Source organism: Pseudomonas sp. NPDC087615, from assembly GCF_044743445.1.
Taxonomy (GTDB): domain Bacteria; phylum Pseudomonadota; class Gammaproteobacteria; order Pseudomonadales; family Pseudomonadaceae; genus Aquipseudomonas; species Aquipseudomonas baetica_A.
The window spans coordinates 1-57,671 of record NZ_JBIUWM010000005.1 but is presented as its reverse complement, the minus strand read 5'-3'; the positions used below and the strand labels follow the sequence as shown (position 1 = coordinate 57,671).

The 57,671-nt window shown below is 58.7% G+C and carries 43 protein-coding genes (1 of these 43 running past the window's edge); 19 read left to right on the top strand and 24 right to left on the bottom strand.

Going from position 1 to position 57,671, the window contains the following annotated elements; genetic code table 11:
* Together ACIOU6_RS04450 and ACIOU6_RS04445 are read left to right on the top strand one after the other, a co-directional pair.
* Positions 1–487, top strand: partial view of a transglycosylase domain-containing protein gene (locus ACIOU6_RS04450; RefSeq protein WP_401134174.1) — the end only. Its footprint begins 2,660 nt before the window's first position; 487 of the gene's 3,147 nt are visible here — the last part of the coding sequence; its start codon lies beyond the left edge, outside the window; its stop codon occupies positions 485–487.
* A gap of 193 nt (positions 488–680) precedes the next feature.
* Positions 681–5,804 (top strand): NEL-type E3 ubiquitin ligase domain-containing protein, encoded by a 5,124-nt coding sequence (locus tag ACIOU6_RS04445; protein ID WP_401134173.1) that lies wholly within the window; start codon positions 681–683, stop codon positions 5,802–5,804.
* A 49-nt stretch (positions 5,805–5,853) separates the two neighbouring features.
* Here the strand turns inward: ACIOU6_RS04445 and ACIOU6_RS04440 are convergent, their stop codons facing one another.
* The 6 genes from ACIOU6_RS04440 to ACIOU6_RS04415 form a co-directional block, all read right to left on the bottom strand.
* Positions 5,854–7,047 (bottom strand): hypothetical protein, encoded by a 1,194-nt coding sequence (locus ACIOU6_RS04440; protein ID WP_401134171.1) that lies wholly within the window; start codon positions 7,045–7,047, stop codon positions 5,854–5,856.
* Between the two features lie 55 nt (positions 7,048–7,102).
* On the bottom strand, positions 7,103–7,615 hold the full coding sequence (locus tag ACIOU6_RS04435; protein ID WP_221732141.1) for a CS1 type fimbrial major subunit: 513 nt from the start codon (positions 7,613–7,615) through the stop codon (positions 7,103–7,105).
* 33 nt (positions 7,616–7,648) lie between these two features.
* Complete coding sequence (locus ACIOU6_RS04430; RefSeq protein WP_221732142.1) at positions 7,649–8,392, bottom strand: molecular chaperone; 744 nt, start codon at positions 8,390–8,392, stop codon at positions 7,649–7,651.
* Between the two features lie 44 nt (positions 8,393–8,436).
* A complete protein-coding gene (locus tag ACIOU6_RS04425; protein WP_401134169.1) occupies positions 8,437–9,651 on the bottom strand; it encodes a hypothetical protein in 1,215 nt (404 codons plus the stop codon).
* A gap of 5 nt (positions 9,652–9,656) precedes the next feature.
* Positions 9,657–12,179: a TcfC E-set like domain-containing protein gene (locus ACIOU6_RS04420; protein ID WP_401134167.1), complete on the bottom strand. Its 2,523-nt coding sequence runs from the start codon at positions 12,177–12,179 to the stop codon at positions 9,657–9,659.
* A 108-nt stretch (positions 12,180–12,287) separates the two neighbouring features.
* The gene (locus ACIOU6_RS04415) at positions 12,288–12,779 is read right to left on the bottom strand and encodes a CS1 type fimbrial major subunit (RefSeq protein ID WP_401134164.1); all 492 of its coding nucleotides are present in this window, start codon (positions 12,777–12,779) and stop codon (positions 12,288–12,290) included.
* Positions 12,780–13,276: 497 nt separating this feature from the next.
* Here ACIOU6_RS04415 and ACIOU6_RS04410 point away from each other — a divergent pair, with 497 nt between their 5' ends.
* Together ACIOU6_RS04410 and ACIOU6_RS04405 are read left to right on the top strand one after the other, a co-directional pair.
* Positions 13,277–13,843: a PadR family transcriptional regulator gene (locus tag ACIOU6_RS04410; RefSeq protein WP_221732146.1), complete on the top strand. Its 567-nt coding sequence runs from the start codon at positions 13,277–13,279 to the stop codon at positions 13,841–13,843.
* Positions 13,840–14,625 (top strand): siderophore-interacting protein, encoded by a 786-nt coding sequence (locus ACIOU6_RS04405; protein WP_401134161.1) that lies wholly within the window; start codon positions 13,840–13,842, stop codon positions 14,623–14,625. Before ACIOU6_RS04410 ends, ACIOU6_RS04405 begins: the two co-directional genes overlap by 4 nt.
* A 92-nt stretch (positions 14,626–14,717) precedes the next feature.
* On the opposite strand, the gene ACIOU6_RS04400 is transcribed toward ACIOU6_RS04405, so the two are convergent.
* Positions 14,718–15,350: a Pr6Pr family membrane protein gene (locus ACIOU6_RS04400; protein ID WP_401134158.1), complete on the bottom strand. Its 633-nt coding sequence runs from the start codon at positions 15,348–15,350 to the stop codon at positions 14,718–14,720.
* Position 15,351: 1 nt separating this feature from the next.
* Positions 15,352–15,582 carry a VF530 family DNA-binding protein gene (locus tag ACIOU6_RS04395; RefSeq protein WP_221732149.1) on the bottom strand — a complete coding sequence of 77 codons (231 nt, stop codon included), beginning with the start codon at positions 15,580–15,582 and terminating at the stop codon, positions 15,352–15,354.
* Positions 15,583–15,882: 300 nt separating this feature from the next.
* Between ACIOU6_RS04395 and ACIOU6_RS04390 the strand changes: the two genes are divergently transcribed.
* Both ACIOU6_RS04390 and ACIOU6_RS04385 read left to right on the top strand, forming a co-directional pair.
* Positions 15,883–17,244: a carbohydrate porin gene (locus tag ACIOU6_RS04390; protein ID WP_401134155.1), complete on the top strand. Its 1,362-nt coding sequence runs from the start codon at positions 15,883–15,885 to the stop codon at positions 17,242–17,244.
* A 217-nt stretch (positions 17,245–17,461) separates the two neighbouring features.
* The gene (locus ACIOU6_RS04385) at positions 17,462–19,873 is read left to right on the top strand and encodes a glucose/quinate/shikimate family membrane-bound PQQ-dependent dehydrogenase (protein ID WP_401134152.1); all 2,412 of its coding nucleotides are present in this window, start codon (positions 17,462–17,464) and stop codon (positions 19,871–19,873) included.
* 552 nt (positions 19,874–20,425) lie between these two features.
* Here the strand turns inward: ACIOU6_RS04385 and ACIOU6_RS04380 are convergent.
* On the bottom strand, positions 20,426–20,614 hold the full coding sequence (locus ACIOU6_RS04380; protein ID WP_221732152.1) for a hypothetical protein: 189 nt from the start codon (positions 20,612–20,614) through the stop codon (positions 20,426–20,428).
* A gap of 536 nt (positions 20,615–21,150) precedes the next feature.
* On the opposite strand from ACIOU6_RS04380, the gene ACIOU6_RS04375 reads away from it, so the two are divergent.
* The 8 genes from ACIOU6_RS04375 (at position 21,151) to cmoB (ending at position 29,993) form a co-directional block, all read left to right on the top strand.
* Complete coding sequence (locus ACIOU6_RS04375; RefSeq protein WP_401134149.1) at positions 21,151–21,525, top strand: DUF6124 family protein; 375 nt, start codon at positions 21,151–21,153, stop codon at positions 21,523–21,525.
* Positions 21,526–22,526: 1,001 nt separating this feature from the next.
* On the top strand, positions 22,527–24,944 hold the full coding sequence (gene lon, locus ACIOU6_RS04370) for an endopeptidase La (protein WP_260456077.1): 2,418 nt from the start codon (positions 22,527–22,529) through the stop codon (positions 24,942–24,944).
* Between the two features lie 227 nt (positions 24,945–25,171).
* Entirely contained in the window at positions 25,172–25,642 is a 471-nt protein-coding gene (locus tag ACIOU6_RS04365) for a hypothetical protein (RefSeq protein ID WP_401134145.1), read from the top strand.
* Between the two features lie 832 nt (positions 25,643–26,474).
* Entirely contained in the window at positions 26,475–26,867 is a 393-nt protein-coding gene (locus ACIOU6_RS04360; protein ID WP_401134143.1) for a protease inhibitor I42 family protein, read from the top strand.
* A gap of 2 nt (positions 26,868–26,869) precedes the next feature.
* Positions 26,870–27,505, top strand: coding sequence for a lysoplasmalogenase (locus ACIOU6_RS04355; protein ID WP_401134140.1), 636 nt, complete (start codon positions 26,870–26,872; stop codon positions 27,503–27,505).
* A 145-nt stretch (positions 27,506–27,650) separates the two neighbouring features.
* Positions 27,651–28,139: a hypothetical protein gene (locus ACIOU6_RS04350; protein ID WP_401134137.1), complete on the top strand. Its 489-nt coding sequence runs from the start codon at positions 27,651–27,653 to the stop codon at positions 28,137–28,139.
* 157 nt (positions 28,140–28,296) lie between these two features.
* Positions 28,297–29,040 (top strand): carboxy-S-adenosyl-L-methionine synthase CmoA, encoded by a 744-nt coding sequence (gene cmoA / locus ACIOU6_RS04345; RefSeq protein WP_095190508.1) that lies wholly within the window; start codon positions 28,297–28,299, stop codon positions 29,038–29,040.
* On the top strand, positions 29,037–29,993 hold the full coding sequence (gene cmoB, locus ACIOU6_RS04340) for a tRNA 5-methoxyuridine(34)/uridine 5-oxyacetic acid(34) synthase CmoB (RefSeq protein WP_401134134.1): 957 nt from the start codon (positions 29,037–29,039) through the stop codon (positions 29,991–29,993). The genes cmoA and cmoB overlap by 4 nt, the downstream gene beginning before the upstream one ends.
* 133 nt (positions 29,994–30,126) lie before the next feature.
* Here cmoB and tadA read toward each other — a convergent pair whose 3' ends face one another.
* The 7 genes from tadA to treP form a co-directional block, all read right to left on the bottom strand.
* The gene (gene tadA, locus ACIOU6_RS04335) at positions 30,127–30,624 is read right to left on the bottom strand and encodes a tRNA adenosine(34) deaminase TadA (protein WP_401134132.1); all 498 of its coding nucleotides are present in this window, start codon (positions 30,622–30,624) and stop codon (positions 30,127–30,129) included.
* Complete coding sequence (locus ACIOU6_RS04330) at positions 30,624–32,000, bottom strand: multicopper oxidase family protein (protein ID WP_401134129.1); 1,377 nt, start codon at positions 31,998–32,000, stop codon at positions 30,624–30,626. Before ACIOU6_RS04330 ends, tadA begins: the two co-directional genes overlap by 1 nt.
* A gap of 117 nt (positions 32,001–32,117) precedes the next feature.
* The gene (locus ACIOU6_RS04325; protein ID WP_221733395.1) at positions 32,118–32,408 is read right to left on the bottom strand and encodes a PTS transporter subunit EIIB; all 291 of its coding nucleotides are present in this window, start codon (positions 32,406–32,408) and stop codon (positions 32,118–32,120) included.
* Between the two features lie 2 nt (positions 32,409–32,410).
* Positions 32,411–34,948, bottom strand: coding sequence for a phosphoenolpyruvate--protein phosphotransferase (gene ptsP / locus ACIOU6_RS04320; RefSeq protein WP_401134127.1), 2,538 nt, complete (start codon positions 34,946–34,948; stop codon positions 32,411–32,413).
* Between the two features lie 62 nt (positions 34,949–35,010).
* Positions 35,011–36,234, bottom strand: coding sequence for a carbohydrate porin (locus ACIOU6_RS04315; RefSeq protein WP_221733393.1), 1,224 nt, complete (start codon positions 36,232–36,234; stop codon positions 35,011–35,013).
* 97 nt (positions 36,235–36,331) lie between these two features.
* Positions 36,332–37,984, bottom strand: a complete 1,653-nt coding sequence (gene treC / locus ACIOU6_RS04310; protein ID WP_401134125.1) for an alpha,alpha-phosphotrehalase — start codon at positions 37,982–37,984, stop codon at positions 36,332–36,334.
* Between the two features lie 28 nt (positions 37,985–38,012).
* Positions 38,013–39,455: a PTS system trehalose-specific EIIBC component gene (gene treP / locus ACIOU6_RS04305; RefSeq protein ID WP_221733391.1), complete on the bottom strand. Its 1,443-nt coding sequence runs from the start codon at positions 39,453–39,455 to the stop codon at positions 38,013–38,015.
* Positions 39,456–39,690: 235 nt separating this feature from the next.
* On the opposite strand from treP, the gene treR reads away from it, so the two are divergent.
* Both treR and ACIOU6_RS04295 read left to right on the top strand, forming a co-directional pair.
* A complete protein-coding gene (treR, locus tag ACIOU6_RS04300) occupies positions 39,691–40,395 on the top strand; it encodes a trehalose operon repressor (RefSeq protein WP_221733390.1) in 705 nt (234 codons plus the stop codon).
* A 101-nt stretch (positions 40,396–40,496) separates the two neighbouring features.
* A complete protein-coding gene (locus ACIOU6_RS04295; protein WP_401134120.1) occupies positions 40,497–43,589 on the top strand; it encodes a membrane-targeted effector domain-containing toxin in 3,093 nt (1,030 codons plus the stop codon).
* An 82-nt stretch (positions 43,590–43,671) separates the two neighbouring features.
* Here ACIOU6_RS04295 and guaA read toward each other — a convergent pair whose 3' ends face one another.
* From guaA to ACIOU6_RS04280, 3 genes are all read right to left on the bottom strand, one after another.
* Positions 43,672–45,249: a glutamine-hydrolyzing GMP synthase gene (guaA, locus tag ACIOU6_RS04290; protein WP_221733388.1), complete on the bottom strand. Its 1,578-nt coding sequence runs from the start codon at positions 45,247–45,249 to the stop codon at positions 43,672–43,674.
* Between the two features lie 99 nt (positions 45,250–45,348).
* Positions 45,349–46,818 carry an IMP dehydrogenase gene (guaB, locus tag ACIOU6_RS04285; RefSeq protein ID WP_221733387.1) on the bottom strand — a complete coding sequence of 490 codons (1,470 nt, stop codon included), beginning with the start codon at positions 46,816–46,818 and terminating at the stop codon, positions 45,349–45,351.
* 116 nt (positions 46,819–46,934) lie between these two features.
* Positions 46,935–47,483: a sugar ABC transporter ATPase gene (locus ACIOU6_RS04280; RefSeq protein WP_221733386.1), complete on the bottom strand. Its 549-nt coding sequence runs from the start codon at positions 47,481–47,483 to the stop codon at positions 46,935–46,937.
* A 220-nt stretch (positions 47,484–47,703) separates the two neighbouring features.
* Here ACIOU6_RS04280 and xseA point away from each other — a divergent pair, with 220 nt between their 5' ends.
* The 3 genes from xseA (at position 47,704) to leuA (ending at position 52,045) form a co-directional block, all read left to right on the top strand.
* Positions 47,704–49,083 carry an exodeoxyribonuclease VII large subunit gene (gene xseA / locus ACIOU6_RS04275; protein WP_401134116.1) on the top strand — a complete coding sequence of 460 codons (1,380 nt, stop codon included), beginning with the start codon at positions 47,704–47,706 and terminating at the stop codon, positions 49,081–49,083.
* A gap of 3 nt (positions 49,084–49,086) precedes the next feature.
* On the top strand, positions 49,087–49,908 hold the full coding sequence (locus ACIOU6_RS04270) for a M23 family metallopeptidase (RefSeq protein WP_221733384.1): 822 nt from the start codon (positions 49,087–49,089) through the stop codon (positions 49,906–49,908).
* A 457-nt stretch (positions 49,909–50,365) separates the two neighbouring features.
* Positions 50,366–52,045 (top strand): 2-isopropylmalate synthase, encoded by a 1,680-nt coding sequence (leuA, locus tag ACIOU6_RS04265; RefSeq protein ID WP_401134114.1) that lies wholly within the window; start codon positions 50,366–50,368, stop codon positions 52,043–52,045.
* A gap of 163 nt (positions 52,046–52,208) precedes the next feature.
* On the opposite strand, the gene ACIOU6_RS04260 is transcribed toward leuA, so the two are convergent.
* The 5 genes from ACIOU6_RS04260 to ACIOU6_RS04240 form a co-directional block, all read right to left on the bottom strand.
* Positions 52,209–53,000 (bottom strand): amidohydrolase, encoded by a 792-nt coding sequence (locus tag ACIOU6_RS04260; protein WP_401134112.1) that lies wholly within the window; start codon positions 52,998–53,000, stop codon positions 52,209–52,211.
* Positions 52,988–54,136, bottom strand: coding sequence for a pyridoxal phosphate-dependent aminotransferase (locus tag ACIOU6_RS04255; RefSeq protein WP_401134110.1), 1,149 nt, complete (start codon positions 54,134–54,136; stop codon positions 52,988–52,990). The genes ACIOU6_RS04260 and ACIOU6_RS04255 overlap by 13 nt, the downstream gene beginning before the upstream one ends.
* Positions 54,137–54,268: 132 nt before the next feature.
* A complete protein-coding gene (gene der / locus ACIOU6_RS04250) occupies positions 54,269–55,738 on the bottom strand; it encodes a ribosome biogenesis GTPase Der (RefSeq protein WP_221733380.1) in 1,470 nt (489 codons plus the stop codon).
* A gap of 139 nt (positions 55,739–55,877) precedes the next feature.
* Positions 55,878–57,029: an outer membrane protein assembly factor BamB gene (bamB, locus tag ACIOU6_RS04245; RefSeq protein WP_221733379.1), complete on the bottom strand. Its 1,152-nt coding sequence runs from the start codon at positions 57,027–57,029 to the stop codon at positions 55,878–55,880.
* Positions 57,022–57,639, bottom strand: coding sequence for a tetratricopeptide repeat protein (locus tag ACIOU6_RS04240; RefSeq protein WP_401134105.1), 618 nt, complete (start codon positions 57,637–57,639; stop codon positions 57,022–57,024). The genes bamB and ACIOU6_RS04240 overlap by 8 nt, the downstream gene beginning before the upstream one ends.
* Positions 57,640–57,671: the final 32 nt, after the last annotated feature.

The window sequence follows — 57,671 nt, the reverse complement described above, 5'->3', positions numbered from 1 at the left end:
CACGCCTTATGAAACGCGGCTGATCAATGACCCGCATGTTGGCAAACGGGTGATGCCGTCGGAAGTTGCCACCGCCATGCGTGAAGCGCTTTCACAGGTGGTCGACGCCGGTACGGCCAAACGTGTTTCCGGCAGTTTCAAACTGGCGGATGGCAGTCCGCTGGCCATGGGTGGCAAAACGGGTACGGGCGATAACCGCATCGAGGCCATCGGTTCGGGCGGACGCATCCTCAGTTCGAAGTCGATCAACCGTACGGCGACCTTCGTGTTCTACATCGGCGATCACCATTTCGGCACCCTTACCGCGTTCGTTCCGGGGCCTTCGGCCGAGAACTTCAAATTCACTTCAGCCTTGCCAGTACAGGTGCTCAAGGGCATGGCACCGTTTCTCACGCCGTATCTGCAACCGGGCAGCGACCTGCAATGCCACCCCGCACAGAGTACAAACGTTGCGATGATCAATCCGGTACGTCTGAAGACGAGGTAACAAATCGTGTCAGTCGTTTCCGATTCAGCGTGACGTTTTTTCTTCGCAGCGGGTGGTACTTATGTATTTTTCGAATTCGAATTTTCGTCGGGTTGATGCCCCACAGCGCCGTTTGCCGCCTGAACTTTGAACTTTTGTTTTGCCCTTGCGCCGGTAGGCTGATCACTCCTCAAACAATCAAGGATGATTGGCCATGTCTCCCATACCCGAGTCTGCCGAAAACGCAGAAAAAGGTCGGCACTACGAATTCATCAAGTCCGCCGTCAGCGACAGTTTCAAAGGCGCCACCGTTGCCCGGGGCCAAGCGTTGGCAGCCGTGCCACTGAAGATCGAACCCTGGTACTTGAAGGCGCCAGACACCTGGCTGGAAAAGCTCGCTGCCGCCAATCTCAAGGCCTGGGCCTCACAAAACCCGGTTGACCACCTGATGGCGAAAACCGATCTGCATGCCTTCGCCGAGCCGTTGCTCAAGGCCGCAATCAAACGGCGCCATGGCCTGGAACTCGATGTCAAGAAAACCTACCTGCGCCTGTACATGCCCAAAGACCAGCCCTGGTACACGATCAAGCTCTCGGGCGGAGTGACCAGTCGAACGGTTTCCCTGCTGGACGCCGCGCTACACAACTTCGCCAAAAGTGAAACGGTTGATCGCGGCTCCGAGTACATCAGCCAACCCGATGAACGCGGTTTGTTCGACGTCTTGCCTATCAGACACAGCATGTCCATCGCCCAGTTTCAGACGCTATGCCGGGATCTGGACATCGGCGCTCATTATGAAAAGCATTTGCACAGGTACCTGTTGCCCGGCGAGCCGGTGGCTGAAGCCGTTCTGAAAAACAGGGTGATACAAAGCCAGCAAGACGCCCTCACCGCGGCCGCTTACATGGCGCTGATCAAGAACGACATCCAGGTCGACACCTGCACAATGCTGTTGAACCTGGCCGAAGACAAACCGCAACTGCTGCTCAATGGCCGCGCCATGTTGTGCTGCGACCTGTCGATTCTCAGCACCCGGCTGACCGGCATTCTCCTGCTCATCGATGCGGTACGCGACAGCCGCGGGATTCGACGCGTGATCGCCTATGTCCCCCATGATCCGGATCATCCGCTCAAGGAGTACGACTCGCTCAAGGCGTTCAAGGACGAACTGACCCGCCAGTTGCGCGAAAACAAATACATCGAGTCAACCAAGCAAACGTATCGCCAGTTCTTCAGCGATTTCGTCGATCAGCAGCAGCGTGGGCACTTCTTTGCCGAACTGGAGCAACGGCTGTTCATTTATCGGTATCACCCGCGCCAGGATCCGACCGACCAACGACCGCCATGGCGCCAGGACCCGGTGGACAACCCGAACCTGCAATTTGATCGTGTGCAGTTGCAAGGCAACTACTGGCGGCACCTCTATCAACAAAAGTTCAACAAGATCCTGAATGATGCCCGGGAGTTAGCCGTCTCCACCGCCGACACTGACAGCAAGGCACGCTGGGCCTGGTGGGAAAATTTCCAGAAAATGCTCTCGGACATTCTCAACGTCGCGCTGTTGGTCGTCACACCGTTTGTACCGGTGCTGGGCCAGTTGATGTTGGCTTACACCGCTTACCAACTGGCCACCGACGTTATCGAGGGGATTGTCGATCTGGCCCAAGGGCAGTCGCTGGAAGCCGGCGAGCATCTGATCAGTGTGGTAACCGACGTCATTCAACTGGCAGCCTTTGCCTCGGGCGCAAAAATCGGCGAGGTCGTTCGCGTCAAGCTGTCATCGCTGGTCGACGATATGAAACCGGTGAAACTGCCCAATGGCAAACCCAGCCTCTGGCATCCCGACATCAAGCCTTACGAGCGCAACGACATCAACCTGGCACCCGACGCGAAACCCGACAAGCATGGCCTGCATTTGTACGGCGATGAAAGGGTCTTGCTGTTGGAACGTAAACTCTACGCGGTCGAAAAAGCATCGAGCGAACCGACGTCCAAGACCCATCGCATCAAGCACCCGACACGCCCAAACGCTTATAAACCGCTCATCGAACACAACGGTCACGGTGCCTGGGTGCAGGAAATAGAAAACCCGCGCGACTGGGACTTTGCGACGTTGATGCGTCGTGTCGGGCACAGCGTGGAAGGCTTTTCGCCGGTGCAACGGGAACAGATCCGTGTGATCAGCGGCACGCACGAAAACCAACTGCGCCAAATGCATATCGATAACACTGCACCGCCGCCGCTGCTGACCGACACCATCAAGCGTTTCAGTGCCTATGACGATGCCCGAGTCGCCAGTGCGAACATCCGCAATGGCCGCCCCATCGACCCGCAGGCCGTCTGGTTCGAGCCGCTGCTGACGAGGCAGCCAGGCTGGCCACGCACCAAGGCGCTGAAGATTTATGAAAGCGCCGACCTGCAGGGTTACGCGCGCACATACGGCGATGCCAATGCAGCGGATGCCGATACCCTGAGCATCAGCCTTGCGGATCTCACCTCGGGCAAACTGCCGGAACGGTTGGCAAATTTCCTCGACGATACTGAGTTCAAACAACTGCTTGGTCGCGACGTCCCTCGCAGCGACCGGGCAACAGCGGTGCGCAACCTGCTCGCGGATGCCGTCGACACGCGCCAGAAAGATGTCTCCAATTACCTGTATCAAGTGGGTGAAAAATCAAACAAGGCCGATATTCGCGCCGTACAAAAAACATTCCCGCAGCTCCCGTTGCCGTTGGCCGAGAAGGTCGTGGCCCTGGCAAAACCGGCCGAGTTGCAACGTATCGCAGACGAAAACCACTTGCCACTGCGCCTCAAGGCGCAGGCGCGGGAACTGGATTTCGAAGCGTCCACCGCCCGCGCCTATAACGGTTTTTTCCAAGAGCAATGGATGCTCCCGGAGACCGAGCGACTGGCACTCAACACCCTCAAATTCAACACCGACACCTTTGCCGATGTGCGTTTGGACGTGCACGACGGCAGCTACGACGGCCCGCTGCGCTGCAGCGTCGGCGCGGATGATGCAACCACCGTCAGACGTCTGGTTCGTGACGAACATGGCCGCTATGAAGTGCTCGACGCCAACAATCGCACGCTGCATGAAGCCGACGACTTCTACGAGTCGATCCTGCATGCCCTGCCTGACGAAAAACTGCAGGCAACGGGCTACCGGCGCGGTCAGGGTCAACGCCTCAAACAATGGCTGTTGGAAACATCCGCCGAACCGGCCGAGCGCCGCAGCGTGATGGCCGAACCACCGATTCGTCGAGTGGCCAGTGTTGAAACCGAAACGCTGACAGGCCGATGGCCGTGGCCCTGGGCGCAAAACACCCCGGAACAGAAAGTCCGAAAGCTGTACCCGAAAATGTCTGAGCATCAGGCAAAGGTGTTCATCGAAAAGCTGCGCAAGAATGGTGATCCCACTGACGCAATCAAACACCTGGAAGGCGAACGCGAGCAATTGCGCACAGAGATGCAAAATTGGCGGGAAAGCTACCCGCCCGATGTGGATGGCTCGGGAGAACCGATCCCCGGAGTATCGACGCAGTACATGCAGGAGGGCGGGAGGCATATCGAGGAACGGCTGCTTGAGTGCTTCGAGCGTCAAAACGACACTTATGCCGAGCACAGCAACCCTCAAGAGCAAGGCTATTCGCTGGACCTGTCCAGCTCGCTTTCGCGGCCGAACCTCGATCGTTGGTGGGGCGATCTGCGCAAGCGGCCCGGGATGAAGAGACACCTCGACCAGATCACTGCGCTGAAACTCGATAAAACGCGTTTCTCGACATCGTCCGATGGCGTGCTTGGCAGTTTCCCCAAGCTACGTGAATTGAGCGCGCGTCAGTGTGACCTGACGGAGATCCCTCCCACCCTCGGAGAAATGCGTCACCTCCAGAGTCTGGATCTGACCGACAACCGCATCAAGTTGACCGTGCGTTCAAATGAACAACTTGGCGGTTTGATTCGCCTGCGATCACTGAACCTGAACGGTAACCCGTTGCGCCAACCACCCGATGTCGGGCGGATGTATCGCTTGAAAGACCTCAGTCTGGCCAATACCGATATCCAGTCCTGGCCCGAGGGCCTGTTCAAGGTCGGCTCGGTGGACAAGCATCGTCCCCGCGGTTTCATGCTGGATATGCGTCATACGCCGATCAATACGCTGCCCGAAGTCACACCGGGTTCCGATCAGGCCTTTATCCTCAGTCGTGCGCGTTTCGACACGGCGAAGCTTTCCAATGAGGCTCGGGTACGCTACGGCACTTATCGCCAATCCACCGGCATGGCCTTTGTGCAGACCGATTTTCCGGCCGCCACAAACGAACTAAGCCACTGGAAATCGTTTCCCGGTGAACCGGACGGGTTTGGTCCCTCGGCGTCTTTGAGCAAGTACCGCGAAGAGTCCTGGCACGATCTGATGGCCGAGCCAGGCTCCGCAGATTTTTTTGCCGTCATTGCCCGGCAGAGGCGAACCGCTGATTACCAGAACACGCAAACACGCCAACAACTGACCCAGCGTGTCTGGGAAATGATCGATGCCGCCGCGCTGGATTCCGACCTGCGTGAAGAACTGTTCAAACAAGCCAGAGAGCCCGATAGCTGCCGCGACGGCGGCGCCTATCTGTTCAACTCCATGGGCATCAAAGTGCTGGTCTCGAGGGCCTATGCCGAGCCGGCCTCGGCCCTTGCGCTTGACCACAATCTGGCGAGGCTGGCCCGCAGCCGCGCACGCCTGAACATCGTCGGCGATATCGCTCGAGAAGAAATCGGCCGTCAAGAGCAACAGCATCTGATCGATCCGTCGAACAATCGCGCGCCGGATGATCTTGAAATCCATATGGCCTATGAAACCGGGTTGGCGGAACGGCTGGAGCTGCCTTGGCAATCAAAAGGCATGCTTTACCAGCAGCGATCAGGCGTTACCCAGGCGAAGATCGACGCGGCCTATGACTCGTTCAAGCTGCGCGAAAGCGGCAACGGACTGGTCGACGGCATGATTGACCCTAACGGGGATGATTTCTGGGAACGCCATTTGCGCAAAACCCATCCGACACAATATGAGCGCAATGATCTGCGGTTCGAGGAAAAACCGGGCCTGCTGGATGAGTTGCGCCTGGCACAAGCGGAGTACGCCAATGCCAACGCGCAGACTCAGATGAACCCGTTGATACGAAAGATGGAAACCCTGGCCGATCAACTGAACATTCCCCACGCGGATATTTTCAGCGGCGAGGCCATGAGTCAGGCGCGGTACGACCGACTGCTGAACAATATCGGTTATTCGCGTAACGAACTGTCCAGACAATTGACCCGCGAAGCGTTGATCAGCATCGGCCATTGACCCTCGCAAGGCGCCAGCCCTGAACCCGGGGCTGGCCAACTGATGCGCACTAACCCACCTCCGAATCCCAGATCACCGTGATATTGCCCCTGTAAATTCGGCCTTGGGCGTTGTCGATCATCCAGTGGGTTTGCTGTTCATCCACTTCGAAATGCAGGGTTCCCGGCTTGCGATCGATATAGAAGCCAGGTTGAAACGGTGCTGTCGCCTCGATCCCCAAGCGCTTGCGCGTGACCGCTTGCCCGGCGCTGTCGGTCAAGCCGTTGGGCAAACTGACACTGACGTCCACCGCGCCCGCGAACCCCTGCCCATCTGCAATGGCGCACCCCGAGCCCACGCCCAGACGGTGCTCGCATTCAAGCTTCATGGTGAATTTCGACGACGCCGAGATATGGAATATCTGATCGCGGTAAAGGCGCGAAGGCTTGCGTCCACTGTCCAGCCAGCGTTGCCAGCCGCCTTGCGGTTCCAGTACGACTTTGTCGCCCCCGGGTGGAATATCCACTTTCAGGGTGTGCTGCACGTCCAGCACAAAATCGAGGGTGAGGCTGCTGTCGTCCGGCTCAAACAGTTTGCCCATATCGAAATCCCCTCCAGGTCCCAGGCTGTAAGTCAAGGAACCGGTATAACGGCCGGTAGACATGTTCAACGGGTTGGGTGTGCGCAGCTCGTAGGCGAAGTCCAGCTTGTCGAAATACATCGACGGAATGTGGTACGCCGGCACTTTAAGACAGTGGGCCTCTTGCGTGGTTTTCCAGAAAAACCGCCAGCTGTCCTCCTCGTAGGCGCCTTCGCCGCTGTACCAGCAAGGGGCAGGTATTGCTTGTACCCAATTACCCGTGGTCCATAACCTGCTATGGCCTTCAAGTGCATTGCTGCCGCCGGCCAGTCGCACAGCCGGATGGCTCAAAACATACCTGGAGCCCATGCCAGTAATGCGTATTTCCACAGATTGCGTTTCCTGTGTCTGGCTGTTTGTGACGGTCAGCCGCCGCAAATTGGCGGGGGCTTTTACTGCCGCCCAGTCAAAGATGCCTACGTAGCGGGTAGAACTGAAACGTATGGGTAATTCGATGCTGAACATGCCGTTATTTTCACATTGGCCCGGATAGGTGGCGCAATAACCGCTGTTCGGCGTTTTGTTGACGAACGTCATCTTGTCTGGTCTGGAAGAATCCGGTTGGAACAACGCATGGATCTCCTGATTGATCGCCTGCGCCTGAGGGATGCTCAACGCCGCCATCCATATCACCCCACTGAACCTGTTCATGCGTCGCCCCGCCTCTGCTGAACTCTTTTTATTGGTCTGCCTGCGCACCCGGCGCGCGGGCATTGAACAGCAACAACACGTTGCCGCTGTAATCCCCGGCCCGATAGCCGCCGGCCGGTTCAACCGGGTCGATCACCAGCGCCACGCGCTTGCCCGCGGCCGCTTCTTCCTGAGAAAGGACCTGCTGCGGCGTCACCTGCGCACTCAATTCAACGCCATTGAAGGTGACCCGCAGACCGATCTCCTCACCCGGTCGGCCATTGGACAGGTAGGGAATAGCCTCCAGGCGCGCTTCAATCGCGCTGTTGTCGTGCCGCACATCAAAATTCTTTTGCAGGCTGCCCAGGGTCGAACGCGGATAATCCCATGCGAGCCGTTGCGGGCGGTGGATCCAGTCCGGTTCTGCCGGAATGATGTAAAACGCCCGACTGGGGATGGTCAGGGACACTTCAAAGGTGCGTATTTCCCGAGCCGCCCAGGCCGTGGAGTTGGCCAGCGCCACCGTGGCCATTAGCGCGGCGGCGGAATATTGCTTGATCATGTCGGTTACCCGTTGCGTCAATGAAAAGCAGGCCTAGCGGCTCACAACTTTCAGGGCTTTCCTGTCGGCGCCCTCGATCAGAAAGAAGCGGTACTCACGCCCCTTCTCCTTGTCGAAGGCGAAGCTCTTGCCCGCCAGCACATGGTGTTTGGTCGTCGCGCCGCAGTCGGTTTCCTTGGTCAGTGAACAGTTTTTGAACTCGTCGACGATCAACACCGTATTGCCGTCGTTGCGCAATTCGTAGCGACTGTCGGTTTCGTTGATGACGGTGGCGAACCGCGCATCTTTGGGCCGCACGAAAAAGACCGTACCGAATCCGGTCATCACGTTGACCCCGGCCTTGAGGGCTTTTTTGTAGTCTTCGCGCTCTTCGCCGGTGACGGTGAACTCGTCTTCCTTTTCCGGCACCACTGGCACAAAACGCACTCGGAAGTACCGCTCGCGATCACGCTCGCCCATATACAGCAAACGGGTGCCCTGCATGCCCTGGGCCGGCACGATCAACCGCGCGGGGCTTGCCATCAAGCCATTGCGCGAGGCACCGTCGGCGGCGTTCGCCACAGGAATTTCCTGTGGCTTGCCCTCGGCGTCGTAGACGATTTCCAGCACGTTGACCTTGACGAACGCCGTGGCATCGCCGCTGTTGAACACGCGTTTGAGGTAGGTGCTTTTATCAGCCTCGAGATAGTCGTACACAGTGCCGACATTGATCTGCGGACCCGCCTGCGCCGTCAGGCAAAACAGGCTGAGCACGCCCAGCAAAAAACCACGGTTCATCGTTTTCAGCTCCATGAAAAATGAAAATCGCCTGCCGGAGGTGCTCACACTTCCGAGTCCCAGATGATGGTGATGTTGCCGGTGAAGGTGTCATTCACACCGGGTCGCAAGACAAAGTCGATGGCGTCCTTGGGCATTGCAAAACGCAAAGAACCGGCCTTGCGCTCAAGGTAGATCTGCGGCTGGAACGGACCGACCCATGTGTTGTAGAGCAACATGACCCGATTGACGTCTCCGCCTCCGGGACCACTGATCCCGGGGGGCAATGTGAGGAACGTTTCGACTTCGGTGGTATTGGTCTTCGGGCTGCGCAGGATGCACCGTGAACCACCGTAGGAGTTGCACAGCATCATGACTTTGAACCGGGACGAGGCGGAGATGTAGAACAGTTGATCGCGGAAAATGCTGGATGGCTTGCGCCCGCTGTTGACCCAGCGCGTCCAGCCGCCCTCGGGCTCCAGCACCACTTTATTGCCACCCGGTGGCAGATCGACCTTGAGGGTGTGCTGCACGTCCAGCACGAAGTCCAGGGTCAGGCTGCTGTCGTCCGGTTGAAAACCGCCCCCGATATCGAAATCGCCGCCACTGCCCAGGCTGTAGGTCAGTGAACCGGTGTACAAACCCGATGACATGCCCAACGGATTGGGTGTGCGCAGTTCATAAGCAAAGTCGAGGGTATCGAAGTACATGGATGGAATGGTCGCCAACGTCTTCTTGGCGCAGTATCCCTCGACGGGAGTTTTCCAGAAAAACCGGTAGGTGGCAGGAGTGTAAGCGCCGACACCGCTGTATTGGCAGGGCGGGGACGCATATACCCAACTGCTGCTGTCCCAGAGCAGTTGATGGCCCAGCAGTACGTCGCTCACGCCGACCAGTTCGTGGGCCGGCTGGCTCAGGACATAGTTGGAGCCGACACCGGTGATACGCACTTCAACGATTTCCGTTTCCATCGTCTCGGTATTGATCACCGCCAATGAGCGCCAGTTGGCAGGCACCTTTATTCCAATCCCCCAATTCGGTGGGAGGGTCAAAGGGGCATCGAACCGGAGCGGCAATCGAATGCTGAATATCGAGTTTTCCGCGCATTGATCGGGGTAGTCGGCGCAGTACCCACTGTTGGGGGTCTTGTTGACGAACACGTTCTTGCGCGGCTGCGATGGGTCAGGCTGGAACAACGCCCGAATCTCCTGAGTGGCCGCCTCGACCACCGGCAGGGCCAGCGCCACGCACAATCCCAGCAGGCATGTGGCTTTTTTCATAGGGATCAACCCGCCTTCTGTTCGGTGGAGGTCACATCGGCCAGGGTGTCCGGTGTGCAGCGCAAATCGCCGATCATCAGCACATTGTTTTCGCGCCGATGCTGGTTTTCTTCCAGCCGGAACTGGCAGAGCAATTGGTTATCGCGACGCACTTGTAACGTCGGCGAGCCGGCGTTCATTTCCATCGAGAAGAACCCGTCCACCTCGGTCACCCCGCGACTGGCGTGGTTGATCACATGGTGACCCTTGAGCGGCCGCCCTTGCCCGTCGACCAGACGGCCGAGCACGGTCAGTGTTTTCATCACGCGGATCTTGCTGTAACCCACCCCACCCTTGTTCAAGTGATAACGGGTGCGCGCCGGCTCGATGGTGGCTGCCGGGACGTGATTGCCTTCGAAATCGAAACCCACAGAGCTGTTTTGATAGGCCGTGATCGGAATGAAGTTGCGCCCCGGTTTCAATGCCGCGCTGCCGCCGACGTAATCGTCGGCGCGCAAGATGACGTCATCGATGTCCGACTCAACATCGACGATCATCCCCGCACCGCGCATTTCGCTCTGACTGGTCATGAGCATGTGCTGGCCGCCGACCACCAGCGTGCTATCGACGTTGAGGCCACCGGTAAAATTACCGCTATAGGACGAACGCTGAATGAAACCGTCGCCGTTGACCGCGTCGGTACGAAAGTTCGCCAGGCTGGACATCCCCACGCCATAGGTGTCGGTCAATGCCGTCACCGACACGCTTTGCAGCACATGGTCTTTCAGGTCCTTGCGCCAACCGATCGAGCCATTGTTGTCGCGGCTGCCGTCACGGGCCGTGCGCGAACCGATGCTGCCGGTAATCTGCTGACCGGGGGCACCGAGCGCCAGATTGACACTCAGATCGACCCCGCGATTGCGCGCATCGCCGCTGCTGTAACTGCCCGGGCGATCAAACAGCGACAAGCGCCAACTGGCGTCGCTGCCAAACAGATCGGTGCGTTGCGTCCAGCCCATATCCAGTCCGATGCCCTCAACGTTCCCCTCACTGTGGGAGACCCTGGCGTTGAGCGAACTTTTACTGCTGACCCGATGGTTGACTGCCAGTGACGAGTTACTGGTCTGGCCGATAAACACGTTGCGTGGGCGAACCCGCGTGCCGTCCGGCAGCGTGTCGTAAGTGTTGGTGGTGTCGAGCCAACTGCGGCTGTGGCTGACCACCACACTGCCGGCCCCGTAGCTGTAAAGACTTTGCAGATCCAGGCCTGTGCCGTAATCCTCGGTCTTGTAAACGTTGGCGTACAGGCTGATGTGATTGGCCAGCGTCCAGTCGATGGACGTGCCGTATTGCAGTTTTTCGCGGATCTGGCGCGCCGACAGCCCGAGAATCACCCGAGGGTGCATCAGATAGTTGACCGCCGCGCCAGCCGTGGGGCTGCCGCTGGACTGGGTGTCCCAGTTGCTCAGCAGCTTGCTTTCCTCACCGGCAAACACGTTATAGCGCCAGCGCTCATCGAGGTTGCGCCAGTTGTTGGGCTTGTACACCAGCTCCTGAGTAGTGGAGGTGATTTGACCGTCTTCGATCAGCCGCACTTCCACTTCATAGATGCCACCGGGCAAGGGCCGGGTGTCGAGGGTTTGCAAACCGGCGGGCACCGATTGCGTGTTGATCAGCAAGCCGTCGCGATAGATCTCCACCGAACCCTGACGGTTGGCCGTGACATAAATCGGATAGACGCTGGGCATCGGGCTGTTGATCGCCAGACTGTCGGAGCTGCCGTACATCACGCCGACGGCCGTGTCGGGGCTGTTGCCGAACGTACGCGGCTGGCGGGTCAACCCTTCGGAATTGGGGGTGAAATAGCCCAGTCGAAAAAAACTGCCTTGCAATTCGCGCTGGGTGTGGAATTCGTGTAGAGCGTGGTAAAGCTTGTCGTCCGGCCCGCCGAGGCGCGCCAGTTGCAGGTTCAGCGTCTGGCTCCAGTTGCCCAGACTGCTGCTGGCCTCAAGGCCAAAGCGTCCGCCCAGATCCTGACCTTGACCGCCATTGAGGTTGAGCTGATTGCGCACCATCAAACCGTTACTGCCGTCTTTGGGCTGTTCGTGATAACGCTTGGCTTCAACGTCGCGCTCGGCATTTTCGGTGAGGATCGAGACCAACGAATTTTCCAGGTTGTAATGCACGGCCAGCACCTGATCCGGACAGGAACCGACGCAGTTGCCCAGAGGCACGCCAGGCTTGAGAAAACTCGCCCATTTTTCTCGCTCGGCAGGGCCGAAACGGTTCTCGCTGGTGTCGGTGAATTCAAGCAATGTGATGCGGTCGTCGCGGGACAACACCACCATGGCTTCGCCCAACGGCTGCCGATCGAGTTCAACCCGAACAGCCAGAGGCACATCAAAGAAATGCTCCTCGAAATCCGCCGGCAGGCCTTTGGCCTGGGCCAAAAGACTTCGCGGCGTCGTGCCGGCGGAGTTGGAAGCCACGGCTACGCTGGCACAAAACAACAGCGCAAGCGCAGCCGCGATGGGTGTCATCGGGAACATGAACTCTTACTCTGATTACGAATGATGAAGTCCGACGGGGCACGCCCAGTGGCTTGCCCCGTCGGTCAGCGCTGTGGAGAACTCAGCGCCTGTTGCCGGATCGCTCGATCAAGGCGTACCGACCGGTGGCACTGCATCAAAGGTCATTGCCACAACACCGGTGTAATCACCCGGGTTGAAAGCGGTGCCGATGGCACTGATTTTGATCGGCGCACGATAGTTCACGTCCGACTCTGCCTCACCGACAACTTCCTGAGGGGTGGTGGTCAGGGTCTTGTTATTGACTTCGACTTTAAGCGCGATCTCATTGGAGCCCGAGATCAGTTTTGGCACGCTGTCCACACTCGCGTGAACCGAACCGTTGTTGTTGCGCACATCGAAGAAACCGTTGACTTCGCTCATTTTGCCGGTAGTTGGCTGATAGCTCATGTCCTGATCCTTGTTGACCAGATCAGGATTGGTCGGCACGACATAGAAGCCGTTGGTCGGCACGTGAGCGACGATGCTGATGGAGTGAGCGGCTTCACCAGCGGCGAACGCTCCCGATGAACCGAGTGCCAGAAGAGCCAAAGGAGCAGCGATTGCGATTTTCTTGAACATCGTTCAGTACCTTGTTTTCTATAAGAGAAGGAATGATTGAAAGTTCAAGTCGAACGCCAGGGGAGTTGAGCCAGATCAACTTGAACTTTCAATGCCGGGGCATCATCGACTGTTCCCTCTGGAAAGTAAGCAAGTAACTTCCTATAAGCTCGTAGTTAAACAACCTCATGACCCGCAAGAAAAAAGAACAAAAAAACGATATTCAAAACAGTGGCTGTAAGTTACGCCCTACACACAGATAAAGTTAAAAACCCATACAGCAATATCGCCCAGATATAGCGGGACCCAGTTAGAACTTTAGAATAGTTACTCGATTAAATAGAGTCTTAACTTTAACTTCAAAGTTATTGATCGCAGGACAAGCATGAACATTCGACCTGTTGCATTCCCGGATGAGTGCCGCTCGTCAGACACACCTGTCACCTTGCGAAAAACGCCTTGCACGACCGTTAAGATATATCTTAAGTTGTATCTAAACATGACGAGAGAAGACAGAAATGAGAGACCCTCATTCCCACCACGGCGACGGCCGCGACGGTTTCGAGAAGCGCCCCGGTCGTGAGCGCGGCGGCCGTGGCCCACGGGTGTTCGCCCCCGGCGATCTGAAATTGCTGCTGCTGGCGCTGATCGCCGAACAGCCGTGCCACGGCTACGACCTGATCCGCCAGATCGAGGGCATGTTCGACGGCGCCTACAGCCCGAGCCCGGGCGTGATCTACCCGACCCTGACCTTTCTGGAAGAAAGCGACTTGATTGCGGGTGACGCCGAAGCCGGAAAAAAACGTTACAGCGTGACCGACGCCGGTCGTTTGTCTTTAAGTGAGCAAGCCGTCGCACTCGATGGCGTGCGCATGCGCATCGACGTCAGCAAGCGCTCGTTGCGCGGGCATGACCGCCCGCCGGAAATCCACGAGGCGGTGCACAACTTGCGCCACGCCCTGCAACTGCACCACGGGCGCTGGAGCCCAGAAGAAATCCTGCGCGTGCGCGACTTGCTCAACGACACCGCCAAAGCCATCGTCGACGGCCCTGCCGTTCAACTTGCCCCGGAGAAAGCCGAATGACCGCAGTCGATACGCAAACCATTCACCGCGTGATGCACGAAATTAAACGCCGCAAGTTGCAAGTACTACGGGTGGTCAACCTGACCCCGCGCATGCGCCGCATCACCCTGGGCGGGCCGGAACTGGCCGGGTTTATCAGCCTGGGCACGGACGACCACGTCAAACTGTTGTTCCCGCAGACCGCCCAACAAGCAGCGGCGCTGGAAACCCTGGAACTCGGCGCCGGCAAGGACAACGGCCCGATGCCCGAGATGCGCGACTACACCCCGCGCCGCTATGACCTCGACACACTGGAACTGGACATCGACTTCGTCCTGCACGGCGACGGCCCTGCCTCGACCTGGGCCGAACAGGCTGCACCTGGGCAGTACCTGCACATCGGCGGGCCGCGCGGTTCGATGATCGTGCCGGACATCTTCGACAGCTACCTGCTGATCGGCGACGAAACCGCCCTGCCCGCCATCGCCCGCCGCCTCGAAGGCCTGGCAGCCAATCGCAAGGCGCTGGTGGTGATCGAAGTGGAAAACGGCAGTGAGCAACAAGTGCTTGAAAGCCCCGCGCAGATCAATGTGATCTGGGTACTGCGTGAGGGCGGCAAGGACAACCTGATGACCACCGTCCAGCAGTTGCAGGTGCCCAAAGGCAATCTATATGCGTGGGTAGCCACGCAGACCAAGGTCTCAAGGCAGATCCGCCGGGTGCTGCTCGATGAGCACGGGCTGGACGAGAAGCGGGTGAAAGCCGTCGGCTACTGGCGCGCCGAGGGTTCTGAAGAAGAGTGACGTTCCCCCGTGGGAGCGGGCTTGCTCGCGAAGGTAGTGGATCAGTCAATAAAACGGTGACTGATTCACCGCGATCGCGAGCAGACTCGCACCTACAATGATCGCCAGCGGTCGATGCCGATCAACACCAATGCAATCGCCATAAACCCGACCAAAATCCCCCCGGCATTGATAAACACCTGTGGATAACCCAACACCGCGACATCAATGAACGGGTACGCATACGCGCCCAGCAAATGCCCGCGCAGCAAGGCGTAAATGAAATAGACCAGCGGGTAAATCAGCCACAACGGCAGATGCCAGAAACGCAACGTGCCCTTCGGCACGCAAAACCACCAATAGCCCAGGAACACCAGCGGCATGACGTCGTGGAGCAATTCATCAGCGATAAATTGCCAACCTTCGGGGTGCCATAAATGCCGCAGCAACAGGCTGTAGGCGAGGCCGACCACGGCGATGCTCACCGCCACTGCGCTGCTCACCCACGGTTGCAGAAACCAGCGGCATGCGGTGCAGTGGCGCGGCGTGACGGCACACGTCAGCACCGTCGCCACCAGCGTGTTGGTCAGGACCGTGAAATAACTGAAGAAACTCACCAGCCCACCCAGCAGACCGGCATCGACGCTCAAACGGGCGAAGAAAATCAGGTAGAGCTGAAGGCCCAACCCCGTCCAGCCGAGGATGGCAGCGAAAGTGATCAGACGTCGCTGCAACAAGGCGTTCATCTCAGAGCGGTCGCTTGGTGCGCGCAAGTTTGACGTACAGGCGCTCGACCTTCTCCCGCGCCCACGGCGTTTTACGCAAAAACGTCAGGCTCGACTTGATGCTCGGGTCGCTCTTGAAACAACGAATGTCGATGCGTTCGGCCAGCCCCGACCATTCGTAGTGGGCCACCAGCGCCGTGAGGATGTGTTCGAGGGTCACGCCGTGCAGCGGATCGGGGGAGTGTTCGTTCATGCCAGGCCTTTGGACGAAGTAAATGTGCAGAAGCCGCGCACCTTAGCCGAGGGGGTGTTCGGGTGGAAGGGCTTGCTTCAAATGTAGGCCAACCTGAGAAGATCGCAGCCTGTGGCTTGACTCACAATGCGCCCGTTTGACGCACTGTTACCAAATCCGAAAGGGTTCATGTCAACAAAACCCCTTTGTCTTTTTGTTACAGATCATTATCCTGCCGCCCTTCCGCTGAATCGCTTCACTGCCTGCGTCAAATCGTAGCGCTCAGCTCATCCCCCAAAAAAGATCAAGAAAGACCCATTTATGCCCGATTTTCCGTTTTTCCGAGACAGCGCTATCTCATCCCTGCGCCTGATCGGCGGTTGCACTGCCCTTGGCCTCGCCACCTGCGCCCAAGCGGCTCCCGCGTTCGACAGTGAGTCACCGTACATGCTCGGTGACTGGAACGGCACGCGCACAGAACTCTCGGAAAAAGGCTACGACTTCAAGCTCGATTACACCGGTGAAATGGGCAGCAACCTGCACGGCGGCTACGACCACGACCGTACCGCGCGCTACAGCGATCAGTTCGGCTTGGGCACGCACCTGGACCTGCAAAAGATCCTCGGCTGGGACGACGCCGAGTTTCAACTGGCCATTACCAAACGCAGCGGCAACAACATCAGCAATGACCGCATCAACGATCCGCGTGTGGGTGGTTTCACCTCGGCTCAGGAAGTCTGGGGCCGTGGCCAGACCACTCGCCTGACGCAGATGTGGTATCAGCAGAAATTCTTCGATCAGAAACTCGACATCAAAGTCGGTCGTTTCGGCGAAGGCGAAGACTTCAACAGCTTCCCGTGCGACTTCCAGAACCTGGCGTTCTGCGGCTCGCAGGTCGGCAACTGGGTCGGCGGCATCTGGTACAACTGGCCGGTCAGCCAGTGGGCGCTGCGCGTCAAATATCACCTGACGCCGCAGTTGTATGCACAGGTCGGCGCCTATGAGCAGAACCCGTCGAACCTCGATCGCGGCAACGGCTTCAAACTCAGCGGCAGCGGCACCCAAGGCGCGATCCTGCCGGTGGAACTGGTGTGGACGCCGACATTCAACGGCCTGCCGGGCGAATACCGCGCGGGTTACTACTACAGCAACGCCAAGGCCACCGACGTCTATAAAGACAACCAAGGCCAACCGGCCGCCCTCAGCGGCGAAGCATATCGCAGTGCCTCCAGCAAACATGGCGTGTGGCTGGGTGTTCAACAGCAAATCACCAGCATGGCCAGCGATAACAGCCGCGGCTTGAGCGTGTTCGCCAACGGCACGATGCACGACAAGAAAACCAACGCCATCGACAACTACGTCCAGGCCGGCATGGTCTACAAAGGCCTGCTCGCCAGCCGCGCCAAAGACGACATCGGTTTCGCCCTGGCCCGCGTTCACGTCAACCCGGCCTATCGAAAAAACGCCGAGAAGAGCAATCAGGCCCGCGCTGTTTATGACTATGACGATCCGTCGTTCCTGCCGCCGCAAGACACCGAATACAGCGCCGAACTGTATTACGGCGTGCATGTGACGAACTGGCTGACCGTGCGCCCGAACCTGCAGTACATCCGCCACCCGGGCGGCGTCGACAAGGTCGATGACGCACTGATCGCGGGGCTGAAGATCCAGTCCTCGTTCTAAACAACACCGCTCTACCCCTGTGGGAGGGAGCTTGCTCCCGAATGCGTCGTATCAGCCAACACACCAGCCATCTGACACACCGCTTTCGGGAGCAAGCCCCCTCCCACACAAGAATTCAGTTAGCTAGACAAGTTTTTATCTGAACCATGCCCACGCCAAATCGTCATCTAAAGTGACTACAGCGCGGGACTACATAAACGTCACGGAGATTCACACTATGAGCACCGAAAGTGCTTCGAGTCGAGGCCGTCTGCTACCGAGCCTGCTCGGCATTCTGCTTCTACTGATGGGCCTGGCCATGCTGGCCGGGGGAGTCAAACTGAGCATGCTGGGCGGCTCGCTTTACTACCTGCTGGCCGGTATCGGCATCGCCCTGACCGGCATTCTGATGCTGCTGCGCCGTCGCGCGGCGCTGGGCCTGTACGCCATCGTGCTGTTCGCCAGCACTGTTTGGGCCTTGTGGGAAGTCGGTCTGGACTGGTGGCAACTGGTACCGCGTCTGGCGCTGTGGTTTGTCCTCGGCTTCGTGATGTTGTTGCCCTGGTTCCGTCGTCCACTGCTGCTCGCAGGCCCTGCGCCAATGGGCACCGGCGGTTTGACCGTGGCGGTGGTGTTGGCCGGCGTCACTGCTCTGGCCAGCCTGTTCACCCACCCAGGCGAAACCTTCGGCGAACTGGGCCGCGACACCGCAGGCACCACCAGCACCGCGCCGCCAATGCCGGACGGCGACTGGCAGGCCTATGGCCGCACCGAGTTTGGTGACCGTTACTCGCCACTCAAGCAAATCACCCCGGCCAACGTCGGCAAGCTGCAAGAAGCGTGGCGCATCCAGACCGGCGACCTGCCGACCGCTGATGACCCGGTTGAGCTGACCAACGAAAACACTCCGCTCAAAGCCAACGGCATGATCTATGCCTGCACCGCGCACAGCAAAGTGCTGGCACTGGACCCGGACACCGGCAAGGAACTGTGGCGCTTCGACCCGCAGATCAAGAGCCCTGTCGGCTTCAAAGGCTTCGCTCACATGACCTGCCGTGGCGTGTCGTACTACGACGAAGCGGCGTACGCCAAAACTGAAAACGCAGCCTCGGCGGTGATTTCCGAAGCCGGCAAAGCCGTTGCCCAGGCCTGCCCGCGTCGTCTGTACCTGCCAACCGCTGATGCGCGCCTGATCGCCCTGAACGCCGACACCGGCAAAATCTGCGAAGGCTTCGGTAAAAACGGTGTGGTTGACCTGACCCAAGGCATCGGCCCGTTCACCGCCGGTGGTTACTACTCCACCTCGCCTGCCGCGATTACCCGTGATCTGGTGATCATGGGCGGTCACGTCACCGACAACGAGTCGACCAACGAGCCATCGGGCGTGATCCGCGCCTTCGACGTGCGCGACGGGCACCTGGTGTGGAACTGGGACAGCGACAAGCCAGACGCCACCGAACCTTTGGCACCAGGCGAAACCTACAGCCGCAACTCGGCCAACATGTGGTCGCTGGCCAGTGTCGACGAAAAACTCGGCATGGTTTACCTGCCACTGGGCAACCAGACTCCAGACCAATGGGGCGCTGACCGCACCCCGGGCGCCGAGAAATTCAGCGCCGGTGTAGTTGCTCTGGACCTGGCCACCGGTAAAGTGCGCTGGAACTACCAGTTCACCCACCATGACCTGTGGGACATGGACGTTGGCAGCCAGCCAACCCTGCTCGACATGAAAACCGCCGACGGCGTGAAACCGGCGCTGATCGCTCCGACCAAACAGGGCAGCCTGTACGTCCTCGACCGTCGTGACGGCACGCCGATCATTCCGATCCAGGAAATCCCGGTACCGCAAGGCGCCGTGAAAGGCGACCACACCGCACCGACCCAGGCGCGTTCGGACCTCAACCTGCTGGCCCCGGAACTGACCGAAAAAGCCATGTGGGGCGCCAGCCCGTTCGACCAGATGCTGTGCCGCATCCAGTTCAAGGAACTGCGTTATGAAGGCCAGTACACCCCGCCGTCCGAACAGGGCAGCCTGATCTACCCGGGTAACGTCGGTGTGTTCAACTGGGGCGGCGTGTCGGTCGATCCGGTTCGCCAGATGCTCTTCACCAGCCCGAACTACATGGCCTTCGTTTCGAAAATGGTGCCACGCGCGCAAGTCGCCGCTGACAGCAAACGCGAGAGCGAAACCGCTGGCGTGCAACCGAACACCGGCGCGCCTTACGCGGTGATCATGCACCCGTTCATGTCGCCACTCGGCGTACCGTGCCAGGCCCCGGCCTGGGGCTACGTCGCCGGTATCGACCTGACCACCGGCAAAGTCGTGTGGAAGCGCAAAAACGGCACCAGCCGCGACAGCTCGCCAATCCCGATCGGCTTCACCCTGGGCGTGCCTAGCATGGGCGGCTCGATGGTCACGGCGGGCGGCGTCGGCTTCCTCAGCGGCACCCTCGACCAGTACCTGCGCGCCTACGACGTCAACTCCGGTAAAGAGTTGTGGAAAGCGCGTCTGCCAGCGGGCGGCCAAGCGACACCAATGACCTACACCGGCAAGGACGGCAAGCAATACGTGCTGCTCGTTGTCGGCGGTCACGGTTCGCTGGGCACCAAAATGGGTGACTACGTGATTGCGTACAAACTGCCGGAATAAGATTTAGCGGCGGTAAAGAAAAGGCGATGTCCCGAAAGGGGCATCGCCTTTTTTGTTGCACCACAAAACAGGGTGGGAGCAAGCCCCACAGTTTGATCAGCGTTGGATGTAGGAATAGTGCCTGCCCTACAGATGCTGGGGATTGCGTGGAGATTTCCGACAAGTCGCGTCGGTTGTGCATCAACAATGGGGTGGATAGGCTCGGGGGGGCGCTGCAAATTCAGCGATGGGGCATCGCGGCCCGACAACTGATGCATAATCGCCAACCTCACGGCACCTCGGTGCCTGTTGTTTGCGTCATGGCGGCTGTGCGCGGGATTCCTTCTTGGAGGTATGCCGATTTCTCAGTTATCGGTCCGCGAGCCCGCGTACAGCTGCCACCTCCGATTGCGGCGCGGCAATCGACGGCACCAGCAAATCGTCATGCTGGCGGAACTGGCGGTAAACCGCGTACTGGATGACCACAAAGTCCCCGCCCAAACCTGACAACCCACCCGATGCAGGAACTGCGGAAGGCCGCTCCTGCATCGGGTGAGCGTTAGCCCGGCTGAATCAAAAGGCTTTCCCTCCACTTTTCATCCGCTCCAATCGATCAATGATCAATTGCTCGGCCTGTTTGCGGGTCTCTAGCAACAAACTCTCGTCTGTTGCGCTATAGATCACCTGATAACGCAGACCTGGAGTGTCGGATGAATATTCGCGAATGGTGAAACCTTGGTAATTCGTATCTGTATAACTCATGGCTGAATCCTTGAAGTCGGTAGATTGGCGGACAACTCCCTGGCGCCCAAGGGGGCCTGCTCAATCTCCGGGTGACTGGCCAATTTGTCTACTGTCAGAAATTACAGGCGCTCAAGACAGGTTCGAAATAAACCGCAATGAATTTTGATCTATGAGTGAACCGTCAAATCGAAGATGGCGAACGACTTCAAAACGACCTGGAAAAGGTTCGCGGCCGGTTTCCTACAGGGTTGGCATCGAGCGAGATATTTCCGACAGGTCGTGTCGGTTGTGCGTCGGAAGTGGGGTGGATAGGCTCGGAGGGTCGCTGCAAATTCAGCGAACGGGCGTCGCGGCCCGACCTCTTAAGGCATAATCGCCCGCTGACTGCAGCTCATAAGTGACTGTCAGTTTGTTTTATGGCGGCTGTGCGCGGGATACCTTCGGGTATGCCGAATTGCCTTGGGAGTCGGTCCGCGAACCCGCGTATAGCTGCCACCCTCAAATTGCGTCGCGGCAACTAGAGGGATGGCTCCACTATTCCCAAGGAGTCAAACATGAAAAAACCAACACCCAATCCCCCCGAAACCAACGACACCTCGCCCTACCAATCCCCCGATTCGAAGAAATTCCACGAAGCCGCCGAACGCGCCCTCGACCACTACCTCAAACCCAACGCACTCACCCTGCGCTTCCACAAGCCCAGCACCATGTTCCAGGTCGCGCCCGATCAGGACAGCGAAAGCCTGCTGGTGCATGCCTGCGAATCACTGGCACAAGCCAGCCTCATGACCAGCGACATCGCCGCCTACATCGACCTCCCGCAACGGCGCACGATTATGGCGATTCAGCAGATCATCATGCTGGCCGAACTGGCCGTGAACCGCGTACTGGATAACCACGAAATCCCCCAACCTCCCGCACAAAACTGATCTCCCGTGGGAGCGAGCCTGCTCGCGAAGGCGTCAGCGCATTCAATATTTATGGTGCCTGACCCACCGCTTTCGCGAGCAGGCTCGCTCCCACAGTAGGATTTAGTGCATCCAGCAAGAGAATGGTCGGCTGCCCCGCCGCCATCGCTGGCAAGCCAGACTCCCACAGGGAATGAGTACTACCGATAGAGAATGGTCGGCTGCCAGGCCGCCATCGCTGGCAAGCCAGACTCCCACAAGGATTGAGTACTACCGATAGCGAATGGTCGGCTGCCCCGCCGCTATCGCTGGCAAGCCAGACTCCCACAGGGATTGAGTACTACCGATAGAGAATGGTCGGCTGCCAGGCCGCCATCGCTGGCAAGCCAGACTCCCACAGGGATTGAGTACTACCGATAGAGAATGGTCGGCTGTCAGGCCACCATCGCTGGCAAGCCAGACTCCCACAGGGATTGAGTACTACCGATAGAGAATGGTCGGCTGTCAGCCCGCCAGCTTCAGCAGACTGGCCCCCACAGCGACCGAGTCAACCACTAGGCCGAGTGTCAGCTCGCCTGCTTTTGATCTTGATCCTCGGGCGACGTCGGAAGGCTGAGCGGAGGGATTGATCCGGGGGTGGGAGCGCAGCGACCGTTTGGCGCAGCCAAACACATCGAGAGGAGGTGCAGCGAAGCAAACCGTAGGCGATGCCCCCGGATCAATCCCGCAGCGAAGGAACCCCGAGCCCCAGCGAGCGGGCCGCACGTAGGAGCAAGCGTTTTTTGCTTACTTTTTTAGGCGCTTGTAAAAAAGTGAGTCGCCGTAAGGGCGAAACCCTAAGCCGCCGTTACCGAAGAAACGGATATACACACCAAACAACCACAACATGGTCGGCCCAAAGGCCGCCAAGTCTAAAGTAACCCTGTCAAAACCCTGAACACACAAGCAGAAACACCACCCCCCATTGAAACCACCCAAGCCCTGCCCCATCTAAGACCCATACCCCATTGCGCAGGTGCCCCATGAGCGACCAGCAAGAATTCCCGGACATCCCAGAAGACTTCACCGAAACCGACCACATCGAGCACCACGCCGCCGGCAAAGGCCTGGCCCTGCCCGGCCAGAACCTGCCGGACAAGGTCTACATCATCCCGATCCACAACCGCCCATTCTTCCCGGCCCAAGTGCTGCCGGTCATCGTCAACGAAGAGCCCTGGGCCGAAACCCTCGAACTGGTCAGCAAATCCGAACACCACTCTCTGGCCCTGTTCTTCATGGACTCCCCCCAGGAAGACCCGCGCCACTTCAACACCGAAGCCCTCCCCGAGTACGGCACGCTGGTCAAGGTGCACCACGCCAGCCGCGAAAACGGCAAACTCCAGTTCGTCGCCCAAGGCCTGAGCCGTGTGCGCATCAAAACCTGGCTCAAACACCACCGCCCGCCGTACCTGGTCGAAGTCGAATACCCGCACCAGCCCACCGAGCCGACCGACGAGGTCAAGGCCTACGGCATGGCGCTGATCAACGCGATCAAGGAGCTGCTGCCGCTCAACCCGCTGTACAGCGAAGAGTTGAAAAACTACCTCAACCGCTTCAGCCCCAACGATCCATCGCCACTGACCGACTTCGCCGCCGCCCTGACCTCCGCCACCGGCCCCGAACTGCAAGAAGTGCTCGACTGCGTGCCGATGCTCAAGCGCATGGAAAAAGTCCTGCCGATGCTGCGCAAGGAAGTCGAAGTCGCGCGCCTGCAAAAAGAGATCTCGGCGGAAGTTAACCGCAAGATCGGCGAGCATCAGCGCGAGTTCTTCCTCAAGGAACAACTCAAGGTCATCCAGCAGGAACTCGGCCTGACCAAGGACGACCGTAGCGCCGACCTGGAACAGTTCGAGCAGCGCCTGAAAGGCAAAGTCCTCTCGGCACAAGCGCAGAAGCGCATCGAAGAGGAAATGAACAAACTGTCGATCCTCGAAACCGGCTCGCCCGAGTATGCGGTCACTCGCAATTACCTCGACTGGGCGACATCGGTGCCATGGGGCGTGTACGGCGAGGACAAACTCGACCTCAAGCACGCGCGCAAAGTGCTCGACAAACACCATGCCGGCCTCGACGACATCAAGGATCGCATCCTCGAGTTCCTCGCTGTCGGTGCTTATAAAGGCGAGATCAGCGGCTCCATCGTGCTGCTGGTCGGCCCACCGGGCGTGGGTAAAACCAGCGTCGGCAAATCCATCGCCGAATCCCTCGGCCGACCGTTCTACCGCTTCAGCCTCGGCGGCATGCGCGACGAAGCTGAGATCAAGGGCCACCGCCGCACCTACATTGGCGCGCAGCCGGGCAAACTGGTGCAGGCGCTCAAAGACGTCGAAGTGATGAATCCGGTGATCATGCTCGACGAGATCGACAAGATGGGCCAGAGCTACCAGGGCGACCCGGCCTCGGCGCTGCTGGAAACCCTTGACCCTGAGCAGAACGTCGAATTCCTCGACCACTACCTCGACCTGCGCATGGACCTGTCGAAAGTCCTGTTCGTCTGCACTGCCAACACCCTCGATTCGATTCCCGGCCCGCTGCTCGACCGGATGGAAGTGATTCGCCTGTCGGGCTACATCACCGAAGAAAAAGTCGCCATCGCCAAGCGTCACCTGTGGCCGAAACTGCTGGAGAAGGCTGGCGTGTCCAAGGGCAGCCTGAGCATCAGCGACAGCGCGCTCAAGGCCTTGATCGACGGTTACGCTCGTGAAGCCGGGGTGCGTCAGTTGGAAAAACAACTGGGCAAACTGGTGCGCAAAGCGGTGATGAAACTGATCGACGACCCCAAAGCGGTAATCAAGCTCGGGCCCAAAGACCTGGAAGCCTCACTCGGCCATCCGGTGTTCCGCAATGAGCAGGTGCTGTCCGGCACCGGTGTCATCACCGGCCTGGCATGGACCAGCATGGGCGGCGCCACATTGCCGATCGAAGCCACGCGCATTCACACGCTCAATCGCGGCTTCAAACTCACCGGGCAACTGGGTGATGTGATGAAGGAGTCGGCGGAAATCGCCTACAGCTACGTCAGTTCGCACCTGAAGTCGTTTGGCGGCGATCCGAAATTCTTCGACGAAGCCTTCGTTCACCTGCACGTACCGGAAGGCGCAACACCGAAGGACGGCCCGAGCGCCGGCGTGACCATGGCCAGCGCCCTGCTCTCGCTCGCACGCAATCAAGCGCCGAAAAAAGGCGTGGCGATGACCGGTGAACTGACCCTGACCGGGCATGTACTGCCGATTGGCGGGGTGCGCGAGAAGGTGATTGCGGCGCGTCGGCAGAAGATATTCGAACTGATTTTGCCGGAGCCGAACCGTGGCAACTTCGAGGAACTTCCGGACTACTTGAAGGAAGGCATCACCGTGCACTTCGCCAAGCGGTTTGCGGATGTGGCGAAGGTATTGTTCTAACATCCACCTTCCTCTGCTCCAGGGCTTAATCGGAATTAGCCCGCGTTCCCAGTATCAACAACTTTACTGTCGGAACGCGGGCTTATTATTCTCGCCCTTATAACCAGGTAGAAGCAGCCGAAAAAAACCAAGCCAAAATAGTATAAAAAACTGTCAAATGTAACAGGTCCCAGATTTCACCCGCTCGCCCACACTGCTTGCTCCGTCAACAGGCAGAGGCAATATTCATGGCAAATCGTACTGAAAAAAAAGCGGTTTTCATTGATGGCGAGTTCACTATTACCACCAAGGACGTGACCGAAGGAGCATCGGACAACCTCACAAGCTTCACCACTCAGGCGCTCGACTACCACTCCGATTTATTCCGGCCAGGGTTCCACCTGATTTGTTTTAAAGATAAAGGCCTCAGTTCCGAGAGGAGGGTGGTATTCACTTTTGGGAAAACCAATGGTGATTTGACGATCTCTGATTATTCCGAAACAGTAGACGCTGGCACTTTCCAACAGGAATTACGTCCTCATCAATTCGAAATCATCGATAGCAAACTGACTGTAGAAAAAACGCAAATCTCACCAAACAAACACAAGTTCGTGGTCACGGCTTTCAAATTCACTGCAAAAGCTGACTTGGGCGATGAAGCTCGCGTGGTGAGTGGAAAGGGCTCGTTTCTGGTCAATGAAATGACTCTCCCCATTTAATTCGATCTTTCGGGTGTTCGAACCGCGGCAACATGCCGGCCCCTCTGAAGGAAGGCATTACCTTGGACTTAGCCAGTGGTTTGCGGGTATGGCGGACATCTTGTTCTAACAGAAGCCAACATTAGCATTGTCGACGCACGCGTTTGGCAATGCTAATGGTTATGCCAGAATCAGAGGAAACCTATCTTAAATTAGAATAAAAACCTGTCAGCTTTTACAGTATCCAGCGCGATGAATTAAGGCAAAACTTCCTGTTCCATCAAACGGTGCAAGGAAATCTCATGGACACTACGGACTCGAAATTGGCATCAGGTACATTAGAAGCCGTTTTCAGCAACTCAACGGAAAAGTTCGTCGCTACAAACGTCTACGTTTTACCAAGGAGTGGAATGAGGCTCAGAGGAACGCATTCCACCGAAAACTTTAATACGACTTCGATCGACATACACTTCCGCGACCGCATACCCGGCAATGATTCTTCAGATCTCTTGCCCCCCGGCAAGTATGAATACCCACATGAACATATAACTGTCGAATATTATGGCTTGGTAAATGGCATCGCATTCCATGCCACTCCCGTCGAGGGCAGTGTCACTGTAGTGACACAAGGTAACTTTCATTACAGTGGAAATTTTGCAATAAATTTCACTATGAACAACGAATCCTTTGAAGTTCAATGCTATTACAATCTGGAGGGGTAATAAAAAATAGGCATTTTGCCCCGCCCCCTCAACCAGCCTGCTGCAAAACGCGGCAGGCGATCGCGTTTAGCAACTCATTAGCCCTTCAGTTATGCTCACCGTTCGTCGCCAACGCCGGAGCCGCTGATCTCATGTCCCCCAATCGCCTGTTTGTCCCCCTCGCCCTGTCCTTGCTGGCCGCTTGCGCCACGCAGTCGAAACATAACGTGACCGTGGAAAAACAGAGCGAATGCCCCGTGCGGCTCAGCAGCGGGCAAAACCTGATTGTGATGCTGCCCAGCAACCCTACCACCGGTTATCGCTGGGCCATTCAGGATTCGGCCGGTGGCGTGTTGCGCGCGCTCAGCCCCGAGGTTTACAGCAACCCCGAAGATGCCGGCGTGGTCGGTGCAGCCGGACTTTCCACCTGGCGCTTCCAGGCGTTCGCCCCCGGCACCGGGCGTCTGCGTCTGACCTCGCAACAGCCTTGGGCACCAGAAGTGTTGCCGGTGGAAACCTTTGACTGCGCGATTTCGGTGAACTGATCGTGGGCTGGCTGATTCTGGCGCTGATGGGCGCGGTGACCTTCCTCTATGGCCTGAGCACTCATGCGGCGCTGCTCTGCCTGTTGGTCAAACCGTTGCCGGTGCTGGCGCTGCTCGGCTGGCTGCATGACGCGCCACCCAGCGACTATCGCCGCTGGATCAGCCTTGGCCTGATTTTTTCATTGCTGGGTGATGTGCTGCTGGCGTGGCCTGGGGATCTGTTCGTGTTCGGCCTCGCTGCATTTCTGGTCGCGCACCTGGCTTATCTCAAGGCTTACCTCAGCGACTGCAAACGTCTGGCGCTGTTGCCGTTGGTGCTCGCTGTCGCCGTCGGCGCGGTGCTGCTGGGGATTCTGATTTCCAGTGGGCTGGGACCTTTGCTGGTGCCGGTGATTGTTTACAGCACAGCGATCAGCGCGATGCTATGGCGTGCCCTGGCACGCTTGGGAACTGATGTACCAAAGCGCTCGGCGTTATTGGCAGCAGCAGGTGCACTGGCGTTCGTGTTCTCAGACAGCGTGATTGGCATAGATCGCTTCGTGTCGCCATTTCACACAGCCCCCTACGTGATCATCCTCAGCTACTGGTTGGGACAATGGTGTATTGCCGCCTCGGCGTTTAATAAGAAGGACGGTTAAAGTAAAAACTTATATCTATAAACTCCGCAAATAATCCCAAAACGTTATAAACAACTGTCAGATCTGACAGTTGTTCGGATTTTATCCCTCCCCCTAGTATTCAGTGGTCATCTCCGACCACCCGTTGAATACAAGGAAGCATCTCATGAGCTTTTTCAAAAGCGCCACGGCTGCCAACGCTGAAGATACCGTCATCACAGTCAGCGCTGAAACAGTTGCCACGATCTCTGACCGAGTCGAATTCAACAGCCAATTTGCTGAGTTCCACGCCAATCCTGCGAGTAATCAGATTTCGCTGGTGACTCGTGCAAACGTCGGGGGTCCCACCTATCAAAGTGCAAAAAGCATAGGGCTCACGTTCGATAGGAACATTGAGCCTGGCACCTACTCTGTTTCTGATCCTGAGTTTCCTTTCCAGAAGGCCTATTACGGTGAAGCGGGGGCCATCTCTGGCGCGACTACCTCTTTCACATACTATGCAAAAAGCGGAACTTTCACTGTAGAGGTCATGCAGGCTACTCCCGAGAAATTACATTACCGATTTAAGTTTAATTTCATGGGTGTCAATACACGTAATCAGGAACTGAGAATCGCGGGCGACTCCACTTACATCGTATTACTGCGACCTGTGTAATCAGCTTTAAATAATGAATGACCAGACCATACGCTTCGACCCCGGTCATTCAGCCTTCCTCAAGGCGCTTTCCCACGGTTTATCAGACAACCCAAGCATCCCCGCGCCACTTTGGCTAAAATGCCGGCCTTTTCCACCGACACCGCCGGAAACCGCCGTGAGCAAAGAACCCGATCGCATTTTCGCCCAGCCTTTGGCCCAAGTGCCTGACTTCGCCTTCAACGAAGACGTGGTGCGGGTGTTCCCGGACATGATCAAGCGCTCGGTGCCGGGTTACCCAACCATCGTCGAAAACCTCGGTGTACTCGCCGCACAGTTCGCCCAACCGAACAGCGTGCTCTACGACCTCGGCGCTTCGCTCGGCGCGGTCACTCAGGCGCTACGCCGCCATGTGCGCACCGATGGTTGCCGGGTGATCGCTGTGGATAACTCGGCGGCGATGGTTGAGCGCTGCCGCGAGTACCTCAACGGTCAGAATTCGATGTTCCAGGAGTTGCTGCCAGTCGAAGTGATCGAAGGCGATATCCTCGCGCTCGACTTCCAGCCTGCGTCAGTAGTGGCGCTGAACTTCACCCTGCAATTCATCGCCCCGGATCAGCGCACGGCGTTGCTGTCGCGCATCCGCCAATCGCTGCTGCCGGGCGGGGCGTTGATTCTGTCGGAGAAGCTGCGCTTCAACGATGCCGAAGAACACGCGTTGCTCACCGACCTGCACGTCGCGTTCAAACGCGCCAACGGCTACAGCGAACTGGAAATCGCCCAGAAGCGCAGCGCCATCGAAAACGTCATGAAGCCCGACAGCCTCGAAGAACACCGCGAACGCCTGCTGGCCGCCGGTTTCTCGAAAGTCGTGCCGTGGTTCCAGTGTCTTAACTTTGCCTCGTTGATTGCCTTGCCATGATTGATCTGTCCCCCCTCGCCCGCCGCTTGACGGGTACACCGCTGGCCGATTGGGCCAATACGCTGCAAGCGCAACTCGACAAAAAAATGGAGAAGGGTCACGGCGACCTGGAGCGCTGGCAAAGTGCGCTGGACGCGCTGCCGAAGATCCAGCCGAGCGAAGTCGATCTGCTCAACGGCCTGAAACTCGACACCGATTGCGACGAACAAACCCGCGCGCAAATGCGCACCGCGCTGATGGGCTTGTCGCCTTGGCGCAAGGGGCCGTTCGATCTGTTTGGCGTGCATGTCGACACCGAATGGCGTTCGGACTGGAAATGGTCGAGAGTCGCACCGCATCTGGACCTCAAAGGCAAACGCATCCTCGATGTCGGGTGCGGCAACGGTTATTACATGTGGCGCATGCTCGGTGCTGGCGCCGACAGCGTGATCGGTGTCGATCCGAACTGGCTGTTCTTCTGTCAGTTCCAGGCGGTACAGCGCTACCTGTCCGAACCGAATGCCTGGCACCTGCCGTTCCCGTTCGAAGACCTGCCGCCGAACCTTGAAGGTTTCGACACGGTTTTTTCCATGGGCGTGTTCTATCACCGCCGCTCGCCGATCGAGCATTTACTGGCGCTGAAGGACTGCCTGGTCAAGGGCGGCGAACTGGTGCTGGAAACCCTGGTGATCGAGGGCGATCAGCAGCAGGTATTGGTGCCGGAAGACCGTTATGCGCAGATGCGTAACGTGTGGTTCCTGCCATCGGTGCCGGCGCTGGAGTTGTGGCTGCGGCGTGCCGGGTTTACTGATATTCGGTGCGTCGACGTCAGCACCACAACGGTTGAGGAACAGCGCGGCACCGAGTGGATGAAGTATCAGTCGCTGAGCGACTTCCTTGATCCCGAAGACCACAGTAAGACGATCGAAGGCCTGCCGGCGCCGATGCGGGCAGTGATTGTCGCGAAGAAATAAACCGATCTACCCTACAAAGGAGATCCCCCCTGTGGGAGCGGGCTTGCTCGCGAAAGCGGTGTGTCAGGCAACATTTTAGTCGCCTGACACACCGCTTTCGCGAGCAAGCCCGTTCCCACTTTTGGGTTTGTGTTTATTCAGCGGGTTTGGCTCGGCGGGCCCGGAAGAATTCGGTCAGCACCGCGCCACACTCCTCCGCCAACACCCCGCCTTCATACAACACCCGATGATTCAAAAAGCCCTGGGTAAAAAACTGCCCCTGGCTCTGCACAATCCCGGCCTTCGGCTCCAGTGCGCCATACACCACCCGTGCAATGCGCGAATGGACGATCAGCCCGGCGCACATGCTGCACGGCTCCAGCGTCACGTACAGCGTGCTACCCGGCAGGCGATAGTTGTTCACCGCCTGAGCGGCGGCGCGGATCGCGACCATTTCCGCATGGGCGCTCGGGTCGCTGGCGCTGATCGGGCAGTTGAAGCCTCGACCGATGATCTCGCCGTCCTGCACCAGCACCGCGCCCACCGGCACTTCGCCGAGGGCGGCGCCTTGCGCGGCGAGGGCCAGGGCTTCGCGCATGAAATCACGATCACGGCTGCGGTCGATAATCGCTGAGGGGCGAATCTGGCGCATCACTTCACCTCGATGGCGGCCATCAGGCCGGTTTCCATGTGGTCGATGACGTGGCAGTGGAACATCCAGACACCCGGGTTATCCGCCACCAACGCCACTTGCGCACGCTCGTTCTTGCCCAGCAGATAGGTATCGGTGAAATACGGAATGATCTTTTGCCGATTTGACGCAATCACCTTGAAGCTCATGCCGTGCAGGTGGATCGGGTGTTGATACTGGGTCATGTTCTTCAGTTCGAAAATATAGCTCTGGCCCAGTTTCAGGGTGGCAATCGGCCGATCCGCACAGGTCTTGTCAGTGATGTCCCAGGCTTTGCCGTTGATCTGCCACAGGCTCGGTGGCTTGCCGTTGTCGACGTTGACCGACACTGAACCGACCCATTCGAAATTGAAGTTGAGTTTCTCGGCATTCGCCAGGTCGGGCTCGGCCACCGGGTTGGCCGGCAGCGCTGGCGGCCATTGGGTCGGTGCATCGCTGTTGGCCACCGAACGCAGGGTGCCCAAACGCACCGGGCCATTACGCAGCGACAGCTCTTCGCCAGCCGCTGGAGCCTTGATCGCCAGGCAGATACGCATCCCCGGGCCGAGCCAGTATTCCTTGCCCAGCGGGCGCGGTTCGACCGGGTTGCCGTCCAGCGCATAAATCTGCGCTTCGACGCCGGGAATGTTGATGCGATAAGTCAGGGTATTGTCGAGGTTGAGCAGTCGCACCCGAGTGATCTGCCCTGCTGGCAATTCGATCACCGGTGTTGGCACGCCGTTGATGGTCGACAGGCGCCCGGCCGTACCGCCACGCGCCGCTTCACGCGCAATGCTGAACTCAACGAAATTGCCTTCATCGTCGATGTGCCAGTTCTTCAGGCTCAGGGTCTTTTCGTATTTGAAACCGGTCGGCTCGCGCTCTTCGATGATCAGCGGCCCGACCAGCCCGCGCCCCAGCTCTTCGCTGCTGCTGACGTGCGGGTGATACCAGTAGCTGCCGGCGTCCGGCACACGAAATTTGTAGTCGAAGTATTCACCCGGCAACACCGGCAACTGCGAGACATAGGGCACGCCGTCCATTTCCAGCGGCAGGCGAATGCCGTGCCAGTGGATGGTGGTCGCGACGGGCAAGTGGTTGATGAAACGCACCCGCAGCCATTCGCCCTGACGCACGCGCAATTCAGTACCCGGCGCCGACGGGCCAAACGCCCAAGCCTCGGTCTTGTGCCCCGGCACCAGTTCCACGTCCAAAGGCGCGGCGATCAGCTCGTAGTCGTGACCCGCTTCAGCGTCAGCCATTTTGCCCAGCCAGTAACGCGACGCGCCCCCCGCTCCAACACCAACGACAACAAGACCGGCCAGGCCACCGAGGATTTGGCGACGGGTAAAGGACATGAACTCAACTACCTCACGTATCAGCGACAGACCTTGAAGGCCTGTAAAAGGCGAATACGATACACCTGCGGATGAGAAACAGTAAGGGTGACCTTAGGCCGCACATCATCTACAGCCCTATAGCCGCAGACCCGTAATCAGGTGAATGACGCCGCCCTCCAGTTCCATGACGCCCGCAACACCGGCATTGCTCAGTGCCTCACGATCCATACGCGATACATCACGCAACGCCACCCGCACCCGGGTCAACGCCGCTGGTTGCTGGGATTGGAGATTATCCACCCCCCCCAGCGCCGCCACGATCTCTGTGCTCAGGCCGCCAACAGGTTCGGCCTGCACTGGCGGCTCGTCCGCCACCAGATCCGGGGTCAGCGCCTTCCAGAACGCTGTCTGCAATTTATCGAACATTTTCAATTCTCCAGAGCCCGTAAAGTATCGACCGTCGCCTCGTGATACAGACGCAGCGCCTCGCGCACGTCTTCAGCACTCTCAAGCCCTTGCACCTGGTCGGCTATGGCCTTGCAGTCGAGCAGATCCACCTCGCGCACCGCCGCTTTGATCGCCGGAATCTGCGGCACGCTCACTGACAGCTCATCCACGCCAAGTCCGAGCAACAACGGCACAGCCAAGCGTTCAGAAGCCATTGCCCCACAGACGCCGACCCATTTGCCATGGGCATGCGCCGCCTTCACGGTCATCGCTATCAGGCGCAATACCGAGGGATGAAAGCTGTCCGCCTGGCTGGCCAGACGAGGATGATCGCGATCCATGGCCAGCGTGTATTGCGTCAGATCGTTGGTGCCGATCGAAAAGAAGTCCACATGCGGCGCAAACACGTCCGCCATCAGTGCCGCCGCCGGCACTTCGATCATGATCCCCAGTTTCGGCCGTTCAACGAGGCCCAGCGCCAGCGCTTCCTGCTCCAGCATCTGCCGAGCCAGATGCAGCTCCGAGAGCTGTGCCACCATCGGCAACATGATGTGCAGACGCGTCAGGTGGACACAGCCCAGGATGGCCCGGAACTGCTCGCGCAAAAGCTGCGGGCGCTCCAGACACAGGCGAATCCCGCGCAGCCCCAGGAACGGGTTGGTTTCGCTGTCCATCGGCACGTAGGCCAGCGGTTTGTCGCCGCCGACATCCAGCGTGCGCACCACCAGATTGTGCGATGGCCCCACAGCCCGGGCGATGGCGCTGTAAGTCGATACTTGTTCCTCGCGAGTGGGTGCGTGATTGCGATCCAGATAAAGAAACTCCGAACGTAAAAGCCCCACACCGGCGCCTCCCAGAGTCATCGCCTGCTCGGTCTCACTCAGCGAGGCAACGTTGGCCGTCACCTCGACGTGATGCCCGTCGCGGGTACAGGCTGCCTGCGTTGCGTGCGCGTGTTCGTGTTGATGGCGCTGGCGTTGTTGATCATGCCTGATCTGCCATTCATTGATCGCCACGGGATCCGGGTCTACGTGCAGCTCGCCCCGGTCGGCATCGAGCAACACGCGGGAGCCACTGACCAACGCCAGCATTTGCATGGGCATCCCGCAGATCGCCGGCAAACCACAGGCGCGGGCGAGAATCGCGACATGACTGGTCGCACCACCGCCAACCGTGGCGAACCCCAATACTTTGTTCGTATCGAGCCCGGCGGTCTGGGACGGCGTCAGTTGATCGGCGATCAGAATGGTCCCCTCCGGCAGCTCCAGCGCATGCTCACGAACCCCGAGGATCAGCTTGAGGACGCGCAGGCCCACGTCGACCAGATCCGCCGCCCTTTCGGCCAGCAACGGACTGCCGAGATGCTGGAAAAGTGTCGCTGTTGCCTGCGTGGCCGCGCGCCAGGCAAACGCCGCACTTTTGCCCTCGGCAATCAACGTTTGAGCCTGATCGAGCAGACCCGGGTCTTCGAGCAGTTCCTGATGAGCCTTGAAAATGTCTGCCTGCGCTTCACCCGTGGCGGTGTCGCGCAGGTGCTGCAAGGCCATATCGGCCTCTATCAGTGCATTGGCGAGGGCTTCGCGCTCTATATGCGACCCGGCGCCGAACTCTTTCACGTCAAGCGTTGGCTCGACGATCTGCATCACTCGGCCCAACGCCGAACCGGGAGATGCACAGACCCCACGCATGACCGTCAGGGCCTCAGGCTCGACCGCCTCGACCTGCACCACATCAGGCATCACATCCACCGCTTCACCACAGCCCTCGGCCAGCAATCGGGACAGCGTGTTGATCGCGGCTTCAGCGTCTTCGCCCACCGCACTCACCTGCACACGGTCACCCAGAGCGGTCTGCAACGCCATGATCGCCACCAAGGACTTGGCGTTGGCTTCAGCCTGCTGTTTGTGCAGATAAATCCTTGCTGAAAAGCCTTTTGCCGCCTGAGCGAATACCGCCGCCGGACGCGCATGCAGGCCGTTGAGATTGGGCAATGTCACTGTTGCGCAGAAAAACCTTTCGCCTTCAGCGGCCGCCGGGGCCTCGCTGGTCGCCTCGCAAGTGGCGAGGCTCAACAACGGCTGGCCGAGGTCAACGAGACCGGATGGCGCAGTCAACCAGGTGAATGACTCGCCACTGACCACCAGCATCAGAGTCATCAGGCTGCGGGCGTGCAGCGCGATGTAATCGGCATCGAATTCGATCAGCGCCTGCCCGACCTCAACCCTCTGGCCTTCCTTGACCAGGCGGGTGAAACCCTGACCTGCAAGATTGACCGTATCGAGCCCGATGTGCAGCAATACTTGAACGCCGTTGTCATCGGTAATGCTCACGGCATGCCCGCTGGCCTGGACGTTGCTGACCACGCCGGCCAGCGGTGCGCAAAGGGTCGGCGACGTCGGATCGATGCACAGACCGTCGCCGATCACCCGGCTGGAAAACACCTGATCCGGCACTTGCTCTAGCGGTATCAGCACGCCGGCCAAAGGCGCCAGCAGTTGTAATGGTTGGGATGTGGCCATGACGTCACCTGCGGTTTTGTTCTTTGAAGTGCCGATGGAGCGCGACGCCCCAACAGCATCGCTTATTTCCACCAGTATTCGACCTGCAATCCGACGTTCGCACCGTGGCGTGCATTGCCGAAGGCACCGGTGTCGGACAGCGCCGAACCTTGGGCCAGTTCGTTGGCCGCACGTTTGGCGGCCTCGTTCCAGGTGGCGTACGTGTAATACAGACGCACCTCAGGGCGCGCCCAGAACTCCGGGCCCTTGGGTGACCAGGTCGGGGCAACGGTGAACTTGCTCAGCTTGCGCGTGCCGCCCGGCGCTTCGACTTGATCGTGGCCCAGTTCCGTCACCAGTTTGAACTGTTCGGTGAACGCATAAGTCGGGCGCACGCCCAGAGAAATCCAGTTCTGGTCAGCACCGTCCGGGCGAATGTCTTTCTGATACACCGCCTCGAACTGCCCGCCGAAACGCGGCGTCACCTGCCAGTCGAAAAACTCGACGATCCGATAACTTTTATTGCTGTCGTCCAGTTTGACGTTGCCGGTGTAGCCCAGCCCGGTGCCGGGGCCTTCACCATATTGCAGGGCCAGTTTGTTCTTGCCGCCCAGAAAGTCCTTCTGCACATGCTGAGTGGTGATTGCCCAACCACGGTGGGCGTCACGGCTATCGGGCTTGTCGATATAGCTCAAGCCGAACTCAAGCTGACCGCCCGGGTTGGTATTGAAACCGGCCACGTTGAAGTCGTGCCGGTTGATGTAGTCCTTTTGGTACAGATTGTCCTTGCGCGAGAAGGCGTAGCTGTATTTCAGGTCACCGATCAACACATCCTCGATCCCACCGCCCGTAGCGCTCTGGTTCCAGTAGTAGAAATCGGAAATGTGGATGTCATTACGCTTGTAGTAGCGGCGGCCAGCCCAGAGTGAACCACCATTGAGCGCGGGCATGTTCGACCACTGTGCGTAGGCCTGTGGCAGGCGAATCGAGCCGTTGTCGTCCTTGAACGTGGGCCGGCGGTCGTAGCGGTTGTACAGCGAGGCCATGCCATCAACGCTAAGCACCGAGCCATCGTCGAGGGTGTACAAATCCTGGCGTAACTCAAGCTCGCCATACTGTTCGCACTCGTTGCCCAAACGGTATTTGGTCTGCGCGCCCGGCAACTGGAAACACGATTGGCCACCGCCCTGGGTCGAGCTGCCGACGCCGCTGCGCAAGTAACCGCCGAACTCCAGCGCTTGTGATGTTTGTGGTAACGCCAGGCAAAAACCTGCGACTGCAAGGCTACGATTTATTGTTGTTTTCATAAGCCACCCCATTATTTTTGTTGTGTGATTGCATGAAATCGGCGCGCAAAACTCTCCCGCGCAGGGTTCTGCGTGTTTTTTGAAACACTGTTTTTAGTTAGATGTCAGGGTCGATCAGATGCAGGACGAACGATTCGTAAGGTCGCAAACTCACCCGTCGATTGCGCAATGGACAGTCCGGATAATTACTTATCAACAACCGCTGGCTCAGCGACTCGCCGATCACGATCGGCAGTTCGACGTCACACGGTGCGCCATAGAAATTGTTCACCACCAGCAGACGCTCCCCCGTCCCTTCGCGCAGGTAGGCCCAGACCTGCTTGTGCTCGGGCAGCAACTGTCGATAGACGCCCTCTGAGATCAACGCCTCTGTGCGCCGCAACGTAATCAAATGGCGGTAGTGATGCAGCACCGACTCCGGGTCGTCGAGCTGGTTGGCGACGTTGATTTGCGCGGCATTGGCCGGCACCCCGATCCACGGCTCGCCACGGCTGAAACCGGCATTGGGTTGCGCGTTCCAGTGCATCGGCGTACGCCCGTTGTCACGGGACTTCTGCATGATCGCCGCCATGTTCTCGACATCACTGGCTCCCGCTTCACGCTTGAGCCGGAAGATGTTCAGCGTTTCGACATCGCGGTACTGATCGATATGCTCGAAACCCGGATTGGTCATCCCCAGTTCCTCGCCCTGATACACGAACGGCGTGCCCTGCAGGAAGTGCAGCGCGGTGCCGAGCATCTTAGCCGAGAGCTCCCGATACTCGCCGTCGTCGCCGAAACGCGAGACCACGCGCGGCTGATCGTGGTTACACCAGAACAGTGCGTTCCAGCCGCCACCGGCCTGCATGCCGGTCTGCCAATCGGACAAAATCTGCTTGAGCTGCAGGAAATCGAATTCAGCGTGAACCCACTTTTGCAGGTTCGGATAATCGACTTTCAAGTGATGAAAGTTGAAGGTCATCGACAGTTCTTTTGATTGCGGATTCGAGTAACGAATGCAGTGTTCGAGGCGGGTGGACGACATCTCGCCGACGTTGATCAGGTCGTGCCCTTCGAAGACTTCGCGGTGCATCTGCTGCAAGTATTCGTGGACGTTCGGGCCATCGGTATAGAAGCGTCGACCGTCGCTGTTGTCCTCGGGAAAATCCGCTGGTTTGGAGATCAGATTGATGACGTCCAGACGGAAACCACCCACGCCCTTGTCCCGCCAGAAGCGCATCATCTTGAACACTTCGGCGCGCACCTTGGGGTTATCCCAATTCAGATCAGCCTGGGTGTGGTCGAACAGGTGCAGGAAGTATTGGCCAGTCTGGGCTTCGTACTCCCAGGCAGAACCACCAAACTTGGATTCCCAGTTGTTCGGCTGATCGCGCCAGATATAGAAGTCGCGATAGGGATTGTCGAGGCTGCTGCGCGCCTGCTGGAACCAGACGTGTTCGATCGAAGTGTGGTTGACCACGATATCGAGCATCAGCTTGATCCCGCGCTTGCCGGCTTCGGTGATCAGCAACTCGCAATCGGCCATGCTGCCGTAACTCGGGTCGATCGCGTAGTAATCGCTGATGTCGTAGCCGTTGTCCCGTTGCGGCGAGCGCAGGAATGGAGTGATCCACAAATAATCGACACCCAGCCAATGCAGGTAATCGAGCTTGGCCACGATCCCGAGCAAATCACCTGTCGGGTTGCCGGCGTGGCTGTAAAAACTCTTCGGGTAGATCTGGTAGATCACCGAACGTTGCCAGTCTTGCATGGCACAATTCCTTCAATAAATGGAAGCGTCAGGCAACCCGATATCCAGGCCGGACAATCTTCATGCTCAGTGCACAGGTCAAAACAAACGGCACAACCATGGCGATGACCATCCCGATCACAAACATCGGGATGAACTGCGGAATGATCGAGATGAAACCGGGCAGGCCTCCGACACCGATGGCCGATGCCTGAACCTTGTTCAGCGACAGGAAGATGCAGCCCATTGCCGACCCCGTCAGTGCCGCATAGAACGGAAACTTGTAGCGCAGATTGACCCCGAACATGGCCGGTTCAGTGATACCGAAATACGCGGAAATCGCCGAGGTCGACGCCATGCTCTTGTCCCGCGCATTGCGCGTCATATAGAACACCGCCAGCGCAGCACTGCCTTGGGCGAGGTTCGACATGACGATCATCGGCCAGATGAAGGTGCCGCCTTGGGTCGAGATCAATTGCAGATCGACCGCGAGAAACATGTGGTGCATGCCGGTGATGACCAGTGGCGCGTACAGCAGTCCGAATATCGCCCCGCCGACCATCGGTGCCAGGTCAAACAGCATGACCACACCCTCGGTGATGAAGATGCCAACGTGGCGGGTCACCGGGCCGATCACAGCCAGCGCCAGCACGCCGGTGACGACGATGGTGGTGATCGGCACCACCAGCAACTGCACCGCGTTAGGCACTCGCGCCCGCAGCCATTTTTCGATGACGCTCATGACATAGGCTGCCAACAGAATCGGCAGGATCTGCCCCTGATAGCCGACTTTTTCAATCTGGAACAATCCGAGGATGTCGAAATAGGGGAGGCTCTGGCCATCCAGTCCGGCAACAGCCTTGCCGTAGTTCCACGCGTTCAGCAAGTCCGGGTGAACCAGCATAAGGCCGAGCACAATGCCGAGGATTTCACTGCCGCCAAAACGCTTGGCCGCCGACCAGCCCACCAGTGCCGGCAAAAACACAAACGAGGTGTTCGCCATCAGATTGATCAGGCTCCAGAGCCCGTCGAGTTTCGGGTAGGCATCCAGCAGGGTCTGCCCTTCGATGAACATGCCCTTGGCACCCAGCAGATTGTTGATGCCCATCAGCAGACCGGCAATGATCAGCGCCGGAAGGATGGGCATGAACACATCGGAAAACACCCGCACCAGACGCTGCATGGCGTTGATCTTCTCGACACTTTTCTGTTTAACGTCGGCGATGGTCGCTGCGGCGAGACCGGTCTGTCGGCGCAGTTCGGCGTAGACCTTTTCCACTTCACCCGGACCGATCACTACCTGATAGAGGCCGCCGGTGAAGAACGAGCCTTTGACCAGATCGATCTGGTTGAGCGTGGCGCTGTCGACCAGGCCGGGATTCTTCAGGGCCAGACGCAAGCGCGTGACGCAATGCGCGGCTTGCTCGAGGTTATCGCTGCCACCGAGGCTTTGGAGCAACTCGCTGGCGATGTTCGGATAGTCATGGCTCATGCTTGTTCTTCCACCGTGAATTGTTGTTATTGGCAGCACGCCGAAGCGAAAAATACTCGTCTGTACGAGTTAATGCAACAACTCGTACAGACGAGTTTGTTTTTGCATATTCCCGTCAGATCGGCAGCGAATTTTCCTACCCTGCCCTTGGGTGATTTCCATTCCCCACATGGACAAAGCCCTACCCTGCCCTTAAGGTTCGACGTTTTGAGCACAGTCGGCACAGAGCCTACCCATGAGCAAATACAACCGGATCTATAGCGATCTGCTGGCCAGCATCACGACTGAACGCCTGGAACGCGGCGCCCGTCTGCCTTCGGAAACCGAACTGATGGACAGCTATCAGGCCAGCCGCGGCACCGTACGCAAGGCCATCGAGCAACTTCAGGAGCGCGGTTTCGCCCAAAAGATCCACGGCAAAGGTACGTTCGTGCTGTCGACCAACCCGATCGAGTTCCAGCTCGGCGGCATCGTTAGCTTCCAGGAAACCTATCCGCGACTGGGCAACGACGTCAGCACCGAAGTCGTCGAACTGACGCAAATTACACTGGAAGGTGCTCTGCTCGAACACATCAACGCCGAGCCCGGCTGCCCCATCACGCGAGTCAAACGGGTGCGGCGCATCGACGGTAAACGGGTGATTCTCGACATCAACCATTTCGTCACCGAGGTGATTCCCGGCCTTTCCCTCGATATCGCCAAGCAGTCGATCTACGCCTATATCGAACAGACCTTGCAGCTTCAGATCGCCTACGCCCAACGCACCATCGAGGCTGTGCCGCGCAGCAAGGATGATCAGTTGCACCTTGATCTCGATGAGCAAAGCCATGTGATCGTGGTCAGCAATCAGACCTTCCTCCAAGACGGTCGGCAGTTCGAGTACACCGAGTCCCGGCACACGCTGGACAAGTTCTACTTCTCCGACGTGGCACGGCGCTGACCGCAGCACGTTTTCGACGGCAATGTGCGGTACATAGTTAGTGCACTCCCCTTGAGCGATTCGGCCATGCTCGGCCTTCGTTTCTCATGGATGGAGACAGCATGAACGCCCCCGTACAACGTCCTCAGCCCAATGCGGCAGATAAAGCGGCCCTCAAGGCAATGGCTACGGCCATCGTGCAAAATTGTCCGGGCCTGCACGACACGGCACATGAAGCTGCCCGTCATCTGTTACAAGAAAAAGGTCTAGCGAATCTCGACCCGGATCAGGTCTATTTTCATCGATTCAAGGCCGCCCAGAGCAGCACCCGGTCATTTACCGGCTGGGAGCACATCCGCGAAAAACCCTACGAATCGATGACCCTCACCCAACTGGTGATTCATCGTTTTCGCGCCACCGACCAGGACAACGCCGATCTGCTGGATCTCTACGCGGGTTTCTACAAGGACGGGCCCCAGACCGAAAATTTCGACCACCGCAACGAAGTGCGTCTGCACGGCAACGAGGTGCTCAACACTTTTTGGGATATCGACTTCAGCACGCGATACAACGACAGGTTGACGGCTTTCTGGAACACGCACGCCGATGATTTTCGCACGCTGGCCAAGTGCAACTTCCTCAGCCGTGCCGTGCAGGCACTGGAAGTCGGGCAATTGACCGGAACGGATTTCCAGTGGATCGTCGATTCGGTGATCGGGCCTGTCACCTGGCCAATGAACCTCTCAACGCTGCAAACGCCTCATGCGGCGGGCAATGAGGTGCGAGCGTTCGATATCGACGGCCATCCGGCCAGCAACCTGCTACGCATTGCCGATCCGGTTGGTCGGCAGATTATCTATCTGCCCGGCGAGGTCCTGACGTTCGTAGTACTGGAAACCTCAGCGGACATGCATTGGTGGGTTCTAGAGCAGATGAATCACGACACGCTGCGCAAGCATTTGCTCAATCACTTTCCACTCGCCGAACGTCAGCAGATGACCGAGAACATCACCGATTTGATGAATCGTCTGGTCAGCACCTGGGGCCGTACCGATCACCACCTGATCAATCGGCACAACCTGGCGATCAGTGGTGATGCGTTCAGTTGGTTGCGTGATTCGACCCGCAACGCAATGTTTGCCGAAGCCAGCCTGTCCCTGACCTCCAATGGCGACCTGCGTAAAAAACTATGGATCGGGTATCTGAATGCAGGCCTCAAGGCTTTTGGCCCGATGGCCGCTGTAGGCTGGCCGGTCGCACTGCCGGTCATTGGCGCCAGCATCGTCAGCATGGGGCTGAACATTGATCAGGCGGTCAACGGCACAACCGCCCATGATCGCAACGCAGGCGTGCTGGGTGCAGTGCTGAGCGGGATTGACGCGCTGTTCAACGTTCCCTTCCTCAAGGGCACCGGCTCGATGCTGGAGGTGGGAGCCGAGGTGGAAGCGGCCGAGGCAGCAGAAATGGCTGAGCTGAGCGCGTCCACGTCGGCACTGGAGCTAACGGATCCGCTGGTCGAACAACCGGAGCTCATCGGTCCGGTCGAGCCAGACGTTATTGCTCCCGGACCTGAAACGTCTGGGTCGATCCCGGCGCAAAGCGCTCTAGCGCCGCCGATCCCTGACAAATACATGTGCAACGAACTGCTCGACGGCCTGGATACGCAGACCGAACCCGGACAGTTCCAAGGCATCTTTCGACTCAACAGCGATCCGCCTTACGCCATTCTGATAAATGACAACCCGTACTATGTGCGCTATTTCGGCGACTATGGCGAAGGCGGCTATTGGGCTATCGTGGACCCGGACAGACCCAATCAGTTTGTTCATTCGTTGCCGGTACGTCTGAATGCCACAGGCGAATGGGAGCGAATGCAGTCGTTGCGCCTCACCGGCGGCGGCCAATGCATGGGAAAAACCTGCGCTCCCGATATTCCACTCGACACCCTTGAACCGACTGGGCCTGAGGCAACCGCTCAACCGCAGGTCGAATCACATACTCCGGTATCACGCCCACTGCGCATAGTGAACTCTGCCTACGATATCGAACCGACTGTGCGCAGTTCGATAAGAGCCTGGGCACTGAACCTGACCGAAACCCATGCCCAACTGATGCGAAATGCCGACGGTAGCTTCAGCATGCACGACCCCTTTGAGATGTATGCCGTGGGCAAGCGCAAACTGCTGCAGGCCGGCGCGAGAAAATTTTTCAGCAATCTTCCGTGGATCACCCCGCCTCCCCGGCCTGCCATGACCGCCATCAGTACACCGATTTCAATTTCAGAGTTCGTCGATCGCATCTTTGAATCGGCACCCGGACTGGTAGTGGGTGAAACGCTGAACCGCATTGCCAGCATGCGCTTCATGATTGAACACATGCCGGCGCTGGCCAGGCACGCCAAAACCCTTTACCTGCGTGGCGTGCTCAGTGACTTCGCTCAAGTGGAATTGAACCGCTACTTCACAACCGGCACCCTGTCGGCAGAGTTACGAACCTACCTGAGCAGCCTGGGCACCGATCCTACGGGGCGATTCAATGTGTTGGAACTGGTCAGGGCAGCCAAGGCCAATGGTGTGCGCATCCAGGGCATCGACTGCGCAGCGAGCTACAAAATGAAGTCACCGCTTTCGCCCTATGACGAACAAATGATGGGCACCTATCTGGCGAGCGACATCATGACGGGCGACACCTACCTCAACAGCCCCAAAAAATGGATCGCGCTGACCGGTGTGCAAAACACCAACACACTGAGAGGTCTACCTGGTATCAGCGAAATAAAGGGCGCTATCGGTTTGCGCATCGAGGAAATCGGAATGGGTGACACCCTGCAAGTCGACGCCGACCCGGGTATCGAAGTGCGTCGAGGATCATTTTCAAATGGCGCTGCGACACAGACTAACGATGTTCTTCGCGCTGACTTTCGCCTGCGAATGCCAGCCGAACCGGTGGCCTGGAATGAGGAGACACTGGAGAACCTGCTGCACAGGCGTGGCATGTATATGATCCAGAAAACCGCAGACACTTACACCGTGTTGCACCGTAGCAAGCAAGGCATGCTCGTGCGTACGCCTGTGGCGAATCTGGCCGACGGCGTCATTTCCCTGCATCGTCCTGCATGGACTCGGGTGAATGACGTCCAGTTCGCCAACATCGAGGAAATGTCGCTACGACTGACAGAGATGGGGCTGGCGCTACAGAGCAGTCTCCCTGACTGACATCCGCGTCAGAAACGAAAACCCCCTGGCCTGGGCCAAGGGGTTTTCAGTCACTCAATGCAAGCATCGAAGTGCAGCAGGATCACTCCCACTCAATCGTCGCCGGCGGCTTGCTCGACACGTCGTAAGTAACGCGGGAGATGCCTTCGATTTCATTGATGATGCGGCCGCTGACAGTTTCCAGCAGTTCGTAAGGCAGGTGCGCCCAACGTGCGGTCATGAAGTCGATGGTTTCCACGGCACGCAGGGCCACGACCCAGGCGTAACGACGGCCATCGCCGACCACGCCAACCGATTTCACTGGCTGGAACACCACGAAAGCCTGGCTGACCTTGTGGTACCAGTCGGCTTTGCGCAGTTCTTCGATGAAGATGTGGTCGGCACGACGCAGCAGGTCGGCGTATTCCTTTTTCACTTCACCGAGGATGCGTACGCCCAGACCAGGGCCCGGGAACGGGTGGCGGTAGACCATGTCGTACGGCAGGCCCAGTTCCAGTCCCAGACGACGGACTTCGTCCTTGAACAGTTCGCGCAGTGGCTCGACCAGTTTCAGGTTCATCTCTTCCGGCAAACCGCCCACGTTGTGGTGCGACTTGATCACGTGCGCCTTGCCGCTTTTCGCGCCAGCCGACTCGATCACGTCCGGGTAGATGGTGCCCTGAGCGAGGTACTTGATGTTTTCCAGTTTGTTGGACTGGGCATCGAAGACGTCGATGAAGGTGCGACCGATGATCTTGCGTTTCTTCTCCGGGTCGGCTTCGCCGGCCAGGTTGTTCAAGAACTGGTCTTCGGCGTTGGCGCGGATCACTTTGACGCCCATGTTCTCGGCGAACATAGCCATCACTTGCTCGCCTTCGTGCAGACGCAGCAGGCCGTTGTCGACGAACACGCAGGTCAGCTGATCGCCGATGGCTTTGTGCAGCAGCGCCGCAACCACCGAGGAGTCAACGCCGCCGGACAGACCCAGCAGCACGTTGTCGGTGCCGACCTGTGCGCGGATGTTGGCGATGGCGTCTTCAGCGATCTTCGACGGCGTCCACAGGGCTTCGCAACCGCAGATGTCGAGAACGAAACGCGACAGGATGCGGCCGCCCTGTTTGGTGTGGGTCACTTCCGGGTGGAACTGCACGCCATAGTAGCCACGGTCGTCGTTGAACATGCCGGCGATCGGGCAGCTCGGGGTGCTGGCCAGGATGTGGAAGTCTTCCGGCATCTTGGTGACCTTGTCACCGTGGCTCATCCATACGTCGAGGCCGAACAGGCCGTCGGCGTCGATGTGGTCTTCGATGCCGTCGAGCAGGCGGCTCTTGCCGACCACATCAACGCGGGCGTAACCGAACTCACGCAGTTCGGAACCTTCAACCTTGCCGCCCAGTTGCTCGGCCATGGTCTGCATGCCGTAGCAGATACCGAAGACCGGTACGCCCAGGTCAAACACAGCTTGTGGGCAGCGCGGGCTGTTGGCTTCGTGCACGGACTCGGGGCCGCCGGCGAGGATGACGCCTTTCGGAGCGAATTCGCGAATCGCATCTTCGTCCATGTCGAACGGGTGCAGTTCGCAGTACACACCGATCTCGCGCACGCGGCGGGCAATCAGTTGGGTGTACTGGGAACCGAAGTCGAGGATCAGGATGCGGTGAGCGTGAATATCGAGGGCCATGATTCAGTCTCGTCTAAGTCATTCAGAAACAGTCGTGATTCAGAAACAACTCGGGGCTGAATAAAACAGCCCCGGTTGCTTAGCTTGTTGCTTGAAGGCTCAACCTACGCGGTAGTTTGGCGCTTCTTTGGTGATCTGCACGTCGTGAACGTGGGATTCGGCCATGCCAGCGCCGGTGATCCGCACGAACTCAGGCTTGGTGCGCATTTCTTCGATATTGGCGCTACCGGTGTAGCCCATCGAGGAACGCAGACCGCCCATCAACTGGTGAATGATCGCGCTCAGGGTGCCTTTGTACGGCACACGGCCTTCGATGCCTTCCGGAACGAGTTTCTCGGCGCCTGCCGAGGAGTCCTGGAAGTAACGGTCGGAAGAGCCCTGAGCCTGGGACATGGCGCCCAGCGAACCCATGCCGCGATAAGCCTTGTACGAACGGCCCTGGAACAGTTCGATCTCACCCGGCGCTTCTTCAGTACCGGCGAACATCGAGCCCATCATCACGCAGGAGGCACCAGCGACGATGGCCTTGGACAGGTCACCGGAGAAACGGATGCCGCCGTCGGCGATCAACGGTACGCCGGTGCCTTCAAGGGCAGCGGCAACGTTGGCGATGGCACTGATTTGCGGGACGCCGACACCGGCGACGATACGGGTGGTGCAGATCGAGCCAGGGCCGATACCGACCTTGACGGCGTCGGCGCCAGCTTCGGCCAGGGCCTTGGCGGCTGCGCCGGTGGCGATGTTGCCGCCGATCACCTGCACTTCAGGGAAATTCTCTTTGACCCAGCGAACGCGGTCGATCACGCCTTTGGAGTGACCGTGAGCGGTGTCGACCACCACCACGTCCACACCGGCATTGACCAGCGCAGCGACACGATCACCGGTGTCTTTACCGGTGCCGACAGCAGCACCAACGCGCAGACGACCTTGATCGTCCTTGCTGGCCAGCGGGTAGGCTTTGGCTTTTTCGATGTCGTTGACCGTCATCATGCCTTTGAGGGCAAATTTGTCGTCGACGATCAGTACGCGTTCAATGCGGTGTTTGTGCAGCAGTTCACGCACGTCGTTCTTGTCGGCGCCTTCCTTGACCGTGACCAGACGCTCTTTAGGCGTCATCACTTCACGGACGGTGGCATCCAGGCGGTTTTCGAAGCGCACGTCACGGGAAGTGACGATGCCGACCAGGTCGCCATCGTGCAGTACCGGAACGCCGGAAATGTTGTGCATGCGGGTCAATTCAAACAGATCACGAACCGTGGCATCGGCCTCGATGGTGATCGGATCCTTGACGACGCCGGCTTCGAACTTCTTGACCTTGCGAACTTCGGCAGCTTGCTGCTCGATGGTCATGTTCTTGTGGATAATGCCGATGCCACCTTCCTGAGCCATGGCAATTGCCAGACGGGCTTCAGTGACGGTGTCCATGGCGGCAGAAACCAGAGGAATATTCAGCTCGATGCCACGGGTAAGGCGGGTCTTGAGACTGACTTCGTTAGGAAGCACCTCGGAATAACCAGGCACTAGTAGAATGTCGTCGAATGTCAGAGCTTCTTGGCTGATACGCAGCATCGCGGGGGCTCCCGAGCGGGAAAATGGAAGCGCGCCATTATAGTCAGACACCCCCCGCTGTTCAATGTAAAACTCCGCTTAATATCAATGTTGCTGATATACGGGAATCGACGCCCCTACAACTCGACTTTCACCCAGCTCACCGGCAGATCCAGCCAATCGGCGAACTCGTCGATAAAGCTCTGCTTGAACCCTGCTTCCAGCCAGTTGTTGAAGATGAATCCGAGGTTGGAAAACCCGCATTCCTGCAAATACAGAAAGCCGTTGATGTCGTCTTCATGTCCGCATTCCGGGCAAGTGAAGTTGTCGGTGCGGGCCGGCATCCAGTCTTCGAGGCTTTCGAACAACGCCTCGCCGACTTCGCGGCGGCATTCGGCGCAACCGGCTTCTTCGAGAAAGCCTTTGGCCGGGGTGTAGATACAGCGTTTGGTGATGATCTCCAACCCGTTGATCGGCTCACCGAATGGCAACGCCTCGGGGTGCAGCACCACGGCGCGGGCGCCGTCGGCAATGGCGTGAGCCATGCGATTGCCGGTACGACCGCAGGTGGTCAACGCTTCTTCGATGATGTTCTTGCGCACCAGCCAGCGCACGATCGCCCTGGCCCGGGGTTCGTGGACCGGCAGGGTGGAGATTTTCGGGACGATGATGCTTTGCGAATTCATGGAAAGGCCTGCGGTGTGGCGTCTGACGCCTTCGCGCTCAAGCCTGCTCCCACCGTGGCCTCCGTCGTTCACACATCTTGTGTACACCAGAGAAACCTGTGAGAGCGAGCTTGCCCGCGAAGGCGCCCTAAAGGCCGGCAGCTTAAGCCCTGACAAAATCCGGTCAAGTGCCTAGTGGGCGTGTGGTGATTCTCAGGCGAATGCCTTTAAACTGCGCCCCATGATTAAAGATCCCTTTGCAAGACTCGGCCTGGACCGTGAAGTCCTGACTGTCAGCCAGCTCAACGGCCGCGCGCGGGTGTTGCTGGAAGACGTGTTCAGCAATATCTGGGTCGAAGGCGAAATTTCCAACCTCGCCCGCCCGGCGTCCGGCCACATCTATTTCACCCTCAAGGACAGTGGCGCGCAGGTGCGTTGCGCGCTGTTCCGGCAGAACGCAGCGCGGGTGCGTCAAGCGTTGAAGGATGGCTTGGCAGTCAAGGTGCGCGGCAAGGTCTCGCTGTTCGAAGGCCGTGGCGACTATCAGTTGATTCTCGACACGGTTGAGCCGGCCGGTGACGGTGCACTGCGACTGGCCTTCGATGCGCTGAAAGAAAAACTCAGCGCCGAAGGCCTGTTCAGCGCTGAACGCAAAGTGCCGCTGCCAGCGCATCCGCAACGCATCGGCATTATCAGTTCGCCGACCGGCGCGGTCATCCGCGACATTATCAGTGTGTTCCGCCGCCGCGCGCCGCAAGTCCAGCTGACATTGATTCCCACCGCCGTGCAGGGCCGCGAAGCCACCGCGCAGATTGTCCGTGCTTTGAAAATGGCCGATGCCCGGGGTTTTGACGCGCTGATCCTCGCTCGCGGCGGTGGTTCGCTGGAAGACCTCTGGTGCTTCAACGAAGAAGCCGTGGCCCGTGCGGTCGACGCCTGCGTGACGCCGATCGTCAGCGCGGTCGGCCATGAAACCGACGTGTCGATCAGCGACTTTGTCGCCGACGTGCGGGCGCCGACGCCGTCCGCGGCCGCCGAATTGCTCGCCCCCGATTCAAGCCATCTGATCCGTCAGGTCGAAAGCCTGCATCGCCGCTTGGTGATGCGTATGCGTGACCGTTTGATGCGTGATCGTCTGCGCCTGGAAGGCATGGCGCGCCGCTTGCGCCATCCAGGTGAACGTCTGCGCCAGCAGGCTCAGCGCCTGGATGATCTGGACATGCGCATGCGCCGGGCGTTCGAGCGCAACTTGAATACCCGTCGAGAACGCCTGATCCGCCTGCAAACCCGCCTCGCAGGGCAACATCCGGGGCGGCAACTGGCGATGTTGCGCCAGCGTCTCGATAGCCTCGCCGAACGTCTGCCGCGCGCGATGCGTGAAGGCCTGAAAAGCCGTCGCCTGCAACTGCACAGCCAAATGCAGACACTGCACGTGGTCAGCCCATTGGCGACCCTCGGCCGCGGCTACAGCATTTTGCTCGACGAACGCGGCAACGCGATTCGCAATGCTGCGCAAACTCATACCGGTCAGCGCCTGAAAGCCAAACTGGGCGAAGGCGAACTGCAAGTGCGCGTCGAAGACAATCATCTGACGCCTGTCACCCTCTCTTTACTGGACTGATCCATGCCGCGTTTTCTGGCTCCACTGTTGCTCCTGTGCCTGACTTTCAATGCCCACGCCGACAGTTACATCACCCGGATGCTGAACAAACCGGTGCCGGGCGGCGTCGCCGTGGTTGATCTGGGCGTATCGAGCCAAGCGCCTAGAGCTACTTATCAGGGCAAACCGGTGCTGGTCGTAAAGGAACAGAACAACTGGCTGGCGATCGTCGGTGTGCCGCTGACGGTCAAGCCCGGCGCGCAGCAGATCAGCAGCGGCGGACGCAATCTGCCGTTCACTGTCGGTAACAAGAAATACCCGGAACAACGCATCACTCTTAAGAACACTCAGCAGGTCAATCCAAACCCGGCCAACCTCAAGCGCATCCAGGGTGAACTGGCCGAACAGATCAAGGCTTACCGCAGCTTTAGCCCGAACACGCCGAGCAACCTGCTGCTGGACAAACCGGTCAACGGGCCACTGTCGAGTAAGTTCGGTGTGCGCCGCTTCTTTAATGGTGAAGAACGCAATCCCCACGCTGGCCTCGACTTTGCGGTGCCGGCAGGCACACCGATCAAGACCCCGGCGGCGGGCAAGGTGATTCTGATCGGCAACTACTTCTTTAACGGCAACACCGTGTTTGTCGACCATGGGCAGGGCTTTATCAGCATGTTCTGCCATATGTCGAAGATTGATGTGAAGGTTGGCGATCAACTGGCCCGTGGTGGCGTGGTTGGCAAGGTGGGCTCGACCGGCCGGGCGACCGGGCCGCACATGCACTGGAATATCAGCCTGAATGATGCGCGGGTCGATCCGGCGATTTTCATTGGTGCGTTCCAGCCTTGAGTCATGCGCTGAGGCTGCTGGCCTCTTCGCGAGCAAGCCCGCTCCCACACAGGTTGGTGGTGTCCATGAGATGTGTGTGCGACACGGACAATGTAGGAGCGGGCTTGCTCGCGAAGGCATCGTGACTGCCATCGAAAAGCGATTGCGCCCGTATCCAACCTCGCGCAAATATCCATACGATTCCCGCCATACCGCACAATAAAATCGTGCAAATCTGTACTTTTCGAGTATTCCTCTCAATTTTTTTCGACTGCTTGCCATCCTTCCCACCCGCGGTTAGGGTTGAGGGCATGAAAACCTCTCACACCCTCATTCAGCTTCGCCAGCACCGCAGCCTGTGCCTCGTCAGCGCACGACTGCGAGGCTGAATCGCTACGCCTCGTCCCACGCTTTTCCAAGAACATTCGTTCCACCGGCAGGCCGCCTCTTTTCGGCCCAGACAATAAGGAATTTCCCGATGAGCATGCTCAAAGATCCGTCTTTAAAGTACCGTGCGTTTCCTGTCATCAACCTGCCGGATCGCACCTGGCCGTCGAAAACCATCGACGCCGCGCCGATCTGGTGCAGCTCCGACCTGCGTGACGGCAACCAGTCGCTGATCGAGCCGATGGATGCGGTGAAAAAGCTGCGTTTCTGGAAAACCCTCGTTCAAGTGGGCGTAAAGGAAATCGAAGCCTCCTTCCCGGCCGCTTCGCAAACCGACTTCGACTTCGTGCGCACCCTGATCGAAGAAGGCCACATCCCGGACGACACCACTATTCAGGTGCTGACCCAAGGTCGTGAAGACCTGATCGAGCGGACGTTCGAATCCCTGCGCGGTGCGAAGAAAGCCATCGTTCACCTGTACAACGCCACCTCGCCTTCCTTCCGTCGCATCGTCTTCAATCAGGACAAGGACGGCATCAAGGCCATCGCGGTCAACGCCGCCAAGTTGTTCGTCAAATACGCCGCGATGCAGCCGGACACCGAGTGGACCTTCGAATACTCGCCGGAAACCTTCAGCGCCACTGAGCTGGAATTCGCCAAGGAAGTCTGTGACGCGGTGATCGAGGTCTGGAACCCGACGCCCGAGCACAAGATGATTCTCAACCTGCCGGCCACCGTGGAATGCGCGACCCCGAACATCTACGCCGACCAGATCGAATGGTTCGGCCGCAACATCAACCGTCGTGACAGCGTGATCATCAGCCTGCACACCCACAACGACCGAGGCACTGGCGTGGCTGCGACCGAGTTGGGCCTGATGGCGGGCGCCGATCGTGTCGAAGGCTGCCTGTTCGGCAACGGCGAGCGCACCGGTAACGTCGACCTCGTCACCGTGGCACTGAACCTGTACACCCAGGGCGTCAACCCTGAACTGGACTTCTCCGACATCGACGGCGTGCGCAAAGTCGTCGAAGAATGCAACCAGATCCAGGTTCACCCACGCCACCCGTACGTTGGCGACCTGGTTCACACCGCCTTCTCTGGCTCGCACCAGGACGCCATCCGCAAGGGCTTCGCCCAGCAGAAACCGGACACCCTGTGGGAAGTGCCATACCTGCCAATCGATCCGGCCGACATCGGCCGCAGCTACGAGGCGGTGATCCGCGTCAACAGCCAGTCGGGCAAGGGCGGCATCGCTTATTTGCTGGAACAGGAATATGGCATCAGCCTGCCACGTCGCATGCAGATCGAGTTCAGCCAGGTCGTGCAGCGTGAAACCGACCGTCTGGGCCTGGAGATGTCCGCCAAGCAGATCCACTCGCTGTTGATCAGCGAATACCTGCAAGCCAACACGCCTTACGCGCTGGTCAGCCATCGCCTGCAGGAAGAAAACGGCAACAGCTCGGTCGAAGTGGAAGTGGCAAGCCAAGGTCAGGGCGAAACCAACCTGCACTGGCGCGGCAAAGGCAATGGTGCGCTGGAAGCACTGGTCGCTGGCCTGCCGATTCCGGTGGAGATCATGGACTACAACGAGCACGCGATCGGCGCGGGCACCAATGCCAAAGCGGCGGCCTACATCGAGCTGCGCGTGAACGGCGAACGTGCGGTGCACGGCGTGGGTATCGATGAGAACATCACCACGGCCAGCTTCAAGGCACTGTTCAGCGCACTCAACCGTTCGCTGAGCCAGCCGGAAGCGAAAGCGGCTTAAGCCATCGCTGAAACGCAAAAGGCCCCGGAGTGCGAACGCCGGGGCCTTTTTTTGCCTGATGGTTTTGTGTTGCTCAATCTGGCCTGCCCGCTCCCCCATTGGAACGCGGTCAACTGTGGGAGCGGACTTGCTCGCGAAGACGGCCTGTCAGGCACCGCAAATATCAGGTGAACTCGAAGGTATCGGCATCCAGATTCGCCGGGAAACGCTCACGGTAAGCAGCCAATGGCGCAGCCTCCAGCACGGCCATGAACACCCCGTCAGCCTCCCCCGCCGCCAGCAAGGTTTCGCCCTGAAAATCCAGCACCTGACTGTCGCCGGTATACGCGAACCCCTTGCCGTCAGTGCCCACACGATTGACCGCCGCCACGTAGCACAGGTTTTCGATGGCTCGTGCAGGCAGCAGGCGATTCCAGTGCAAACGCCGTGCACCCGGCCAATTAGCGGTGTACAGCAGCAGATCGGTGTCCTGCGCGTCACGACTCCACACCGGGAAGCGCAAGTCGTAGCAAATCAGCGGTCGAACCCTCCAGCCCTTGAGCTCGAACTGCACCTGACGTTCGCCGGGGGTGTAGTGGTTGTGCTCGCCGGCCATGCGGAACAGGTGGCGCTTGTCGTAATGCCAGACTTCGCCGTCGGGCCTTGCCCACAACAAACGATTGCGGTGGCTACCGTCGGCGGCCTGAACGATCACGCTGCCGGTGATCACCGCATTGAGCTTGGCCGCCTGCACCCGCAGCCATTTGCTGGTCGGGCCATTCTCGGCTTCGGCGAGGGTTTCGGACTCCATGGAGAAGCCGGTGGTGAACATTTCCGGCAGGATGATCAGGTCCGCGCCACGCGCCTGCTCCAGTAACACGTCGAAATGCTCGAAGTTGGCTTGGCGGTCATGCCACGCCAGGCTGGTCTGGATCAGTGCCAGATTGAGATCGGGTAACGCACTCAGATCGCGCATAGTTTGGCCGCCGCTTCGCGCAGCGTCTCCTCGCGTTTGGCGAAGCACAGGCGCACCAGGCGCTGGCCTTCGGGTGGCTTCTGGTAGAACACTGACACTGGAATACTCGCCACGCCATGCTCGCGGGTCATCCACACAGCCATCTCGACGTCGTTGAGGTCAGGACGGATTTGCGAGTAATCGACCAGTTGGAAATAGGTGCCGGTGACACGGGTAAAGCTCAATCGCGACGGCGTCAGCAGATCACAGAACAGATCGCGCTTGGCCTGATAGAAACCTGGCAGCTCTTCGACGTGCTCAGGGTGTTGCGCCATGTAATCGGCCAAGGCGTATTGCAACGGCGTCACGCCGCAGAAACTGACGTACTGATGCACCTTGCGCAATTCGAGGGTCAGCGCGGGCGGCGCAACGACATAACCGGTTTTCCAGCCCGTGACGTGGTAGGTTTTGCCAAACGAACTGACCACAAAGGCGCGCTGATACAACGCTTCATGGGCCAGCACGCTGACATGTGGCGTGCCGTCGAACACCAGATGTTCGTAGACTTCGTCGCTGATCAAATAGATGTCGCGATCACGGATCAACGCTGCCAATTGGTCAAGTTCACCCCGACTGATCAGGACGCCGCTCGGATTGTGCGGGGTGTTAAGGATGATCATCCGCGTACGTGGGCTAAGAGCTGCGGCGAGCTTGTCGAAATCAATGGAGAAATCGTTCGACCTCAATTGCACATGTACACAGCGACCGCCGGCCAACTGCGTCGCGGGCTCGTAGCTGTCGTAGCATGGATCAAACACGATGACTTCGTCGCCGCTGTGGATAACGGCCTGAATGGCACAGAAAATCGCCTGGGTTGCACCCGGCGTCACTGTCACTTCATTGTCGGCATCGACGTTCACGCCATAACTTCGGGCGATCTTCACCGCGATCTGCTCGCGCAGTGCCGCCAGGCCGGTCATCGGCGAATACTGGTTATGGCCGCTGGCGATATGCCGACCCACCGCCTCGCGCAGAGCCTGCGGGCCGTCGAAATCGGGAAAACCCTGAGACAGGTTGATGGCGCCGGTCTGCGCCGCGAGCTGAGACATCTGCGTGAAAATCGTGATGCCGACATTCGGCAGCTTGCTGGTGATCATCGGGGTTCCCTGCTCTGCCCCCGGCTCTGACGACGGCGCGGGAGAGCCCGAGGATAGCCCATACGACGCCCATAAAAAAAGGGCGCCAACCGGCGCCCTCCCTTTTATCCTGATCGCACAAGAAGCGATGAATCACTTCTTGTCGCGGCGCTTCTTGTCGGCTTTCTTGGTGTGCGACATCATCCGACGCTTTCTGTTGACCTGGCGATCGGTCAGCGTGTTTTTGTTGCCTTCGTACGGGTTCTCGCCGCCCTTGAACTCGATGCGGATCGGCGTACCGACCAGCTTCAGCACACGACGGTAAGTGTTCTCCAGATAGCGCACATACGACTTCGGTACTTTCTCGATCTGGTTACCGTGGATCACGATGATCGGCGGGTTGGCACCACCCAAGTGAGCGTAACGCAGCTTGATCCGGCGGTTGTTGACCATCGGTGGCGCATGCTCGCCAACCGCGTCTTCCAGAATCTGAGTCAGACGGTTGGTCGGCCAGCGAGTGACCGCCGACTTGAACGAGTTCTGTACGGAAGCGTAGAGGTTGCCCACGCCAGTGCCATGCAGTGCCGAGATGAAGTGGATGTCGGCGTAGTCAACGAAGAACAGACGACGCTGCAGCTCGACCTTCACGAAGTCGCGCTCGCTCGGCGTCATGCCGTCCCACTTGTTGATCGCGATAACCAGCGCACGACCGGACTCAATGGCAAAACCCAACAGGTTGAGGTCGTGATCGACCACGCCTTCGCGCGCGTCCATCACGAAGATCACCACGTTGGCGTCTTTGATCGCCTGCAGGGTTTTGACCACGGAGAATTTTTCGACTTCTTCGTGGATCTTGCCGCGCTTGCGCACACCGGCGGTGTCAATCAGCGTGTACTTTTCTTCATTGCGCTCGAACGGAATGTAAATACTGTCGCGCGTGGTGCCGGGTTGGTCGTAGACGATTACCCGGTCTTCTCCGAGCATGCGGTTGACCAGAGTCGACTTGCCGACGTTCGGACGGCCGATGATGGCGATCTTGATCCCGTCTTTTTCGCTCGGGCCAGGAATGCGCTTGGCTTCCTCGCCTTCGGCAACGACCTCTTCTTCACCGTCTTCTGGCTCTTCCTCGTCTCTCGGGAAATCACCCAAGGCGATTTCCAGCATCTGAGTGATGCCACGGCCGTGAGCACCGGCGATCGGAATCGCGTGGCCCATGCCCAACGGAGCAAATTCAGCGCGGGCCATTTCCGGGTCGATGTTGTCGACCTTGTTGGCAACCACGTAGGAGCGCTTGTTACGTTTGCGCAAGTGTTCGGCGATCATCTGGTCGGCGGCGGTAAAACCGGCCTTGGCATCTACCAGGAACAGCACAACATCAGCTTCTTCAATGGCCAGCAGCGACTGCTCGGCCATTTTTTCGTCCATACCGTGCTCGTCACCGGAGATACCACCGGTGTCGACCAGAATGTAGGAACGCCCTTGCCACTTGGCCTCACCGTACTGGCGATCACGGGTCAGACCGGACAAGTCGCCGACGATGGCGTCACGAGTCCTGGTCAGGCGGTTGAACAAGGTGGATTTGCCGACGTTCGGTCGGCCCACCAGGGCGATTACGGGAACCATGCGGCTCTCCACTTCGTTATTTCAGAAAATACAAAAGCCGCTGCGAGGCAGCGGCTGGTGCTCGGGGCAGCGCTTGTGGGCGCTGCGAACCCCGTGTTACGGGGCTGCCTGGGGATTAACCCCAAGCATAGTCAAACCTTTACTTAATGGTCAGGGCTTCCAGTTTGCCGCTGTTGCCATACACATAAATCGTGTCGCCCACCACCAGCGGACGGGCGCGAAGGCCGTCGCTGTCGATGCGCTCACGGCCGACGAATCGACCGTCCACCTGACTCAACAGGTGCAGGTAACCTTCCATGTCGCCGACTGCAACGTAGCTGGAGAACACTTCCGGCGCCGACAGTTGACGGCGAGCCAGCGAATCGTTGCTCCACAATGCAGTGGTGGAACGTTCGTCGACGCCTTCAACGGTGCCCGATGCCAAGCTGACATAGACGCTGCCGAAACCCTGCGCAATACCGGCGTAGCTCGACGCATCGCGCTGCCATAGTTGACGACCGCTCTCCAGATCCAGTGCCGCAACACGACCCTGATAGCTGGCAACGTAAAGCGTACCGCCGGAAAGCAGCAGACCGCCGTCGATGTCGACTACGCGCTCCAGTTCCGAACGACCCTGTGGAATCGCGATCCGTTGTTCCCAGACCGGCACACCGTTGGAAATGTCCACAGCGACCACTTTACCGGTCGACAAGCCAGCCACCGCGAGGCGGTTGGTCACGATCGGCGCACTGGTGCCACGCAGCGTCAGTACGGCCGGCGTGCTGTCATACACCCAGCGTTGAGTACCGGTGGAGGCATCCAGGCCGACCAGACGATCGTCCTGAGTCTGCACCACTACCACGTCGCCGTTGTTGGCCGGCGGCGCGAGGACTTCGCTGTTCACGCGAGCATGCCACTTCTCTTCACCGGTGACGGTGTCCAGAGCAACGACTTCGCCTTGCAGGGTGCCAACCAGAACCAGACCGTAACCAACGCCTACGGCGCCGGAGACAGGCAGTTCAAGATCTTTTTTCCACTTCACGTCGCCGTTGCTGCGATCCATGGCCATCACGATGCCGGTTACATCGGCAGCGTAGATGGTGTCACCATCAACCGCTGGCACCAGCATGTTGTAGGTTTCGCCCTGACCATCACCAATCGAACGACTCCACTGCTTTTGCAGAACCACTTCTTCTTTGAAGTCGGTCAGTTCAGCCGGTGGCAATTCTTTTTTGCTGTTGCTGCTGCAACCCGCGGCCAGAAGGGCCAGAGCCAGCAATGCTGCATGCTTCCAACGGATCACGTCACGCATCCCCTTTGGCCAGGTCGTCGAGTTTTATTTGAAGGCCACCGACTGCCGCTTCATCCGACAGTGCTGCCTTGGCTTTTTGATACGCCTTGTTCGCGTCATCGGTACGGCCCAACTGCACCAGCAGGTCGCCCTTGAGCTCTTCGCGAGTGGCCAGAAACGCTTTGTCGGCATCGCCGTCGAGCAGTTTCAGAGCGTCATCGGCCTTGTTCTGCGCACCCAGCACTTGCGCCAGACGCTGACGGGCGATTTCGCCGAGCGCCGGATTGGCCGGTTTGTCGACAATGGCTTTCAGTTCCATCGCCGCGTCATCGAGCTTGCCGCTGTCGACTGCAACCTTGGCCACGAACAGGCTGCCGTACTGCGCGTAGGCAGTACCGCCGAATTCACTGTTGAGCTTGCCGGCCAAATCCGCAACGCGGGCAGTATCAGGCTTGCCGTCAGGCGTCAGTGTGGTCTCCAGCAGTTGCTGATAGAGCACCGAGGCGCCTTGCGACTGGTTGCTCTGATATTTGTGATAAGCCTGCCAGCCGAACACGATGACCAGCGCCAACAGGCCGCCGGTGACCAGAGGTTTGCCGTTGCGTGTCCACCAGTCCTTCAAATACGCCAACTGTTAGTCTTAGGTAATCGACACCCCAATAA

Bases quoted from the DNA above. Each gene is read 5' to 3' on its own strand.
- ACIOU6_RS04315 (WP_221733393.1), bottom strand. From the start codon at position 36,234: ATGAAAACAACAATAAATCGTAGCCTTGCAGTCGCAGGTTTTTGCCTG.
- ACIOU6_RS04295 (WP_401134120.1), top strand. From the start codon at position 40,497: ATGAACGCCCCCGTACAACGTCCTCAGCCCAATGCGGCAGATAAAGCG.
- ACIOU6_RS04360 (WP_401134143.1), top strand. From the start codon at position 26,475: ATGTCCCCCAATCGCCTGTTTGTCCCCCTCGCCCTGTCCTTGCTGGCC.
- ACIOU6_RS04380 (WP_221732152.1), bottom strand. From the start codon at position 20,614: ATGAGTTATACAGATACGAATTACCAAGGTTTCACCATTCGCGAATAT.
- tadA (WP_401134132.1), bottom strand. From the start codon at position 30,624: ATGCGCCAGATTCGCCCCTCAGCGATTATCGACCGCAGCCGTGATCGT.
- treC (WP_401134125.1), bottom strand. From the start codon at position 37,984: ATGCAAGACTGGCAACGTTCGGTGATCTACCAGATCTACCCGAAGAGT.
- ACIOU6_RS04255 (WP_401134110.1), bottom strand. From the start codon at position 54,136: ATGATCACCAGCAAGCTGCCGAATGTCGGCATCACGATTTTCACGCAG.
- ACIOU6_RS04405 (WP_401134161.1), top strand. From the start codon at position 13,840: ATGACCGCAGTCGATACGCAAACCATTCACCGCGTGATGCACGAAATT.
- ACIOU6_RS04415 (WP_401134164.1), bottom strand. From the start codon at position 12,779: ATGTTCAAGAAAATCGCAATCGCTGCTCCTTTGGCTCTTCTGGCACTC.
- ACIOU6_RS04410 (WP_221732146.1), top strand. From the start codon at position 13,277: ATGAGAGACCCTCATTCCCACCACGGCGACGGCCGCGACGGTTTCGAG.
- cmoB (WP_401134134.1), top strand. From the start codon at position 29,037: ATGATTGATCTGTCCCCCCTCGCCCGCCGCTTGACGGGTACACCGCTG.
- ACIOU6_RS04350 (WP_401134137.1), top strand. From the start codon at position 27,651: ATGAGCTTTTTCAAAAGCGCCACGGCTGCCAACGCTGAAGATACCGTC.
- ACIOU6_RS04390 (WP_401134155.1), top strand. From the start codon at position 15,883: ATGCCCGATTTTCCGTTTTTCCGAGACAGCGCTATCTCATCCCTGCGC.
- ACIOU6_RS04280 (WP_221733386.1), bottom strand. From the start codon at position 47,483: ATGAATTCGCAAAGCATCATCGTCCCGAAAATCTCCACCCTGCCGGTC.
- lon (WP_260456077.1), top strand. From the start codon at position 22,527: ATGAGCGACCAGCAAGAATTCCCGGACATCCCAGAAGACTTCACCGAA.
- ACIOU6_RS04365 (WP_401134145.1), top strand. From the start codon at position 25,172: ATGGCAAATCGTACTGAAAAAAAAGCGGTTTTCATTGATGGCGAGTTC.
- leuA (WP_401134114.1), top strand. From the start codon at position 50,366: ATGAGCATGCTCAAAGATCCGTCTTTAAAGTACCGTGCGTTTCCTGTC.
- ACIOU6_RS04270 (WP_221733384.1), top strand. From the start codon at position 49,087: ATGCCGCGTTTTCTGGCTCCACTGTTGCTCCTGTGCCTGACTTTCAAT.
- ACIOU6_RS04385 (WP_401134152.1), top strand. From the start codon at position 17,462: ATGAGCACCGAAAGTGCTTCGAGTCGAGGCCGTCTGCTACCGAGCCTG.
- ACIOU6_RS04325 (WP_221733395.1), bottom strand. From the start codon at position 32,408: ATGTTCGATAAATTGCAGACAGCGTTCTGGAAGGCGCTGACCCCGGAT.
- ACIOU6_RS04445 (WP_401134173.1), top strand. From the start codon at position 681: ATGTCTCCCATACCCGAGTCTGCCGAAAACGCAGAAAAAGGTCGGCAC.
- treR (WP_221733390.1), top strand. From the start codon at position 39,691: ATGAGCAAATACAACCGGATCTATAGCGATCTGCTGGCCAGCATCACG.
- der (WP_221733380.1), bottom strand. From the start codon at position 55,738: ATGGTTCCCGTAATCGCCCTGGTGGGCCGACCGAACGTCGGCAAATCC.
- ACIOU6_RS04375 (WP_401134149.1), top strand. From the start codon at position 21,151: ATGAAAAAACCAACACCCAATCCCCCCGAAACCAACGACACCTCGCCC.
- ACIOU6_RS04430 (WP_221732142.1), bottom strand. From the start codon at position 8,392: ATGAACCGTGGTTTTTTGCTGGGCGTGCTCAGCCTGTTTTGCCTGACG.
- ACIOU6_RS04330 (WP_401134129.1), bottom strand. From the start codon at position 32,000: ATGTCCTTTACCCGTCGCCAAATCCTCGGTGGCCTGGCCGGTCTTGTT.
- guaA (WP_221733388.1), bottom strand. From the start codon at position 45,249: ATGGCCCTCGATATTCACGCTCACCGCATCCTGATCCTCGACTTCGGT.
- ACIOU6_RS04440 (WP_401134171.1), bottom strand. From the start codon at position 7,047: ATGGCGGCGTTGAGCATCCCTCAGGCGCAGGCGATCAATCAGGAGATC.
- ptsP (WP_401134127.1), bottom strand. From the start codon at position 34,948: ATGGCCACATCCCAACCATTACAACTGCTGGCGCCTTTGGCCGGCGTG.
- ACIOU6_RS04435 (WP_221732141.1), bottom strand. From the start codon at position 7,615: ATGATCAAGCAATATTCCGCCGCCGCGCTAATGGCCACGGTGGCGCTG.
- ACIOU6_RS04420 (WP_401134167.1), bottom strand. From the start codon at position 12,179: ATGTTCCCGATGACACCCATCGCGGCTGCGCTTGCGCTGTTGTTTTGT.
- ACIOU6_RS04395 (WP_221732149.1), bottom strand. From the start codon at position 15,582: ATGAACGAACACTCCCCCGATCCGCTGCACGGCGTGACCCTCGAACAC.
- ACIOU6_RS04400 (WP_401134158.1), bottom strand. From the start codon at position 15,350: ATGAACGCCTTGTTGCAGCGACGTCTGATCACTTTCGCTGCCATCCTC.
- bamB (WP_221733379.1), bottom strand. From the start codon at position 57,029: ATGCGTGACGTGATCCGTTGGAAGCATGCAGCATTGCTGGCTCTGGCC.
- xseA (WP_401134116.1), top strand. From the start codon at position 47,704: ATGATTAAAGATCCCTTTGCAAGACTCGGCCTGGACCGTGAAGTCCTG.
- guaB (WP_221733387.1), bottom strand. From the start codon at position 46,818: ATGCTGCGTATCAGCCAAGAAGCTCTGACATTCGACGACATTCTACTA.
- treP (WP_221733391.1), bottom strand. From the start codon at position 39,455: ATGAGCCATGACTATCCGAACATCGCCAGCGAGTTGCTCCAAAGCCTC.
- ACIOU6_RS04260 (WP_401134112.1), bottom strand. From the start codon at position 53,000: ATGCGCGATCTGAGTGCGTTACCCGATCTCAATCTGGCACTGATCCAG.
- ACIOU6_RS04425 (WP_401134169.1), bottom strand. From the start codon at position 9,651: ATGAAAAAAGCCACATGCCTGCTGGGATTGTGCGTGGCGCTGGCCCTG.